53 protein-coding genes and 1 pseudogene are annotated in these 50,610 nt (G+C 35.4%); 18 read left to right on the plus strand and 36 right to left on the minus strand.

Features of this window, described 5'->3' with window-relative positions; all coding sequences use genetic code 11:
* Window positions 1-350: 350 nt before the first annotated feature.
* The 3 genes from CD127_RS02600 to CD127_RS02610 all read left to right on the plus strand — a co-directional run bounded on the left by CD127_RS02600 (window position 351) and on the right by CD127_RS02610 (window position 2,114).
* Window positions 351-686: a helix-turn-helix domain-containing protein gene (locus CD127_RS02600; RefSeq protein ID WP_103365657.1), complete on the plus strand. Its 336-nt coding sequence runs from the start codon at window positions 351-353 to the stop codon at window positions 684-686.
* A 36-nt stretch (window positions 687-722) separates the two neighbouring features.
* The gene (locus CD127_RS02605) at window positions 723-1,550 is read left to right on the plus strand and encodes a CPBP family intramembrane glutamic endopeptidase (protein WP_103365658.1); all 828 of its coding nucleotides are present in this window, start codon (window positions 723-725) and stop codon (window positions 1,548-1,550) included.
* 159 nt (window positions 1,551-1,709) lie between these two features.
* Window positions 1,710-2,114, plus strand: a complete 405-nt coding sequence (locus CD127_RS02610) for an NINE protein (protein WP_103365659.1) — start codon at window positions 1,710-1,712, stop codon at window positions 2,112-2,114.
* Between the two features lie 414 nt (window positions 2,115-2,528).
* Here CD127_RS02610 and CD127_RS02615 read toward each other — a convergent pair whose 3' ends face one another.
* Window positions 2,529-3,308: a CPBP family intramembrane glutamic endopeptidase gene (locus CD127_RS02615; RefSeq protein ID WP_160148969.1), complete on the minus strand. Its 780-nt coding sequence runs from the start codon at window positions 3,306-3,308 to the stop codon at window positions 2,529-2,531.
* An 802-nt stretch (window positions 3,309-4,110) separates the two neighbouring features.
* Here CD127_RS02615 and argF point away from each other — a divergent pair.
* Window positions 4,111-5,109: an ornithine carbamoyltransferase gene (gene argF, locus CD127_RS02620; RefSeq protein ID WP_103297344.1), complete on the plus strand. Its 999-nt coding sequence runs from the start codon at window positions 4,111-4,113 to the stop codon at window positions 5,107-5,109.
* 18 nt (window positions 5,110-5,127) lie between these two features.
* A complete protein-coding gene (arcC, locus tag CD127_RS02625; protein WP_103365661.1) occupies window positions 5,128-6,057 on the plus strand; it encodes a carbamate kinase in 930 nt (309 codons plus the stop codon).
* A 271-nt stretch (window positions 6,058-6,328) separates the two neighbouring features.
* On the opposite strand, the gene CD127_RS02630 is transcribed toward arcC, so the two are convergent.
* The 8 genes and pseudogenes from CD127_RS02630 to CD127_RS02665 all read right to left on the minus strand — a co-directional run bounded on the left by CD127_RS02630 (window position 6,329) and on the right by CD127_RS02665 (window position 11,441).
* Window positions 6,329-6,544, minus strand: coding sequence for a hypothetical protein (locus tag CD127_RS02630; RefSeq protein WP_103365662.1), 216 nt, complete (start codon window positions 6,542-6,544; stop codon window positions 6,329-6,331).
* A gap of 23 nt (window positions 6,545-6,567) precedes the next feature.
* Window positions 6,568-6,756 (minus strand): helix-turn-helix transcriptional regulator, encoded by a 189-nt coding sequence (locus CD127_RS02635; protein ID WP_103365663.1) that lies wholly within the window; start codon window positions 6,754-6,756, stop codon window positions 6,568-6,570.
* Between the two features lie 11 nt (window positions 6,757-6,767).
* The gene (locus CD127_RS02640) at window positions 6,768-7,109 is read right to left on the minus strand and encodes a hypothetical protein (protein WP_103365664.1); all 342 of its coding nucleotides are present in this window, start codon (window positions 7,107-7,109) and stop codon (window positions 6,768-6,770) included.
* A gap of 239 nt (window positions 7,110-7,348) precedes the next feature.
* Window positions 7,349-8,371 carry a lipoate--protein ligase gene (locus tag CD127_RS02645; protein WP_103297347.1) on the minus strand — a complete coding sequence of 341 codons (1,023 nt, stop codon included), beginning with the start codon at window positions 8,369-8,371 and terminating at the stop codon, window positions 7,349-7,351.
* A pseudogene (locus CD127_RS02650) lies at window positions 8,331-9,247 on the minus strand (SIR2 family NAD-dependent protein deacylase). The gene CD127_RS02645 and the pseudogene CD127_RS02650 overlap by 41 nt, the downstream one beginning before the upstream one ends.
* Window positions 9,248-9,275: 28 nt before the next feature.
* Window positions 9,276-10,076, minus strand: coding sequence for a protein-ADP-ribose hydrolase (locus CD127_RS02655; protein ID WP_103365666.1), 801 nt, complete (start codon window positions 10,074-10,076; stop codon window positions 9,276-9,278).
* Window positions 10,077-10,418 carry a glycine cleavage system H family protein gene (locus CD127_RS02660; protein ID WP_103365667.1) on the minus strand — a complete coding sequence of 114 codons (342 nt, stop codon included), beginning with the start codon at window positions 10,416-10,418 and terminating at the stop codon, window positions 10,077-10,079.
* A gap of 21 nt (window positions 10,419-10,439) precedes the next feature.
* The gene (locus tag CD127_RS02665) at window positions 10,440-11,441 is read right to left on the minus strand and encodes an LLM class flavin-dependent oxidoreductase (RefSeq protein ID WP_103365668.1); all 1,002 of its coding nucleotides are present in this window, start codon (window positions 11,439-11,441) and stop codon (window positions 10,440-10,442) included.
* Between the two features lie 237 nt (window positions 11,442-11,678).
* On the opposite strand from CD127_RS02665, the gene CD127_RS02670 reads away from it, so the two are divergent.
* The 3 genes from CD127_RS02670 (at window position 11,679) to CD127_RS02680 (ending at window position 15,554) form a co-directional block, all read left to right on the plus strand.
* The gene (locus CD127_RS02670; RefSeq protein ID WP_103365669.1) at window positions 11,679-12,869 is read left to right on the plus strand and encodes an NADH-dependent flavin oxidoreductase; all 1,191 of its coding nucleotides are present in this window, start codon (window positions 11,679-11,681) and stop codon (window positions 12,867-12,869) included.
* 173 nt (window positions 12,870-13,042) lie between these two features.
* Window positions 13,043-14,008 (plus strand): biotin synthase BioB, encoded by a 966-nt coding sequence (gene bioB, locus CD127_RS02675; protein ID WP_103365670.1) that lies wholly within the window; start codon window positions 13,043-13,045, stop codon window positions 14,006-14,008.
* Between the two features lie 307 nt (window positions 14,009-14,315).
* A complete protein-coding gene (locus tag CD127_RS02680; RefSeq protein ID WP_103365671.1) occupies window positions 14,316-15,554 on the plus strand; it encodes a hypothetical protein in 1,239 nt (412 codons plus the stop codon).
* A gap of 53 nt (window positions 15,555-15,607) precedes the next feature.
* Here CD127_RS02680 and CD127_RS02685 read toward each other — a convergent pair whose 3' ends face one another.
* From CD127_RS02685 to CD127_RS02715, 8 genes are all read right to left on the minus strand, one after another.
* Entirely contained in the window at window positions 15,608-16,423 is an 816-nt protein-coding gene (locus CD127_RS02685; protein ID WP_103365672.1) for a hypothetical protein, read from the minus strand.
* 11 nt (window positions 16,424-16,434) lie between these two features.
* Window positions 16,435-17,142, minus strand: a complete 708-nt coding sequence (locus CD127_RS02690) for a hypothetical protein (protein ID WP_103365673.1) — start codon at window positions 17,140-17,142, stop codon at window positions 16,435-16,437.
* Between the two features lie 81 nt (window positions 17,143-17,223).
* On the minus strand, window positions 17,224-17,721 hold the full coding sequence (locus CD127_RS02695) for an HTH domain-containing protein (RefSeq protein WP_160148970.1): 498 nt from the start codon (window positions 17,719-17,721) through the stop codon (window positions 17,224-17,226).
* A 163-nt stretch (window positions 17,722-17,884) separates the two neighbouring features.
* Window positions 17,885-18,142, minus strand: a complete 258-nt coding sequence (locus CD127_RS02700; protein ID WP_103365674.1) for a hypothetical protein — start codon at window positions 18,140-18,142, stop codon at window positions 17,885-17,887.
* Between the two features lie 496 nt (window positions 18,143-18,638).
* Window positions 18,639-18,806 (minus strand): hypothetical protein, encoded by a 168-nt coding sequence (locus CD127_RS12600; RefSeq protein WP_167409893.1) that lies wholly within the window; start codon window positions 18,804-18,806, stop codon window positions 18,639-18,641.
* A gap of 137 nt (window positions 18,807-18,943) precedes the next feature.
* Entirely contained in the window at window positions 18,944-20,362 is a 1,419-nt protein-coding gene (locus CD127_RS02705) for an anion permease (RefSeq protein ID WP_103365675.1), read from the minus strand.
* A 305-nt stretch (window positions 20,363-20,667) separates the two neighbouring features.
* On the minus strand, window positions 20,668-21,453 hold the full coding sequence (locus CD127_RS02710) for a putative hydro-lyase (protein ID WP_103365676.1): 786 nt from the start codon (window positions 21,451-21,453) through the stop codon (window positions 20,668-20,670).
* A 24-nt stretch (window positions 21,454-21,477) separates the two neighbouring features.
* Complete coding sequence (locus CD127_RS02715) at window positions 21,478-23,094, minus strand: BCCT family transporter (RefSeq protein ID WP_103365677.1); 1,617 nt, start codon at window positions 23,092-23,094, stop codon at window positions 21,478-21,480.
* Window positions 23,095-23,295: 201 nt separating this feature from the next.
* Between CD127_RS02715 and nagA the strand changes: the two genes are divergently transcribed.
* Together nagA and CD127_RS02725 are read left to right on the plus strand one after the other, a co-directional pair.
* A complete protein-coding gene (gene nagA, locus CD127_RS02720; protein WP_103365678.1) occupies window positions 23,296-24,450 on the plus strand; it encodes an N-acetylglucosamine-6-phosphate deacetylase in 1,155 nt (384 codons plus the stop codon).
* A 327-nt stretch (window positions 24,451-24,777) separates the two neighbouring features.
* The gene (locus CD127_RS02725) at window positions 24,778-25,026 is read left to right on the plus strand and encodes a hypothetical protein (protein ID WP_103297365.1); all 249 of its coding nucleotides are present in this window, start codon (window positions 24,778-24,780) and stop codon (window positions 25,024-25,026) included.
* A 56-nt stretch (window positions 25,027-25,082) separates the two neighbouring features.
* Here CD127_RS02725 and nagB read toward each other — a convergent pair whose 3' ends face one another.
* On the minus strand, window positions 25,083-25,814 hold the full coding sequence (gene nagB, locus CD127_RS02730; protein WP_103365701.1) for a glucosamine-6-phosphate deaminase: 732 nt from the start codon (window positions 25,812-25,814) through the stop codon (window positions 25,083-25,085).
* Window positions 25,815-26,024: 210 nt separating this feature from the next.
* Here nagB and CD127_RS02735 point away from each other — a divergent pair, with 210 nt between their 5' ends.
* Both CD127_RS02735 and CD127_RS02740 read left to right on the plus strand, forming a co-directional pair.
* The gene (locus CD127_RS02735; RefSeq protein WP_103365679.1) at window positions 26,025-26,843 is read left to right on the plus strand and encodes a CPBP family intramembrane glutamic endopeptidase; all 819 of its coding nucleotides are present in this window, start codon (window positions 26,025-26,027) and stop codon (window positions 26,841-26,843) included.
* 99 nt (window positions 26,844-26,942) lie between these two features.
* Window positions 26,943-27,569, plus strand: coding sequence for an NDxxF motif lipoprotein (locus tag CD127_RS02740; protein ID WP_103365680.1), 627 nt, complete (start codon window positions 26,943-26,945; stop codon window positions 27,567-27,569).
* 200 nt (window positions 27,570-27,769) lie between these two features.
* Here the strand turns inward: CD127_RS02740 and CD127_RS02745 are convergent, their stop codons facing one another.
* Window positions 27,770-28,576, minus strand: a complete 807-nt coding sequence (locus tag CD127_RS02745; RefSeq protein ID WP_103365681.1) for a CPBP family intramembrane glutamic endopeptidase — start codon at window positions 28,574-28,576, stop codon at window positions 27,770-27,772.
* Window positions 28,577-28,746: 170 nt separating this feature from the next.
* Here CD127_RS02745 and CD127_RS02750 point away from each other — a divergent pair, with 170 nt between their 5' ends.
* Window positions 28,747-29,412: a CPBP family intramembrane glutamic endopeptidase gene (locus tag CD127_RS02750; protein ID WP_103365682.1), complete on the plus strand. Its 666-nt coding sequence runs from the start codon at window positions 28,747-28,749 to the stop codon at window positions 29,410-29,412.
* A gap of 83 nt (window positions 29,413-29,495) precedes the next feature.
* Here the strand turns inward: CD127_RS02750 and CD127_RS02755 are convergent, their stop codons facing one another.
* The 8 genes from CD127_RS02755 to CD127_RS02790 form a co-directional block, all read right to left on the minus strand.
* Window positions 29,496-30,128, minus strand: a complete 633-nt coding sequence (locus tag CD127_RS02755; protein WP_103365683.1) for an ATP-binding cassette domain-containing protein — start codon at window positions 30,126-30,128, stop codon at window positions 29,496-29,498.
* Entirely contained in the window at window positions 30,115-30,888 is a 774-nt protein-coding gene (locus tag CD127_RS02760; protein ID WP_103365684.1) for an ATP-binding cassette domain-containing protein, read from the minus strand. The genes CD127_RS02755 and CD127_RS02760 overlap by 14 nt, the downstream gene beginning before the upstream one ends.
* Window positions 30,855-31,622, minus strand: coding sequence for an ABC transporter permease (locus CD127_RS02765; RefSeq protein ID WP_103365685.1), 768 nt, complete (start codon window positions 31,620-31,622; stop codon window positions 30,855-30,857). The genes CD127_RS02760 and CD127_RS02765 overlap by 34 nt, the downstream gene beginning before the upstream one ends.
* The gene (locus tag CD127_RS02770) at window positions 31,612-32,571 is read right to left on the minus strand and encodes an ABC transporter permease (RefSeq protein ID WP_103296968.1); all 960 of its coding nucleotides are present in this window, start codon (window positions 32,569-32,571) and stop codon (window positions 31,612-31,614) included. Before CD127_RS02770 ends, CD127_RS02765 begins: the two co-directional genes overlap by 11 nt.
* Complete coding sequence (locus tag CD127_RS02775) at window positions 32,564-34,126, minus strand: ABC transporter substrate-binding protein (RefSeq protein ID WP_103365686.1); 1,563 nt, start codon at window positions 34,124-34,126, stop codon at window positions 32,564-32,566. The genes CD127_RS02770 and CD127_RS02775 overlap by 8 nt, the downstream gene beginning before the upstream one ends.
* Window positions 34,127-34,362: 236 nt before the next feature.
* The gene (gene pcp / locus CD127_RS02780) at window positions 34,363-35,001 is read right to left on the minus strand and encodes a pyroglutamyl-peptidase I (protein WP_103365687.1); all 639 of its coding nucleotides are present in this window, start codon (window positions 34,999-35,001) and stop codon (window positions 34,363-34,365) included.
* 22 nt (window positions 35,002-35,023) lie between these two features.
* The gene (locus CD127_RS02785) at window positions 35,024-35,950 is read right to left on the minus strand and encodes a DUF979 domain-containing protein (RefSeq protein ID WP_103297973.1); all 927 of its coding nucleotides are present in this window, start codon (window positions 35,948-35,950) and stop codon (window positions 35,024-35,026) included.
* Complete coding sequence (locus tag CD127_RS02790) at window positions 35,943-36,647, minus strand: DUF969 domain-containing protein (protein WP_103365688.1); 705 nt, start codon at window positions 36,645-36,647, stop codon at window positions 35,943-35,945. The genes CD127_RS02785 and CD127_RS02790 overlap by 8 nt, the downstream gene beginning before the upstream one ends.
* A 264-nt stretch (window positions 36,648-36,911) precedes the next feature.
* On the opposite strand from CD127_RS02790, the gene CD127_RS02795 reads away from it, so the two are divergent.
* Together CD127_RS02795 and CD127_RS02800 are read left to right on the plus strand one after the other, a co-directional pair.
* Entirely contained in the window at window positions 36,912-37,685 is a 774-nt protein-coding gene (locus CD127_RS02795) for an acetoin reductase (protein WP_103298635.1), read from the plus strand.
* 209 nt (window positions 37,686-37,894) lie between these two features.
* Window positions 37,895-39,268 carry an MFS transporter gene (locus tag CD127_RS02800; RefSeq protein ID WP_174694736.1) on the plus strand — a complete coding sequence of 458 codons (1,374 nt, stop codon included), beginning with the start codon at window positions 37,895-37,897 and terminating at the stop codon, window positions 39,266-39,268.
* Window positions 39,269-39,687: 419 nt separating this feature from the next.
* Here CD127_RS02800 and CD127_RS02805 read toward each other — a convergent pair whose 3' ends face one another.
* Window positions 39,688-40,662 carry a choloylglycine hydrolase family protein gene (locus CD127_RS02805; protein ID WP_103365690.1) on the minus strand — a complete coding sequence of 325 codons (975 nt, stop codon included), beginning with the start codon at window positions 40,660-40,662 and terminating at the stop codon, window positions 39,688-39,690.
* A 141-nt stretch (window positions 40,663-40,803) separates the two neighbouring features.
* Window positions 40,804-41,766: an oxygen-dependent tRNA uridine(34) hydroxylase TrhO gene (trhO, locus tag CD127_RS02810; protein ID WP_103365691.1), complete on the minus strand. Its 963-nt coding sequence runs from the start codon at window positions 41,764-41,766 to the stop codon at window positions 40,804-40,806.
* A 278-nt stretch (window positions 41,767-42,044) separates the two neighbouring features.
* On the opposite strand from trhO, the gene CD127_RS02815 reads away from it, so the two are divergent.
* The 3 genes from CD127_RS02815 to CD127_RS12605 all read left to right on the plus strand — a co-directional run bounded on the left by CD127_RS02815 (window position 42,045) and on the right by CD127_RS12605 (window position 45,080).
* Window positions 42,045-43,022: an SMP-30/gluconolactonase/LRE family protein gene (locus CD127_RS02815; protein ID WP_103365692.1), complete on the plus strand. Its 978-nt coding sequence runs from the start codon at window positions 42,045-42,047 to the stop codon at window positions 43,020-43,022.
* A 235-nt stretch (window positions 43,023-43,257) separates the two neighbouring features.
* Window positions 43,258-44,904, plus strand: a complete 1,647-nt coding sequence (locus CD127_RS02820; protein WP_103365693.1) for a phospho-sugar mutase — start codon at window positions 43,258-43,260, stop codon at window positions 44,902-44,904.
* An 8-nt stretch (window positions 44,905-44,912) separates the two neighbouring features.
* Entirely contained in the window at window positions 44,913-45,080 is a 168-nt protein-coding gene (locus CD127_RS12605; protein WP_160148971.1) for a hypothetical protein, read from the plus strand.
* 376 nt (window positions 45,081-45,456) lie between these two features.
* Here CD127_RS12605 and CD127_RS02825 read toward each other — a convergent pair whose 3' ends face one another.
* The 7 genes from CD127_RS02825 to CD127_RS02855 are packed head-to-tail and all read right to left on the minus strand — an operon-like array spanning window position 45,457 to window position 50,521.
* Complete coding sequence (locus tag CD127_RS02825) at window positions 45,457-46,308, minus strand: urease accessory protein UreD (RefSeq protein ID WP_103365694.1); 852 nt, start codon at window positions 46,306-46,308, stop codon at window positions 45,457-45,459.
* On the minus strand, window positions 46,308-46,922 hold the full coding sequence (gene ureG / locus CD127_RS02830; RefSeq protein ID WP_103365695.1) for an urease accessory protein UreG: 615 nt from the start codon (window positions 46,920-46,922) through the stop codon (window positions 46,308-46,310). Before ureG ends, CD127_RS02825 begins: the two co-directional genes overlap by 1 nt.
* A gap of 13 nt (window positions 46,923-46,935) precedes the next feature.
* Window positions 46,936-47,625: an urease accessory protein UreF gene (locus CD127_RS02835; protein ID WP_103365696.1), complete on the minus strand. Its 690-nt coding sequence runs from the start codon at window positions 47,623-47,625 to the stop codon at window positions 46,936-46,938.
* Complete coding sequence (gene ureE / locus CD127_RS02840; RefSeq protein ID WP_103365697.1) at window positions 47,618-48,070, minus strand: urease accessory protein UreE; 453 nt, start codon at window positions 48,068-48,070, stop codon at window positions 47,618-47,620. The genes CD127_RS02835 and ureE overlap by 8 nt, the downstream gene beginning before the upstream one ends.
* A 12-nt stretch (window positions 48,071-48,082) precedes the next feature.
* A complete protein-coding gene (gene ureC, locus CD127_RS02845) occupies window positions 48,083-49,798 on the minus strand; it encodes an urease subunit alpha (protein WP_103365698.1) in 1,716 nt (571 codons plus the stop codon).
* Window positions 49,798-50,205, minus strand: a complete 408-nt coding sequence (locus CD127_RS02850; protein ID WP_103365699.1) for an urease subunit beta — start codon at window positions 50,203-50,205, stop codon at window positions 49,798-49,800. The genes ureC and CD127_RS02850 overlap by 1 nt, the downstream gene beginning before the upstream one ends.
* A gap of 13 nt (window positions 50,206-50,218) precedes the next feature.
* Window positions 50,219-50,521: an urease subunit gamma gene (locus CD127_RS02855; protein WP_103365700.1), complete on the minus strand. Its 303-nt coding sequence runs from the start codon at window positions 50,519-50,521 to the stop codon at window positions 50,219-50,221.
* Window positions 50,522-50,610: the final 89 nt, after the last annotated feature.

Raw genomic sequence — 50,610 nt, forward strand, 5'->3', positions numbered from 1 at the left:
GTTTATAGATGATTTGTCTTATTTATTTGAAGTTAATACTGAATATTTTAGTGACATAGCAAAATATATATATTTTGAAATAAATGAGGAATTTGAATTTAAAAGAGAATTGTTTGATAAAATTCTAAAGTCTACTCGAAATACTGAAAACTACAGTAATACTAAATTGATTAAGTAAATTCTTGCAATATAGTATTTTTTAAGGTTAATTAATTTATAAATAATGCATGAATAACATGATATGCTAAATTTTGGATACAGAATGTTAACTAATATCAATCCAATGCGCCATTTTGTATGCGGAAATTTACATATAAACTTGCTAAGTTTGAAGTGAGGTGACCTATATTATGAAACTTGCTGAACAGATTAAAAAGCATCGAAAGAAGAATAATCTAACTCAAGATCAATTAGCTACTGAATTACATACGACGCGACAAACTATTTCTAAATGGGAACAAGGGACAATCGAACCGAATGTTCAAATGATTGTTCAATTGGCAGAGAAGTTTGGTATTTCAACGGATGAGTTATTAACTGGAGAAGAAACTGCGCTACATAAAGAGGAGATAAACCAAACGCCTCAACATTTAAATTTTTGGGATTTCTTATCTCAAAAATGGTGGTTTGTACTCATTATTGTCATTATTATTTGTGGCACCATCTCTCAAATATTCACAAGTTAAAATATAGGTCTCCTAAGATAAATTAGGAGGTTGCTTATGTCTTTATTAAATAAAAGTATAAAAATCATTGGTGTTATTATTCTAACTTTCATCCTTACAATAGTAGCCCAAAACATAGCCATTCTATGGCACTTAATAAACTTACATTTATTTGAAACAGTTTTACATGCAATAACTTATGTAGTTTTAACCTTTGTATTCGTCAAATTAGTTATAAATAAATTGTTTAAAGACAACTTAGCGAATTATCGTATCAATAAAGTTCAATTCAACAAAAGCTATATCATCATTGGTTTGCTTATACCAATAGTAATGTTTTTGATATTTATTTGCTTTGTGCCAGGGCATTTTGAAGTGACTCAAACAAAGAACACTACTGAATATCTAGAAATGTTATTTGAAATTGTTGTTTTGGGAGGCATTTGTGCACCAATAGCTGAAGAGTTAACAATACGAGGTTTATTGATGAGCTATATTGAAAAGAAAACAAACATCACTATAGCTATCATAATTACATCAATATTATTCGCTTCAGTACATTTGTTTAACGGATGGATGTCTGGAGTAAGTCTAATGTTATTACTAACCAGTGGAACAATTGCAGGTATTTTATACGGTTTAACGGCGTATAAATTTAATTCTATTTGGGCAAGTGCATTCTTACATATATGTTGGAACATGGCAGATTTCCTTCACGTCACAACCCATAATGAAAACTACGGCGTTATTCAATACATTACCAAGACAAATAACATATTAATAACTGGAGGAGACTACGGTAATAGCGCTTCTGTTATTTCAATAGTCATATTTTTAATAGCAATATTTGTTTTATTAAAAATACCTCGCGCGAATTCTCAATAACATTTTAATTTAGACACCTCACGATATCGGTTGGTCTAAAATATATAAATTGCTTTAAATAATGTATAATTTCTGCAAAAAATAGCTATTTGTTCATAATTTTCGCTAGAATAAACACGGTTTTAACCATAAGATGAGGTCGAAAAGGAGCGGATCAATTTGAAAAATAACAATGTTGGGGAACGAATTAGAAACTTAAGGAAGTCTAAAAAGATGTCTCAAGAAAAATTAGCAGAAAAGCTAAACGTTTCTCGACATTCTATTTCAAATTGGGAACGAGAAGTGAGTTATCCAGATATGCATTCTTTGGTGGAGATGACAGAACTTTTCGGCGTTTCTTTAAATCAATTGGTTAAAGGAGACGAAATAATAGTGAATAAATATGTTTATGCAGCTTTAGCTTTTTTCCTTGGAGGATTTGGTGCCCATCGTTTTTATAGAAAACAGTATGGAAAAGCAGTCTTATATTTACTATTTTGTTGGACAGGTATTCCAGGTGTAATTGGTATGGTAGAAGGCGTTATAGCATTTATAAAAACCGCAGATGCTCAAGGTAATATTTAAATATAATTTAGTAACTACCGATATTAAGATAGTTGTCTTAGTATCGGTATTTTTATTTCGAAAAATAAAAAATACACTTATAGTATTGGGAGGACTATAAGTGCATAATTTACCACTATAAGTAGTTTGGAAAATACAAATGTTTGGGTGTTAATAAAATGTCAGGAAAGTAACATTCTATTTGTTGGGATGCTTAGCAATATAGAATTTACTCAAAATTTAGGGAGTAATTTGTTTGAAATGAGAGGAGTATGCACATTTCAATACTTCAGAAATACTATACTATAATAACCCCGATCAGATACTTATGTTATGTATCTATTTGATTTTACCCATCCATTAATAATTGAAACCTTTTTATCACTAAAAAGTATAATTTTAATATTTATTTTTAGGAATAATTATTATAGAGAGTTATTTCATGATAATAGATATTAGGGCGCTAATGAGTACTACGCTTGCATAAGCGTTATTTAACATATGTACAAATATACTATCTTTTAGACTTCCTCTACGTTTATATGCTAGATACAAACCCATCCCCATTAACATGTACATTAAGAAAGCAATGAGATTTCCCGCACTATGATTGGCAGAGAAGATAACTGATGATAATATAAACGGAAGAATAAATGACCCTTTGTTAAAGATAGTTTCTTTGAAAATACCTCGGAAAGTATGTTCCTCTACATATGGTGCTACAAAAGTTATTGCTACAAAAAATATTATTAAAGCAATAATAATAGAGGGTGTTAAGGTATCGATACGTTCTAAATTTTTCATTAATGCTTTATCATTATTAGATTGATGTTGACCGTAAATAGCCACCATTAAGAAACTCATTATTACGATCATAATTCGAAGACCAATAAACCATAAAATATTGATACCAATATCTTTACCTTTTAAAGATTGATGAATATTTTCATATGTATGACGACGATAATATGTTCTTACTGCCCATATAACCAATGTTGAAAGAATTATAAAACCTATAGCCAATCCGATGATTAAGCCTAAACTTTTATTAGTTACTGCCAATCCTAATGTACTTAAAGCTAGAATAGCTGGTAATTGTATAAAAATCATAAAAAAGAAGAAAATCAATACATTAAGAAATCGATTTCCTTTAGGTCTAACCGATTTGTCATTTATTTGATTATTTTGCTCATTTAATGAATCAACTTGTTTCAAACTAATAACCCACTTTCTAATATATTTGTGCATGAATTAAATGTAAACGCACATATAATTTATATTAACATATACAAATTTGTACCTAGTAAAACACAAAAAAATTAAGAAAAACTTTACATTAGATATAAATATTATTTGAAAATTAGAAAATAGCTTTAACGAAAGTCGTGATAGTTGATAAGGAAGTATTTAACAACGAGGGAACGCAAATTATTAAATATTAATATAATAATGTAAGTGACTGTAAGAGAAATAAAGAATGGCGTTGTGTGACTTTTAACGAGTATTGTAGGTATGAATATAAATGCTAATGTGTTCATTTAAACAACTCTAAGATAGATAACGAAACGTAGTTGAGCGACGCCTGAGGGAACAGTACAAGTTGAAGACCTTAGAAATTCCCGCAGATTTATCTGTGAGGAATTTCTGTCTGAAACTGTACCCTAGGCAAGCGTCTCAACTCAAGTGAGTGAAAATCTATCTTAGAACTCAATTATATTAAATGAATTCACTGATATTTCTTCTTTATAAAGTACTAATAACATATTAAAAATTGTTGAGAAACGTTTACTTATTATTTTTATTTATTACATATTTTGTGTAATAATAAAATCGTAGAAATACAGGTAATCATTTTTATTGTAACGCCAAAATACATAATAAATTTCAAATATCGTGTAATTGTAAATATTTTGTCAATTGTACATAAATATTTTTTTAGATATTTGAAAATGTGTTGTATTCTTTTATGCAATCGCTTACAATAAATGTGAAAGAAATCACAAAGGAGTTGTACAAGATGCAAAACTTAAGAAACAGAAGTTTTTTAACACTATTAGACTTTTCACAAAAAGAAGTGGAATTTTTACTAAATTTATCTGAAGATTTAAAACGCGCAAAATACGCGGGAATAGAACAACAAAAACTTAAAGGTAAAAACATCGCTTTAATCTTTGAAAAAGACTCTACACGTACACGTTGCGCATTCGAAACAGCAGCATACGATCAAGGCGCACACGTGACATATCTTGGACCAACTGGAAGCCAAATGGGCAAAAAAGAATCTGCTAAAGATACTGCTCGCGTATTAGGTGGCATGTACGATGGTATCGAATACCGTGGCTTCTCACAACGCACAGTGGAAGAACTCGCTAAATATTCAGGCGTACCTGTATGGAACGGCTTAACAGACGAAGATCATCCTACACAAGTACTTGCAGACTTTTTAACAGCAAAAGAAGTCTTGAAAAAACCTTACCACGAAATCAATTTCACATACGTGGGTGATGGACGTAACAACGTAGCAAACGCATTAATGCAAGGGGCAGCAATCATGGGTATGACATTCCACCTTGTATGTCCTAAAGAATTAAACCCAACTGACGAATTATTAAATCGTTGCAAAGACATCGCAGCTAAAAACGGTGGAGAAATCTTAGTAACTGACAATATTGATGAAGGTGTGAAAGGTTCTGACGTTATCTACACAGACGTATGGGTATCAATGGGTGAACCTGAAGAAGTTTGGGAAGAACGTATCAAATTATTAGAACCTTACCGTGTAACTAAAGAAATGATGGAAAAAACGGGTAACCCTCGTGCAATCTTTGAACACTGCTTACCTTCATTCCATGATACAGAAACTAAAATCGGTAAAGAAATTCAAGAAAAATACGGCTTAACTGAAATGGAAGTTGCGAATGAAGTGTTTGAAAGTGAACAATCTGTAGTCTTCCAAGAAGCAGAAAACAGAGCGCACACTATCAAAGCAGTAATGGTTGCAACTTTAGGAGAATAATCGAAGGGGGACCTACCTATGTCTAAAATCGTGGTGGCTTTAGGTGGTAACGCTTTAGGACAATCACCTGAAGAGCAATTAGAATTAGTAAAAGGAACAGCTAAATCTTTAGTTAGCTTAATTAATAAAGGATATGAAATTGTTATCAGTCATGGTAACGGGCCTCAAGTAGGTAGTATCAACTTAGGTCTGAACTATGCAGCTGAGCATGAGCAAGGCCCACCATTCCCGTTCCCTGAATGTGGTGCGATGAGTCAAGCTTACATTGGTTATCAATTACAAGAAAGTTTATTAAATGAATTACATTCATTAGGAATTGATAAACAAGTAGTCACTTTAGTTACGCAAGTAGAAGTAGCTGGTGACGATCCAGCCTTTAAAAACCCTACGAAACCAATTGGCTTATTCTATTCTAAAGAAGAAGCAGATAAAACGATGCAAGAAAAAGGTTATCAATTTGTAGAAGATTCAGGACGTGGTTATCGCCGTGTCGTTCCATCTCCACAACCTATTAATATCGTTGAATTGGATAGTATCGAAACATTAATTAAGCATCAAACTCTTGTGATTGCAGCTGGTGGCGGTGGTATTCCAGTAGTCAAAGAACAAGGTAACTATAAAGGCGTAGACGCTGTTATTGATAAAGATAAAACAAGTGCCTTATTAGCCGCTCACTTGAAATCAGATCAATTAATTATCTTAACTGCTGTAGACTATGTTTATATTAACTATGGTAAAGATAATCAAGAAGGTTTAGGTGAAGTCACTGTCGCTGATATGGAGAAACATATTGCTGATGGTCAATTTGCGAAAGGTAGTATGCTTCCTAAAGTTGAAGCAGCATTACAATTTATTGAAAAGAACCCTGAAGGTAGCGTGTTAATTACATCTCTAGCAGATTTAGGCGATGCCTTAGAAGGTAAAATTGGTACACTAATTAAGAAATAACACTAATGATGGTTATTATATAACTCCCCATATATTTATAATAATTAAGACGAGCTTGAGCTTAATATATGTGATTTACATATTTAAGCTCAAGTTTTTTTGTGTTTGGGAAAATTAAGGGAGCTTAAAAATCCCCTCACTATGCGTGATAGTGAGAGGATTGGTGCTTGTTATATATACCATATACTTATTAATTGTATGATAGTATCTACTGGTGTAAAAATGCAACATTGAATAGAAATACAATATAATGAAAAACACTTATATTAGTCTAATCTTTAACTCGAGTGCTGTATTTTAAATATGTGACAATTCCCCAGTAAATTACTAAACCAACAAGCATAATAAGCCAAACGACATTAAAAGTGCCAGTTGTAACTTTGATATACAGGTTATAAATGAGTAAAGCGATAAAGAAATAAAGGTTGGTCCATTTGGCTGCTACATTAAATTGATGTTGTTCCATTTCATCTTGTTTTTTTAACATATTTCTCACCCTTTGTTTTTATTTTAAGGAGTAAATAAGTCGTCTACAGTAGTATCAAATTGTTTGGCTAATTTAAATGCGAGTTGTAAAGTTGGATCGTATTTATTGTTTTCTATAGCATTAATCGTTTGTCGAGATACATTGACATTTTTGCTTAAAGTATCTTGAGACATACCAATTTGTTTTCGATAGTCTCGTATTTTATTTTTCATACTAATCAGTCCTAAGGCGTGTATTTCTTCTTAACTATAAGGTAATTACTGATTAACAGTAAAGCTACAATTAAAATATAGCCCAATTCAGGAAATTCGTTAAATGGATAAATTGTATGACGTCCTTGATACAATGCGAATATCTTTAGGATCATAGCTATGAAAAAGGTATAGACTAATCCTACAAATGTTTTAGCAAAAATTTCTAAAAACATAGTACGTTGGCGCTCATCATAACCAGTTGTATCAGTACCTTTAGCTTGGTATGTTTCTTTAGGTAAAAATTTATTTGTAAAGATAGTCCAGATTATTCCAAAGATTAGAACGCTGACGAATAGTAAGATATAAAGCATACATTCCACCTCAAAATGTCAAAAGTTTTTTACACTTTTAGATTAACATCTTTAATGATAATGTCAAATTCTTTTTACATTTTAAGCGCTAATAATATAAACACAGTATGTTGATCATTTTCCATATAAAAAAAGCCTACGATCTACGCTAATGTGCGTAATCATAGGCTTCAAACTACAATAGGTAAGTGTGAGGGTTGTCTGAAGTAAGACGTCCAGACCTCTAAAATTTCCCCATATTAACTTAAAATAAAGTCGGTTAGTTCTTCGGCAGTTACTTTTCCAAAATAGTAATTTAAATCAATGTCGTTAAGACGTTCGATTAAATCTGCTTTGACCATACGTGTGCCAAGTAAGTGTTCTTCGACATCGTGAATGTCACCTTGGCCAAAGAAATCGCCATAAATACGACAAGCGGCAATACGGTTATGTTCAATAGATAATGTAATATCAATTGTGCCACAACTAAAACGGTCGTTACGGTTGTATTCATATCGTGGAGAACGACCATAGTTCCATTCCCAATTATCATACTTTTCAGCAAGCAATTTATCGATGCCAGCCCAATCTTCGTCTGTTAGTTCATAGCGTTTGGCATCTTTAATGTCATCGATGCCCATAATTTGCATGATGATTAAATCTTTAAATTCTTCAATCGTAATATCTTTATATTTCGGATCTAGTGAATCACGAATTTGACCGACGCGAGCGCGCACAGATTTAATACCTTTAGATTCAATCTTCTTACGGTTAGGTTTCAACACTTTAACCATAGCTTCGTAATCGACATCAAGCAACAATGAGTAACCGCCATAAATACGATTATTCAATATCGTCATAGCCGCGCCAGAAATCTTCTTATCATTCAATGCTAAGTCGTTACGACCACTTTGAATGACGTCTGTTGCGCCTAAATTATGAAGCGCTTGAATGGCAGGGCGGTAGAAACGTTGGAAGTCGCCATAAATAGAGGTATCTTGTTCTAAAATACAACATACGTTTACGGCGCCATCGTCAACATAAACTGCGCCACCGCCTGTATCACGACGTACGACTTTAATATCGTTGTCATCTACATAGTCTTGGTTAATTTCTACTGCCGTATTTTGAAAGCGACCAATTTCTACTTTTGGTTGGCAGTAATACGGTAATAAAATGTCTTCATCTAGGAAGATGTGGTTGTTCACATAAACTTGCATTGCTAAGTTTACGGCACCATCGTCAATATATTGGCCATTTCGAATAGGTTCTATTAAATACATCGTTCTCGTCTCCTAAGTTGTTAATTTTCTTTGTGCGTTAATAATTAATGAGGCGATATCTTCAGTTAAATGAATTGTTCTATCTTGAATATTTTTCGGGATACGATAGGCTTTTTTATTTAAAGTCATAAATACCGCATCTGGATTGTGACGTGTCATGCGTTGGAACGGATGTTTAACAAACTGTGGTGTTGTGTAGCCAATTCCAATTTCTAAATATAAGACTTTGCCATCTTTGTGCGCCTCTAAGAAGGCATTATAGCGATCTAATTGTGCGTGGAAATCTGCGTCTTCTACCATGCCGACTTGTGCTTTACGCTTGTTGATTTCCATTGGCGCATCGCATTTTGGACAGTGCGGAATGAGTTCATATGGAATCTTCATATCTTCTTGTTGCGCCACCATTTCGCGAATCGCATCGTCATCACGATAAGTTTGTGCATGACAATGTTGGCTACATTGCCAAAGAATGTATTCGCCTTGAATGTGGAAGACTTTATTCATATCATAATCTGCCACCGCGAAGGCGTTATCCGCATTAGTAGTGATAATGTGATAATCTTTGTCGGCTAACATCTCTTTTAGCGCAACATAAGATGGGCCCACGGGTTGATCTAAGTAATTGAGCTTCACAAAGCGACTTTCGAACGCCCAATATTCCTGCCAACTGTCAAACGGATGCAGACTCGCTTGCAACATATCGAAGAAGTTATATTTTTCTATAAAGTCCGGAAAATGCTTCGTGAAACGCTCACCGATATATGTGAAGCCATCTGACGCAGACATCCCAGCGCCTATCCCTACAACAACGGCGTCGGCTTCATCAATAGCTTGAGCTAATACTTCATATTGCTCAGCGTTCTCATGGCGAGCCAGTTCAAGTGCCTGCCACTTAGCGTCTGTATTAGTCTCTGTTGTCATCAGCGAAAGCCTCCTCATATAATGCTAAATCTTTATCTGTGAACACATTGAAGATGACTTTAAGCGAAGAACCTGTCTCTTGAAGATAGGCCAGCGTCGTGTCAATCGCAATGCGACTCGCTTCATCTTGTGGGAAGCCAAAGACACCTGTTGAAATACAACAGAACGCTAAGTGTTGTAGACCATGTTCGTCGGCAAGTTCTAAGCAACTGCGATAACAACGTGCAAGCAAATCTTTGTTCATTTGAGATACAGGACGTTTGCGAATTTGTGGTCCTACAGTATGAATCACATGTTTAGCTGGCAAATTATAGCCTGACGTGATTTTAGCTTTGCCCACGCCTTCTTTACGGCCTTGTTGCTCAATGATGTCTGCACAAGCTAAGCGCAATTGAACGCCCGCTTTTGTATGAATAATATTGTCGATACAATTATGGTTCGCTTGCATACAACCTAAGAAACGACTGTTTGCCGCGTTCACAATTCCGTCTACGGCAAGCGTCGTAATGTCGCCTTGCCATAAATAAAGTTGCTCACCTAACACAGGTGTTAAATCTTCAATGTGTGTAATGTCTTGTTGGTTATTCAATGTAGATAAATATGCATTTTGTACTTCTAAAAATGCCGAAGACACAGGCTTCGGTGGACGCACGTTAGCTAATCCACGATAAAGCTCCCATTGTGCCTCGGCAGTGTCAGGGTAGTCTAACGGCTTATTCCCATGCGCCTCTTTCCACATCGCACGGATTAAATAAGCCAGACGTTCTTCTTGTGTGTTTACCATTTATTCGTCATCCGGATCTGGTAATGCATTGTATGCTTCTTCATCTACATTTTCTAATTTAACTAACCAATTTTCTTCTGGTTTTTCAGAATTTAAGATTGAAGGTTCATCTTCAGCTTTTGTATTACGTTCCACGATTTTACCTGCAAGTGGTGATTGCACATCTAATACTGTTTTAGACGCTTCAATGCTGACAATTTCATCGTTCACGTTCACGTCGTCAGCACCCATAAATTCTACATAACCTACTGTACCTACATCGTCTTGAAGTTCAGGTGTCATTCTATAGATATATTGGTTTTCTACTTTTTCTACATATAAATAATTAGCTAATTTAGCCATGTCATAACATCCTTTCTCTATTTATAAATACGCGTGTGCTAAGAGTTCGATTGTACGGCATCGCTGTTCGATACCTGGTAATAATGGCACGACCAAGACTTCATCTGCTTCGAAAGCCTCAATCATCGCATCCAAGCGCGGTTTCACTTGTTCTACAGTGCCAGCTAAGATGCGTGCGCGATGTTGTGCGATGAGTCGTTTGTCACGATCATTCAGTTGATAGTCCTTCGCAGTTTCGATGGATGGGAAACGCTCGAATTCCGCAAATTGACGTTTGCCTAACAACCACACATCAAGCGCATGCAACAGTTGCTGTGCCTCATCTTCCGTATCCGTCACAATCATAAACGCCGTTAACATCACCTTAGGCGCCATGTTTAATTCTGTTTTTTGAAAATGACTACGATACGTCGCAACGCTGTTTTTCGCCGCATCTATTTTATCCTGGCTAGGTAGTAAAAACGTACCCAACGTGTAGCCCATACCTTGCGTAGCCGCAAACTTGGTAGAGCGTTGACTCGTACTTAAGAGCCACATTTCAGGATGGCGAGTAATCTGCGGTTGCGCAATCACTTTCCCAACACGCTGTTTCTCAGGCGGTTGAGTTAAATAACTACGAATATCCTCGATACTTTGTCTATAATCAAGATAGTCGGCTTTATCCTCATCCATCGCGCGCTTCACTATCGCGGTACCAGGATTATTCCCAATCCCTAAATCGACACGACCGGGATACAATGCCTCCAACATCTTGAAGTTCTCCGCCACTTTAAATGGACTATAATGAGGCAACATGACCCCACCAGAACCTAATTTAATCCGTTCAGTTTGTCCTAAAAGGTGCATCATGAGTAACTCTGGACTACTGCCCGCAAAGGCTGGCACATCATGATGTTCTGTTAACCAGAAACGTTTGTAACCTAAGTCGTCCGCGAGTTTCGCTAGTCTTGTCGTATCTTGCAACGCTTGTGCTGCGTCTTTGCCTTCATCTATCATGGCATAATCTAAAATACTGAATTCCATCGGACACTCATCTCCAACTGTAAAGTACCATTCCCTTGATTTATATACCCACTCCTATTTTAACGTGTTTGTACAGTTTTTGTTAAATTTTGCTTTGCTAACAGGAAAGATTTCCCAGGCAATGTTTTTCTTTTCGGAAAAGGGAAAGGAAGGTGTTCACAAACAAGTCGATTGAGTATTGAGATGTGGCGTGTTACTTTGGAAATAATACATCATGGACGAAAGAGGATGCCGATAATGACACAATATCAACCCTTATTACAACCAATTACTTTACCGAATGGCATAAAATTAGCTAACCGTTTCGTGTTGTCTCCAATGACGACCAATTCTTCTACGAAAGAAGGCCATATTACGGAGGAAGATATACGCTATGCCAAGCGACGTGCTAGCTCAGCGCCATTACAAGTGACAGGCGCCGCATATATTGAACCGTATGGCCAATTATTCGAATACGGTTTTAACATTTCTGATGATGATTGTATCCCAGGTTTGAGAAAAGTGGCTCAAGCTATGAAGCAAGACGGCAATAAAGCGATTATTCAACTCGCACATGCCGGCAGATTCTCAAACACGGCAATTATGAACTATGGCGAGGTGTACGGACCAAGTCCTATGACATTACACTCGCCAATCAAACATAACGTATTGGAAATGTCCGTAGAGAAAATTCATGAAGTCATTCAACAATATGCCGATGCGACATCACGTGCAATTAAAGCTGGCTTCGATGGTGTGGAAATATCAGTAGCACAACGCTTGTTAATCCAAACATTCTTCTCCACATTTTCAAATAAACGTCATGATGAATATGGCGTGGATACGCTAGAGAATAGAGCACGATTTGGCTTAGAAGTCATGGAAGCAGTACAAAATGTGATTGATCAAGAAGCGCCGGACGACTTCATTTTCGGATATAGAGCGACACCAGAAGAAACCAGAGGTAGTGATTTAGGCTATACCGTCGATGAATTTAATCAACATTTGGATTGGGTGTTAGAAGTCGCAAATATTCAATATTTGGCAATTGCGAGTTGGGGACGCAATATTTATCAAAATAAGACACGTACGCCAGGCGAGAATTACGGACGCCGTGTGAACCAAGTAGTTTATGAATATTTAGATGGACGTGTACCGTTAATTGCAAGTGGCGGTATTAATTCACCAGAAACCGCATTAGATGCATTGAACAACGCCGATATGGTTGGCATGTCCTCACCATTCGTGACAGAGCCCGACTTCGTACACAAATTAGCGGAAGGTCGCGAAGATGATATTGATTTACATGTGAAACCCGAAGAATTAGATGAATTGGCTATTCCGCACGCTGCATTTAAAGATATTGTTCAAATGATGGATTACGGCGAAGGCTTACAGAAGAAAACACGCGACGAACTACGCAAACTCGAGAAAAATTATGACGAATAATGAGGTAAGACCACATTGATTTTGTAAAAAGAATCAATGTGGTTTTCTTTTATTTTCAAGGAAAAGTTTAATTCGTGTTAGTTTTAATGTAAACTTATAATTATAAATAGTTTACATTATTAGTCGATAACGTATCATAGGGCCATTTTAAAAGATAGGGAGTATGAAACAACATGAATTTAAATTTAGCAGAACGTATCTTAAACCAAGGTTTATTAAGCAAAAACGAAGCTTTAGAATTATTTGAAAATCCGGCAGTTGACACATTCGAATTATTAAATGAAGCGTATATCGTGAGAAAGCACTACTTCGGCAAAAAAGTAAAATTAAATATGATATTAAATGCAAAAAGCGGAATCTGTTCAGAAGACTGCGGTTACTGCGGACAATCCGTCAAAATCAAACAAAAACAGCGTTACGCCTTAGTAGAACCTGAAAAAATTAAAGCAGGAGCACAAGTAGCGACAGATAATCATATCGGCACTTACTGTATCGTGATGAGCGGCCGAGGACCAAAAAATAGAGAGGTCGACCACATTTGCGACACAGTGGAAGAAATTAAAGCGGTGCATCCACAATTAAAAATCTGTGCATGCTTAGGATTAACAAACGAAGAACAAGCAGAAAAATTAAAAGAAGCGGGCGTTGATCGTTATAATCACAACCTAAATACAAGCGAAAGATACCATAGCGAAGTCGTGACTACACATACATATGAAGATCGCGTGCATACCGTTGAAATGATGAAAGCACATAATATTTCACCATGTTCAGGCGTGATTTGTGGAATGGGTGAAACAAATGAAGATATTATCGACATGGCTTTCGCGTTGAAAGAAATCGACGCAGACAGTATTCCGATTAACTTCTTACATCCGATTAAAGGCACAAAATTCGGAGGACTGGATTTATTATCGCCAATGAAATGTTTGAGAATCATAGCGATGTTCCGATTGATTAACCCAACAAAAGAAATACGTATCGCAGGAGGACGCGAAGTGAATTTACGTTCACTACAAGCCATAGCTTTAAAAGCAGCAAACTCAATCTTTGTAGGCGACTACTTAATCACAGGTGGACAACCTAACGAACTCGATTACCAAATGATAGAAGATTTAGGATTTGAAATTGACGGCTAAAAGGTAAAGCCGATAATGATAGCCAACATATTCATGGGACAAAACCAAAGAATGATGTAGACACAATTAAAGATATTGAAGAAAACTAATTCGACCAAATTTAATAAGTAGTGAGTTAAGCCGAGCCTAGATTAAAAGTAATGATTTGGGTTCGGTTTTTAATTCAAAGGAAAGAAGTTTTATACATATAGCCATAATAAAAGTGAACCCCATATAGTGTCCCTATTAAATGCTTAAATATCAGTGTTGAGACTGACATAAAGCTACACAAATATCTCAATACTTTTAAAGAATAGGGATGAGAAAAATGAAAGAAAAATTTGAAAAGCTACTATTAGAAAATACGATTATGGATACAGATGAATTTATGAAAAAGTATAATCCGTGGGAGCAAGAAAGAGCTACACATCTTATTAATAATTACTTGAAGATAATGGATAAAGAAAATGAATCTAATTATTTTACTGGCAATTTCAATTACGATAGTGAAAGCTTTTCTTGGTTAGCAATAGAAGAGGATTTAGAAAACAAATATTTAAAAACAGATAAAAGAAAAAAATTTCCTGAGAACATTCATTATGGTTTGCCTAATCAAGTACATGGCGATATTGATAAAGCAACAATTTTTCAATGCTTACTTAATCCTAATATTGCGCTTGAAGATAAGAAAAGAAATAAAAGAAATAAAAAAAGCCCGGCTCCTAAAAATTTGGAAGATTTCTTTAGAAAATTTGAAGTCACAAACACTGGAGATTTAAGTGCACACTTCTCAAACTACTCAAATGAAGAGAAAATTAAAGAGCATATTGTGGATACTGAAAGCTCAATGTTAAAAAAAGAATTAATCCAACTAATTAACTTAGAAAAGTCAGAGATTAATGAATTGATGAGTGGCGTTAAGAAATTAAGAAATCGATTTTACTATTTAGGTGAGTATTTTTATCCTCTTTTAACAAGAGACAACATTAATGCTCAAGTTTTACAAAAGTTAAAAAAAGAGTTAATTAAAGAAGAAAATTATAACGTAATAAAAGAAAATGCTAAAAAATTAAAGACGTGTAATCTTGAAGTATTTCCTTTTAGATCAAAAAAACCAAAATTAGGATTTAGTGATGAAAACTTTGGTAGAGAGCTAGTTGAAACAGAAGCAGACACGGTATTATTGAGTGCTCGTATTATTTTAAGAAGGATAGCTTTATATTTGCACCAAAATATAAGTAATGATGTTCAACCAATGTTTATATTTAGAAGATATGATTTGGTATGGAAAAATTTAATTAAGACAGTATTAAAAAATGATTATAAAGTTAGTGATGAAGATATTAGAGAAATGTTGAAAGAAATAGAAGATGAGTATTTTTACTTTTTTACAAGTAGAAGTGTAGGTAGAAATGGAAAGAGAAATCAGTCAAGCGGAAAAATATCAAAAGATAATCTTAAAAAAAGTGATAACAGTCTTTCTAAATGTGAAAGAAGATTAGAAGAATCAGAGTTTTTAGATTTAAAAATTAAACATGGGACACTTATTTTAGAAGATAACGATTAATAAAATATAAACCACTTATCTATCATTGCGATTAGATAAGTGGTTTTAAAGTTTTATAATCTTTCTGTATTTTTGCGTGCTTTGTGGGCGTCGGCTGCTGCGTAACCTGCTTTACGACTTGCTTCTGATGCATGATAATTTGCTGATGCTGCATAATCTCTCGCTTCTGCAGAGTTGTGAGATGCTTCTCTTGCCCAATGAGCTGAAGCGGCAGAGTTCGTTGCTGCTAAGTTAGAAGCGTATCTTGCCGCTCTAGCATCGATGCTTGTCTCTGTTACTTTTGAAAGGATATGTTTCTGTTGACCTTCTAAACGTGCTTGATGTGATTCTGTTTCAAATAAGTTAATCGCTTCTTTTAACGTGTCGGCACGTTGGTTATATAGATAATTAAACATTGCGCTTAATGCATCAATATTTGAGTATGAGTTTGGAATACGATTATAAACGCCAGAGGCATTTAAAGTTTGATTGATTTCGGATAATGTACTTTGATTTGAACGGATATTTTGTAATGCAAGTTTAGCGCTATCTTGTTCGAAGACTTCTTTTTGAGCATTTTCATAACGATTAGAAGTTAAGAAATGTTTGCTGGGATTTTTAATTTTTTTATTCTGGAAAATCCAAACACCAAAAACAATTGCACCAATAAAGAACAGACCAACTGAATGAAATAAAATAATTGATAAAAACATAATCGCGAGTGCTGGTAAAAGGAAAAATAACATATTCTTTCTTTTTATATTATTTAATGTCATTTTTCGAAGTTTATTATTTTCTTTATTAATAGTGTTGTTACAATTTTGAATTTGAGTCTTTCCTTTAATCATTAGGGCAATATCTGACATAAGTTGTTCTTTTGAATTATTCATTTTATCTCTCCTTAATTCGTTTTAAAGTCAGAAAATTTGATTTGTGTAACGTCTTTATCTTTTGGAGAAAGATCTACAATCTTTTGGTCCTTATTATCAAGCTTAATCATCATATACTTATAATCTGAGTCATCTGCTGAACTACCGGGTATGGCTGAAGGATCAATTGCAAATTGGCCAGTATATTCCCCGTCTTTAGTAGGACCTTGGGATTGACCTGTAGAAACGTTAGTATAAAAGAAGTAACTATCTTTTCCTGGGTCTACTGAATCTAAAGCACTATTAAAATCTTCCTTTGCTTTTTTCTCAGATATTTTCTTTGTAGTTACTAGTGTCATTATGGGTTTACCATTTTCAGTGGTTACTTCAAGATACGAGTTAACATCATGGTAAGGTGTTTCTTCATAAGATTTATGTTTACTATCGAGCATTTTCTTCACATCATCCACATCTAACTTATGAGCAAAATCTAGTGGCACAGCTGAATCTGGGTCTAAGCCAATCATTTTCATTTGGCCATTTTTAGTTAAATAAAAACCTTCCACTTTAGGTTCGCCATCTTTATTACTAACCATATAAAGAAGGTGTTCTTTTTTATCGTTAATAATGTCTTTAATTGAAATGTCTTTTTTATGTTCGATGCTTTTACTACATCCTGTTAGAGTAGGGATTAATAAACCTATAATGATCAATGCGATTAAATATTTTATTTTCTTCATATTTCATTCTCCTTTAAGTAGTTGATTATTATGATGTAAGGGCAATTAAGAAATGAACTCTTATTGCCCTTGGTCCCATTTTCAAACTTCGTGTCTTAAATAAATCATTTGAAGTTTAATAAGTTCTGTAGTGAATTGATTGAGTAGTGTAGTTGGGGATATAAGACGTAATGATTTTCTATGATTGAAACATAACTCAATCGCTTCTCTCGTACTCACTTCAATTTCAACAGTGAGAGACTTTGAAGTTCGTTGTAATACTTTAATGTCGTAGTTATTTTTCATTTTTTGATATAAATGAGGTGTGATTTCATAAGTCACTTTAGTAGCTTGAAGTGGCGTTCCCATATTTTTATGCATACTTTTGATAAAATAACTGTTTTTACTCTGATCAAAAGTGATTTCCTCTTCAACATCCGAGTGAAGATTAGCTTCATGTAGATAATATCGGATATTGTCTATATCTCTTTGAATCGTCCTTGGGTTAACTTCAAATTGTTTGGCTAAATCTGCCTTATTTACAGTTTGTTTTTTCAACAATTTAGAGTAGATATTAAGTACTCTATATGCCTGTTCCATTCGCATTTCTTCCCTTCACGAAACCTATTTTCATTATAAAAAACGACCCTAGACAACATGAGTCATTTAGATGAAAGTTTTAATTTTATAAAAATCTTAATTTCATTTAATTTTGTGCGATATATTCATTTTTTCTGAAAATGGATAGTCGAATGATGTCTAACTAATCATTTCCTAGGACATATGAATGTAATACATACCACTCTGTCAATTCATGAAGCGTCGTTGCGATTTGTTGTAGTAAATGACGTGTATTATCCAAATGATTTAAATAATGGAAAATTCTCTGAAAATAGCACTCGAGTAAATGTTGTTCATTGCCTTGAGCAAGACCGAACTCAATTTGTTCGTAATAGCTAACGATATTGCTAGGTGTTTCATTATATTTAGCTAACTGTTCAGTAATAATGTCATAAAGCATAGTTTCACCTCCGTTTCTTCATGTCGGAAACTAAAGGCGCCTGCCAAGGCGACTTTTTTTCTCTTACGAAGAACGGAATGTTAAAGGGGAGAAAGAAGATAAAAAGAACGTAAAAAACCGCCATTACCGTGAATCGGTAATGGCGGCGCCAACACTTGAGTGTCGCACGTTATGCGACACTCAAGTGTGTTTTTAATGTTAAAGACAAGTAATTAATTAAATTTATAAAATCCTGAGACAAGCTTTCCTTTTTTAATACCTCAAGATATATTAGTTTCGAATTTGATATTGACTATTTTTAAACAAAAATAACCAATGATTTCTAAAGTGTCTGTATCAACTATAAAATAAGTACGTAGAGAATAAAAGTAAAGCTTTATTTTGTAAGTAAGATGTTATAGAGGGGTTAGAAGAAGTAGTAAATTGATTGATATTATCTTGGAGAAATTTTAAAAATGAATTACTTGTATTTGAGTAGTCATCAAAGTCGGAAAGATTATAAATTCGATGATTTACTTTTCTCAATTTTTTCATATAGTTCAAGTAAATTTGCTGTAGTTAATTCATTTTCAAGGAGATTTTTAAATGGTTTAAATTCTGCAGTTGCAAATATAATCGCTTCTTCTTGAGATAATGTATAAGAACCTCTTTCTTCTGGTATCATGTTAATCAACCGCCTTTGTATAAATAGTTTTATAAATTATATATATTATTATATTGTTAACAAGTTTATTTTTACATAACATTAAATCTAAGATAATAAAAAAGGAATCCAATTTAACATTGAATTCCTTCTTATAATTACATCAGTCCGATGAGTTTCATCCATAGTGAGCCGATGCCTAGCCAAATAATGAAGTAAACGATACCTAGAGCAAGGTTCATTAACCACCAACGTTTTTGACTTATATAACCGGCGCCGTAAATGATTGGTGCTGGACCACTACTGTAATGTGTTGTAGAAGCCATTAAGTTACCGAAGAAACCTAACATTAATGCACTAAATAACGGAGGCGCACCAGCTGCTACAGCTACGCCAAGTAAAGCGGCATACATCGCACTTACGTGAGCTGTTGAACTTGCGAATAAATAGTGTGAGTAGAAATAGAATACGATTAAGATGATAAGTACAATTGGCCAACTTAAACCACCTAAACTATGAGCGATAAGATGGCTTAACCAAGGAATGAAGCCAAGTTTGTTTAATTGGTCGGCCATCATAACAAGTACTGAGAACCAAACTAATGTATTCCAAGCGCCTGTTTCGTTTAAAACATCTTTCCAATTCAACACGCCTGTGATGAGTAATAATGATAAAGCAATAAATGCTGTTAAAGTGGCATCTATACCAATGTAACTACCTGTCATCCACAATAGTAAAGCGACAATAAAGATACCAATCATGAATTTTTCAGCTTTAGAAATACCACCCATTTCAGAAAGTTGATCTTCAGCCCATTTTTTAGCATCTGGCGTTTCTTTAACTGTAGGTGGATACATTTTATAAATAATAAATGGCACTACAATTAGAGAAATTAACCCTGGAACGATTGCTGCTAAGAACCAATTCATCCAAGTAATGTGCACATGTGCTGTCTTTTCAGCTAAGTTTTGGGCTAGAGGGTTACCAGCCATCGCTGTTAAGAACATTGCCGCAGTAATTAAGTTACCTTGGAACTCTGTGAAGAGTAAGAATGCACCCATTTTACGTTCAGTCCCTTGTTTAGGATCTGAATCGAATGATTTTGATAAAGATTGAATAATAGGGAACATAATACCACCAGCACGCGCAGTGTTACTAGGTGTAGCTGGGGCTAAGATTAAATCAACGCCGACAAGGGAGTAGGCTAATCCGAGCGTCTTTTTCCCGAAAAGTTTAACGAATTGGAGGGCAATTCGACGACCAAGACCTGTCTTCACGAAACCTCTTGAAATGAAGAACGCCATTGCAATTAGCCAAATACTAGGATTACCAAAGCCTTGAACGGCTGTTTTAGTATCAACGACGCCAACTAATACGGTAAGAGTAAAACCGAGGATAGATACGGCACCGATTGACATTGGTTGTGTAATACAGCCAACGATAGTCGCTACAAAGATAGCGAACATGAGCCAAGCTTGCATACTTAATGCCTCAGGTCTGAACGGCGTAATTAATGCAAGAATGACACCGATAACTACGGGCAGTATAAATTTCTTATACTGAACAGAATTATCCATAACGAAACCTTCTTTCAATCTATTTTTTCAATATTTCATACATTAGAATAGACCTATTTTTAAAGATTGTACAGAGGCTATAAGTAATTAATTGAGAATATTTCTCATTATTTTATTTTGGAAAATTCAATAGAAAATTGGGCGCGAATTTAGGAATTGGAATATGTGGATTTTTAGGTGGTAACTATGACGGAATGCTAAAGTATCATGTCTACTACAGAGGGCATTGCCGAAACACTAAAAACCAGCAGCTATATGCGATAAAGTTGTGTCGCTAGGTATCTGCTGGTTTCTTTTCAAAAGAATTAATTACTCAATTCGCTATCTTTAATGTCTGTGATGAACATGTGGCCTGGGGAGTGGGTGATCATGATGTCGGGTTTGGTGTCTAGTGCGACGGATTGTGGTGTGACGCCGCAACCCCAGAATACTGGGACTTCGCCGGCTTTAATGGTCACGGGTTCGCCGTAATCTGGTTCGTTAATATTGTTGATGCCTAGTTCTTCGGGTGAGCCGATGTGAATAGGCGTGCCATGAACGTTCTTGAAGTGCGATGTGATTTCGGTTGCTTGGATGGCTTGAGCGATGGTCATTGGGCGCATACTTACGGTGATATTACCTTTAAATTGTCCGCTAGGTTCGGCTGGAATGTTTGTACGATACATAGGGACGTTGTGTGCTTCTTCGATATGACGCACGGGAACGCCAGCTTCTAGGAGTGCATGTTCAAAGGTGAAGCTACAGCCAATAAGGAAACTCACCATGTCTTCGGTGTAAAGGTCAGTGATGTCATCTGTTTCTCTAATGAGTTTGCCATGTTCATAAATACGATATTTGGGCACTTCTGTACGAATATCTGCATCTTTTCCGAAATAAGGAAAAGAAGGTGAACCTACTTCTGAAACGTCTAATAATGGGCACGTCTTTGGATTTCTAAAGCAAAATTTTAAAAAATCATAAGCATAAGCGGAAGGTAAGATAACGACATTTGCTTGAATATACCCCTTTGCCATGCCACTTGTATGGTCTGTTAATTTACCTTCACGAATCAATTGGCGTAGTTCACTAGGGGACTTTTGCGCATAATTCATAATAAATGCCTCCTTTATTTCATGTTAGTCTTTTGTCTGGTTATTGTTGTCTTTCTTTTTCTGAGCTTCGGTTTCTTTTTCACGTTTTTCTAAAGGAATAGAATAATCTTTGTCATCATTAATATAAGACATTTGGAAATGCTTGGTGTGTTCTCGACGTAATGCGCGCATAATTGAAATGGTCATTAATAATAAAATAATTGAAAACGGTAAACCAGTAACGACTGAAGCGGTTTGTAAACTAGTTAAACCACCGGCAATCGTCATAGCGACGGAAATAGCACCAATCAGTAAGCCCCAAATGACTTTATGTTTAACTTTAGGGTTCTCATCTCCACCAGTTGCCATGCCAGCCACAATATGCGTTGTTGAATCTGCACTTGTGACGATAAGTAAGAAAATTAAGATGATGGCTAAACCACTTGTAATGTCTGCGAGTGGAAATTTAGATAGTAATTCGAAAAGTGCAACTGTATAATCTTTATCAACAAGTTGAGCAATATTATCTCCACCCATGGCAATTTTTACAGCCATGCCACCGAAGCCAGCAATCCACACAAATGAAATAAGTGGTGGCATAATCAATACACAAATGATAAATTCGCGAATCGTACGACCGCGAGATACTCGAGCAACGAAGCCACCGATAAATGGAGACCAAGAAATAACCCATGCCCAATAGAATACGGTCCATTGCTGAATCCAAGCATTCTTACCAGTATAAGGGTCAATACGTAAACTATACTCAACAAAATGACGAATATAGTCACCGATTGCTAAGGTGTACGATTCTAAAATGAATTTCAAATCTCCGAAAATTAGCATGAATAAAAGTAATACAGCACCTAATATAATGTTGATATTACTCAACCACTTCACGCCTTTATTTAAGCCTGTAATCGCTGATCCTAAGAAAATGCAGACCATCAATATAGTGATAGATATTTTAGTGAAATTTGTATTAGGTACATGAAAGACGTGATTCAGCCCACCACTAATCTGCATAATTCCTAGACCAATCGACGTTGCGATACCCATTACAGTTGAAATAATGGCTAAGATATCGATAATATTTCGAATTGGTCGTTTATAAGCTTCTCCAAAGACAGGTTCCATTGCTGTTGAAATTAACCCATCTCGTTTTTTGCGAAATTGGAAGTATGCTACTATTAATCCCGCCATAGCGAAGATAGACCATTGTGAGATGCCCCAATGGAAGAAGGTGTATCCCATCGCAAGTCGTGCAGATTCTGCCGATTGGTCTGAAACTTTTTCTGGAAAAGGTGAATGAAGGTAGTGCGTGAGAGGTTCAGCTACACCCCAAAAGACGATACCGACACCAAGACCAGCAGAAAATAACATACCTAGCCAAGATAAGAATGAAAATTCAGGTTCTTCATCATCGCTACCCAATTTAAAACGACCATAACGAGAAATAGCTAAAGCAATTAAAAAGATATCTAGAATAAATATAATAAGTAAGAATAGCCAACCGAATGAATTAGAAATAAAGTCATAGACACTTTGTGCGTGTGCCCCGAAGGCTTTAGGAAAGAACCCAGCAGTTGCAGTAATGATAAAAATAATAATTACAGATATAAAATAAACTAATTTATTGTTCTTTTTTCGCTTATCCGTCATCTTTCAATTAAGTCATCCCTTTGTTTTAGTTATTTAGTATGAGTATAACTATAAATTTGAGTTTTTTCAAAATTCAATCTTTTTAAAATTTAATTATATTGAGGACAAGGATGAAAACTTTTTCCAAAGTAATAAATTGAATATCTGAAATGCTATAATTGTTATGAATTTAGAACAATATTTAAGAAAAGAAGGTATATCATGTCGAACTATGTCATTACTAATGGAAGAATTTATACAGAAGAACAAGTTATTGAAAATGGATATCTTGTAGTAGAAGATGGTAAAATAAGTGATATTCAAGAAGGCGAGTATACAGGCGATTTACAACAAGTAGATGCTAAAGGACAAAATATCTTACCAGGATTTATCGATATTCACATTCATGGCGGATACGGTGAAGATGCTATGGACGCGTCATATGAAGGATTGAAACATTTAGCAGAACAATTGTTATCGGAAGGCACAACGACGTTCTTAGCGACAACAATGACACAATCAGACGAGAACATTGAAAAAGCGTTGAAAAATATTGTGGCTTATCAAGCGGACCAACAAAAAGGTGAGGCAGCAGAAATCGGTGGTGTTCATTTAGAAGGACCATTTATTTCAGAACATAAAGTAGGCGCGCAAAATCCAAAATATGTACAACGTCCTTCAGTAACTAAAATTCAACATTTCCAAGAAATTGCGAACGGACAAATTAAAATCATAACATTTGCGCCAGAAGTAGAAGGTGCGCATGAAACATTAAATGCCTTACATGACGATATCATCTTCTCAATGGGACACACAGTAGCTACATTTGATGAAGCAAACGAAGCGGTTGAACATGGCGCTAAACACATTACTCATCTTTATAATGCAGCAACACCATTTGAACATCGTGATCCAGGTGTCTTTGGTGCAGCATGGACAAATAAAGGCTTAAATACTGAAATCATTGTTGATGGGGTACATTCACATCCTGCTTCAGTTAATATTGCCTATAAACAAAAAGGCAATGAACATATGTATTTAATTACAGACGCTATGCGCGCTAAAGGCATGAAAGACGGTGAATATGACTTAGGCGGTCAAAACGTTATCGTTAAAGGTAAAGAAGCAAGATTAGCAAGTGGTGCTTTAGCAGGTAGTATTCTAAGAATGAATGATGGCCTACGTAATTTAATGACGTATACACATGATTCATTGGAGAATTTATGGCGTGTAGCTAGTTTAAACCAAGCGAAAGCATTGAAAATTGATGATATTAAAGGTAGTTTAGCGATTGGTAAAGACGCGGATATCGTTATAGCAAATAATGAAATTGAAATTAGTAAAACAATTAAAGCGGGCACAATTCATCACTTTTAAGACTACCCGCATAGTCAAAATATGAAAAATTGAAAGATGAGTTATATATAGAGTTGTTGACTTGTAGACAAAGTCATACAAATACAAAGACTGTCAGAAAACCCTTGTCAATCGAGGAAATGAAATGCGTAACGACGGGAGTTTACTAAAAGTAAATGAGCTAGGTACGCATAAAGTGACAAAGAGTGAAAGGGTTTGTCTACAGTCTGATGCGCACACATATTGTGCGCATTTATATTTTTATAGGTTTAAAATTGTGAAAATAAGTGAATATAAAAATTAACTATGTGAAAAATTAAAATCTTAATAAGAAAGGGGGCTATCACGGTGCAACATGACTTAAGATTTCCAAGTGCAAAAAATTTCTTCACAACTTTGGGATGGTTGTCTGTTATAGCTTTAATCGCTGTACTTGTACTTAACTTACTTGTTTATAGCACGTTTAACAGTTTTAGTGATTTTCATTTACACTTCAACTTACATCAAACTGAATTAATCTTCGCAATTACTTTTGCGATTATTGCAATTGTAAGTATTATTATGTCTTTAATTTTAAAATTATTTAAACATTCATAATAGATAACTAAAGGACAGTATTCAAAGGTTTTAAAACTTCGAATACTGTCCTATTTTTATTTCAAATTATTATAAATAATGTCATCAACAATGATTTCTACATTTGGATGATTGTGTAATATAGATGCTGGTAAATCCTCTGTCGTCTCTTCCTCTAATAAACGACGAATTGCTTCTTGTTTACGTTCTCCAAATGCGAGTAAAATAATACGTTTAGCACGCATAATTGATTTTAATCCCATAGATACAGCTTGTTTTGGAACATCTTCAATTGTATCGAAATTCACACTATTGGCTTTAACGGTTGAATCAGTTAAATCTACCACACGTGTTTCGCTTTCGAAAGACGTGCCAGGTTCATTGAAACCGATATGACCATTTTCTCCAATTCCTAATAATTGAATATCTGGGTTACCAATTGATTTTAAAAGTTCTTCATAGCGTTTAGCCTCAGATTCTAAATCGTCCGCTTTACCTTGAGGAATGTGAATATGAGAAGCTTGCCAACTAGAATTGTGATCAAACAATAACTGATGCATATAGGTATGATAACTTTGAGAATGTTCAGGTTCTAACCCTACATATTCATCTAAATTGAACGTTTGCACTTCGTTTAAATCTGTATTATTTGCTTCCAATAATTCAGAAAAACGTGGATAAACATCTGTCATCGTATTTCCTGTAGCTAACCCGAGAATTGCTTTAGGATTGTCTTGAATTAATTTTAAAAGTTCAATGGCTACATAGTCACTGGCGATGGTTTTATTTTTTAAATTAATCAATTTCATCATATAAACGCCTCCATACGTTTATTCAACAAAGGGCTTTTAATAATTTACTTATGTATTAAAAGTATACCCAAGTAATGTTATTTCAGTGTAAGTTAACCTTAAAATCTTACTAATATGTATAGGTATAAGATTAAATAATTACTATAAATTCTATTAAAATAACTATGCTAAGATAGATGATGAGAACAATATAAAGAGGAATTATATATGAAACTATTAAAAATTATTGGCATGTTTATTTTAGCAATTTTAATTATGGGAGTTACGCAAGGTATTACGTTACTGTTTGATGACTTTATTAAATTTTTAGGTATTGGCGTAATATTATCAGGTATATTTTATGTTATTTTTGCCTTTTTTGTAGTGCGATTTTTTATTAAAAGAGTATTTAAAGATAATTTAGAATCGTATCGTATTACTGCACCTAAATTTCATAAAACATATGTTTTACTTGGTTTAGGATTACCGATTTTAGTTTATACTGTTTATTTCATTTTTGTACCTGGTGACTTTAAAGTTCATCATTTTAATTCGTTAAACGAAACAATGCGTATGATATTTTGGCCAATCTTTGTAACTGCATTGGGTGGTGGCATCGTTGAAGAAATGGTATGTCGTGGTTTCTTGATGGGGTATATTGAGAAGAAAACGAATATTAAAGTGGCTATCATTTCGACATCGGTCTTTTTTGGTGTGATCCATGTATTGAATGGCGCGCTCAATATAAGTAGCTTTTTCCTATTATTGATTAGTGGCACTTTAGTAGGTCTCATGTTTGCTTTAGCAACTTATAAATTTAATACGATTTGGGCAAGTATTACCTTGCATTTCTTTTGGAATCTTTTTCAAATTATCTTTATCACTGAAAAAGAAAGCAACGCTGCAGTATGGCAATATGTATTACATACGAACAATATAGCTATATCAGGCAATCAGTTTGGCTTCGAAGCTTCAATTATATCGATATTTGGCTACCTTGTTGTCATCTTATTATTACTAAGAGTTAGAAGAAACGCTAACAGCTAATACGACTTAGTTGAGTTACTTAAGAAAGGTTTAAAGTTACTGAGAAGTTCACTATACTTAAAATGTAATGCATTAAAATTAAATAAAAGGAGATTTTATATGAAAAAGATAGCATTATTAATTTCAACTTTTATATTAGTTATTACAGTAGCAGGATGTTCATCTTCTGAGGAAAATCACAAAAAAGATAGTGAAACTGAAAATAAACATACTGAGAACAAGGAAAGTCATAATCATAAAATTCCAGAACATATTTTTGATAAAACAACGTCTAATAAAACAATTTCTGAAGCTACTATGAAGAAAGATATAAAAAGATATTTAGATTCTGACAGAAAGCTATTAGATGCTACTGAACCTTATGAAGATAAGTTATATTCTGATGAAAAATTATCTGAAAAACAGCAGAAAAATTATGATAAAGTATTAAATTTACGAATTCAAAATGACGCTAACTTTGCTAAATACATAAAAAACAATAAACTCCCGAATAAAGAATATGAAAAATATAGTAAGAAAATTAGTCAGTATATTACAACATTTAATGACATGGATAATAAAGCTAAAAGTATGTCAAAAAAAGCTGAAGAAAAGTTAGATGAAGATGATTTAAAAGAGTTTAAGAATATATACAAAAATATAGATATTGTTAATGGTCGTGAACAAGATAAAATTGAGAAATTCTTGAAAAAGGAAAATATTAAGACTATCGCTTTTGATAAATAAAACTAACAGGACTCCGCAAACTCGGGGTCCTGTTTTTTAGTATTTGAAATTAAGAAAGATTTAAGCTTGAATTACGTAGAATTTTGTTATGTTATATGTAGGTTACATATTTGGATATTTTATTTTTTGAAAATGACTGCGTCAATTGTGCTTCATTTTCAAGAAAAAAAGTAGTCCTATAAACGGACTACTTAGATAGTTTAACTAAACAATACAGTGAAATAACCAATAAGAATCAATATGCCAGTAACACCATTATGAAGCATGTGGACCATCATACTATCGCGGACATTGCCTCTGCGGTGATATGCAAGGTAAAAGATCATGCCCATAAAGGTATACATTAATACAGCAACCCAATTTGTTGGATTGTGTTGAGAGGCGAAAACAATTGATGAAATAATAAATGGTAACCAGAAGCGACTACGTTTAAAGAGCGTTTCTTTGAAGATGCCACGATAAATCAATTCTTCTAAATATGGAACAATGAACGTAATAGTTAACGCAAATACAATATCTGGGAACACTTGCCCTAATTGGTCTGGAGTAGGTTTACTGTTCATATTGCCAAGTAGCATTTGGTCATTTTTTGTCGTACTTGAGCCTATTACAACTAACATTAATTGAGACATACCAATCACCATTAAGCGTAGTAACACGGCCCAACCAATATTAATCGCAATATCTTTACCTTTAAATTTCTTCGGCTGTTCGTAAGTATGACGTTTATAGTAACGTCTTACAAGCCACACAATAATACCTGTGAAAAGAAGGAAAAGTAACGTAGCAAGCGTGCCAGTTAATAAATCCATGTGAACTGAAAATCCAACAATAAAGCTCATTGTAACGATTGGAATTTCAGCGAGTATGAACCAACCAATAAAGATAAGGATATTCAAAAACTTATTACCTTTAGGATAACGTTCTTCATGAGATTGTGGAGTTTTATCTTGATGTGAGTGTTCAGGATTTGAAGTATATGTATTCCCATTTTCATATTCTGTCATGTTAAACCCACCTTTATTTAATATTTAGAACTTTGAAAACGGATACTGCATTTTGAATGTAACATATATTTGACATTTAATCTATATAAGTCGAGTAAAATTATTTTTAAGAATAAGTGAGTTTTTAATTAAGTAAGTAAAAGATTTCCCAAGAAATAAGGAGGTATATAATGTCACAAGAACAAGTAGAGTCACAAACTAAGTCATCAGATTTTCAAATTTCGCATAAAGCGTATTGGAAATTATTATTACAATCTATTTTTATGATGTTTGTAATGTTTTTCGCTGAATCGATGGTTTTAGGATTAGCAGAAGAGAGTCCTAAATATTTTTGGGTCAGTATTATCCCTATTGTCATCGCATTTTTATTATTATGGGTATTTAAGTTGAAATTATTTAATTTTAGCAAGATTACTAAACAACAATGGATATTAATTATTATTGGTTTCGCTTTAATGTTCGGTGTAGATTATTTATATTCATTCTTCATGCCAGAGACCAACAACGAAAAAGGTTTAGAAGAAGATTATAAAAATGTTCCGATCTTGCTTCAATTTTTATCAATTGGCTTCTTAGGGCCAATCTTAGAAGAAGTTATATTTAGAGGATTACTAATTAAAGGCATATTTAGAGGTGTGCCAATTATCGGAGCTATTGTTTCGGTCATATTATTTGCGGGTGCACATGGGCCAACTACTATTGGAGAATGGTTTGTTTATGGATTTTCTGGCTTAATATTTGTTTTTGCCTATTTGAAGACTGGACGCTTAGAAGTAGCAATATTAACGCATATTTTAAATAATTCTTTTGTTGTCATTCAAAATCATTTCTGGTAAATGAGCAATAATTATCATCATTAATATAAAGAAATGGAGAGGTCTAATAGGTGCACTAGATCTCTCCATTTTAATAGGGTTCCTTATTCACTACCAATTTTTAAATGTTTACCGGGAAGGCTGTGTAATAAATAAGGATCATGCGTAATAATAATTAACTGCAAGTTTTCAATTTCTCGTAAAGTCTGTAAAATCAGTTCTTCATTAATCATATCTAGGTTAGTTGTAGCTTCATCTAAAATAATGACGTCAGGTTCAACTAATAAGGCTTTCGCTATCCATAATCGTTGGAATTGGCCACCACTTAAATTACTTACTTTTTTATTTAATAGCTGTGAGTCTAATTTACATAGCTTCATAGCGTTCTGCATTTTTTCTTCATGTAAGTGTTCAGGGATATGAAAGTTTTTCAAAGGTTGTTTCAATATCCATTCGACCGTTTTTCTAGGATCTAAAGTGTTTGAATTATACTGTGGAATATATTGGATATGTTTCATCCACTCATGGCGTGATACTTTTCCGAGAGTTAAATCCTTGTAGCTTACGACGCCTTGATAGTTATCATCTAAACCTGCGATGATTTGAGCGAGGGTAGACTTACCGCTCCCACTAACACCACTAATAATGATATTCTCATGACTATCGGCTTCATAATTAAAGTTTTTAAATATCGCTTTATCTGAAAATGATTTATTCAACTGTTTAATCTGTAACATATTGATTTCTCCTATTCGAAAGTTCAATCAATTGTCGTGTATAGCTATGTTGAGGGTGCTCTAAAATTTGTGGAGCGGTCCCACTTTCAATGATTTCTCCCTGGTACATAACGCTGATATGTGTGGCGTATTCTCTAACCAAACTTAAATCATGTGTAATAAATAAGCTGGTCATTCCGTGTTCTTGAATGACATGATTTAATAGGCGCATTAAGTTATTACGATTGTCAAAATCTAATGCACTCGTAGGTTCGTCAGCAATCATAAACTTGGCTTCTCTAATAATTGCCATTACTAATGCCACACGTTGTGCCATTCCTCCGCTTAATTGAAAAGGGTAGGCATGAAGTACATCTTCTGCTTGAGTTAAACCTAAATTTCTAAATTGACGTAATACGAATTCACGTTGTTGCTCGCGAGTCATTTTAGAATTAAACGAATCAAATAAGGCATCGAAATGTTTTTGAATACGCACATTTTGGAAGAAATTACTATTGGCATCTTGGAACATAGCGTCTGTTTCATTAAGATTAATTTCAACGTTACCATCGTAGCGTAAATGTGGTTGATACATTTGTAAGGCAGTACGAGATAATAATGATTTACCACTGCCACTTTCACCTACTAAACAATGAAAGCTACCTTCAGTCACGTCTAAATCTATATGTTTTAAAAGCGCAACATCGCCATCGTAGACGGAGACATTTTCCAAATGCAATAAAGGCTTTAACGAATGAAGCGTCGATTCAATATTTGACATATGAGCGCGAATCCTCCTAACAACACACCAGGGAAGAAGAATAGCCATGGTGCAGAATAGAAATAACTCTTACCGTCATAAAGGATAGCGCCTAATTCAGGTAAGGGTGGTTTGACGCCTAATCCAATGAAGGCTAAACCAGAAATACTTAACATTAATTTGCCGAAATCTGCGGTTACGAGTGCCATGACGTTACTTAAAAGATGTGGAATAACGTGATGGATGGTCGTTTGAACTTTAGATAAGCCGCTTATAGATGCATATTTCACAAAGGGTTGCGTTTGTGCATCGCGAGCTAAATTTCTGAAATAACGTAAATAACGACCTAACCAGCCGATAATGAGTGCTAAGCATAAACCGACAATCGAATTATTAACAAAGCCAAGGACAACAAGGGCAATGATAATCGCAGGAAGCGCAATTAACATATCAGCTGCCGCCATTATCATGGAATCGAACCAACGTCCGATAAGTGCAGACATCAATCCTAGGATGAGGCCAAGGACGACCGTCCCAATTAAAATGAGCGTGGTTAACCCAAGTGTGACCATGCTGCCGACAAAAAGTCGTGTTAAGAAGTCGCGTCCTAAATCGTCTGTACCTAGTAAATGATGTAAGCTAGGTGGAATTAACGCCTCTGATTGATGAATGTCATTCGCATTATCATATAAGGCATAGGCGAGTATTGCGAGACCTACAATAATGACAGGCCATATCCAATATTTAATCTTCATAAGTTATACGGCCTCCTAACTTTTTAGACATTCTTAAGCGCGGATCACTTTTCTCTAGTAAAATGTCGCCAAGGAAATTGAGCACCATAATAATTAAGATAATAATCATTAAGATACCTTGAATTAATGGATAATCGCGCAAATTAATACTATTGATTAACAGTTTACCTAATCCTGAAATACTGAAAATCACTTCTAGAATAATGACGCGACTAAATAAGTGAATAAAATTATTAATCGTAATTGTTAATAATGGCGCTAATATTTCTTTGATTTGTACATAAATGCGATCTTTCAATTTAAATTGTCGTAGTAGCGCTAATTGATAAGGTTGATTGTGTAGCGTACGCTCGAAAAGATGACTACTTAATAAAATCATATGGCTACCTTCCACTAACACTAATATAGTGATAGGAAGCACAAAATATTGCCAACTATTACTACCTACGAATGGGAATAAATGCCATTTTACACCAAAGTAATAGATGAAAATGATGGCTAGCCAATACTCAGGTAATGAGGTAATAAGTTGAGAAACTCGCATAGTGAATTTCGACCATTTAGAACGCGGATGATTACCACATAAATAGCCAATGACATATCCGAGTGGGAATAAGATAATCGCTGAGCCAAGAATAAGTTTTAACGTTGGTGCCATTGCTTGAGTGATACGGTCAGTTACTGGCTCGCCATTACTAAAACTTGTACCTAAGTCACCTGTGAACGCATGACCAAGCCATTGTACATAACGAACAGGCATGGATTGGCTAAGTCCTAACTTGTCTTGTGCCATTTTAATGCGTTCTGGTGTGATTTGTGCGACGCCATGTTCTTGTAAATATTGAACGGCAGGGTTGCCGGTTGTATTTTCCAAAAGAACAAATAGAATAAATGAAATGACGACTAAGTAAATCACTAATTTTATAAATTGTTTAATAATATTATTCATTGTTCTTTACCTTCAATTTATCAAAATTTATAGGTGCATCTGTCTGACCAGAAAATTCAAAATTGCTGATTTTAGGTGTCGTTACAAAGGTTTCGTTTGGATAAGAAATTGGCACTGCTAAGTATTGATGATCAATATAGTTAGATAATTTGTCGAAAGCACTTTGACGTTGTTGCATATTAATGATTGTAGGGAACTTTTTAATCATCTCGGTTAATTTCGAATCATCTGCGAATGCGCCTGGTTGATGATCTGCTTGTTTGAAACGTGCATTTAAGAAATTATATGGCATTAAAGCATTAGTATAGGTACGGTAATAGATAAGGTCGAAGTCTTTACGTACTGTTAAGGTTTCGTAATATGTTTGAGAATCTAAGATGTTGATGTCTAATTTGATGCCCACTTTTTTCAATGCTTGTTGCATAATTTCAGCTTTGGTTTTCCACTCTGGAAATTCATCGGTTTGAAGTGCAAGTTTAAGTGACAGTACTTTGCCATCCTTTTCAAAATAACCGTTAGAATTCTTCTTATAGCCTACTTCTTTAATCAATTTCTCTGATTCTGAAGGGTCGTATGTATGATCGTGTTGATTACTTGAATTGACATATCGCACGTCACTTTGGAATAACCCTTTGAGTTTCTTGTTATGTGACAAGTCGTTAGTATCTATCGCCTTACTAATAGCCTCACGGATGCGTTTATCTTTTAAGACTTTATTTTGAGGATTAAAGCCCATAAATTGCGTTTCTGTACTTGGATACGTATGAACTTTTAAATCTTTGTTGCGATAAGATTCTTTAACTTGTTGTGGCGTCATCTGACCTAATGCACCGCCTGCAATATCGATAGAACGACTTTCGATGGCTAAATGTCTCGAATCACTATCTTCAATTGATTGGAAAGTTAGATCGTAATCGAGAGGGTGGCCATTATGGTAATACTGGTTCGGTTTAAACGTCACTGTTTCATTCGTTGAGTCGGCCACTTTGAATGGACCTGTACCAATTGCTTTCTCGAATTTACCAGTTGTCGCGCCATCTTTCACTGCATGAGGACTCATGATGCGAAGCGGTCTGATTTGAGTGAGTTCAGGCAATACTTGGTTAGATGGCTCTTTCAATTTAATTTCCACCGTATATTTATCCTTAATATTGACCGATTGTAATTTATCTAGTGTTTCCATTGGGTCCGTTTTATCTGTCGCTTTCGCTCTCTCTATTGAAAATTTGACCGCTGACGCGTCAAAATCAGAACCATCATTAAATTTCACATTGCGCTTAAGATGGAAAATATAATCCTTACCATCATCTGAAGCCTTCCACGATGTAGCAAGGCCTGGTTCAATTTTGCCCCCTTTGCCATAAGTCACGAGCGGTTGATAAACCGCACTATACACAGGCATAGGCACATCAAATGCTTGCGCATCTAAATGTTTGGGGTTAAATTCACGGGGAAGTGACACTTTAACTTCTTTTTTATCATCATTATGTGTCGCACAACCACTTAAAATAAGCATGGCACACATAGAAAGTGAATAGAATACACGCTTTTTCAAAACTTTACCTACTTTCCATTGTATTCATTCATATATATTTTATATTAGATTTGCATACAGAATTAATTTTTATAACAACACACATTATTATATGATACAACTTACACAACTATTATAAAAGTTGAAATTAGAAATCTGAAGATTGAAGAGTTAGAACAAGGTGAGAAAAAGAGGAACTTACATAGAATCTCAAAAAAGAAAAAAGGGCACGAAGCCCTCTTTCACAAATAAATATTTTAATGTGTTTCGCCTAATGCGATTTTGGCGTCTTCGTCTCTTGATATGGCTTTAATCGCAGCTGTTAAGCCTTTAGCAATCGTTTCGATAGACATTGAAGGTTTTTCAGGTTTATCTGTCACTTGTTCTGGAATAAATGGCACATGAATGAAACCAAATAATAAACCAGGATAAGATTTATCTGCTAAGTAACCTAATTGATATAAAACATGGTTACATACGAATGTACCTGCTGTATTTGATAAGCTTGCGGGAACGCCGGCTTGTTTAATGGCTTCTGTCATCTTCTTAACTGGTAAGTTTGAGAAGTAAGCAGGTGCGCCATCTTCTTGAATAGCGACATCAATAGGTTGATTTCCTTTGTTATCTGCAATACGTGCGTCATCAATGTTAATGCCAACGCGTTCTGGTGTTAAATCGTAACGTCCGCCAGCTTGCCCGATAGCTAATACAGCATCATAGCCTCCTTTAGCTAACTCTTTATCCACTGCCTCTTTTGATTCATGGAAGACAGTTGGGATTTCTAACTTTGTAATCGTATGCTCGCCGATGTGGTCCTCCAATTGTTTCACTGCTTCTAATGCTGGATTGATTTTTTCGCCACCGAATGGATCAAATGCTGTTACTAGAATATTCATAATTCATTTCCTCCTTTAATTTTCAAAAAGCCCAGAAATACATCAATGCAATATGAATAACGATTAATGTGAGTGCGATAGGGGCTTGTGCCTTAATAACGCCAAATTCTTCTTTCATTTCTAATAATGCGACAGGTAGTGTGTTGAAGTTTGCGGCCATAGGTGTAAGCAATGTACCACAGAAACCGCCTGTCATCGCTAATGCACCGGCAATGACTGGGTCGCCACCTTGAGCAATCACGAATGGAATACCTATACTTGCAGTAATTACTGTAAAGGCTGCGAAAGCATTACCCATCAACACTGTGAAGAGCACCATGCCTAGGATATAAGCAGTAGCACCTAAAAGATGGTTGCCTTCAGGTAAGAATGAAGAAATCCCTTTAGAGATAACTTGGCCAACGCCACTTGCTGTAAAGAGTACGCCAAGGGCTGCTAAGAATTGTGGCAGAATCCCTGTTGTACCGACTTGTTGCGTCAAGCGGTCGCTATCATATAGCACGTAAGATAATTTAGGTTTAATAATAAGTAGGGCTGCGATTAAGCCAATGACTGATGAAATGCCTAAACCAATTGCGCCACCTAGAGGCGTCCAGTTTGAAATAATGACTGCCACTACAGCTAAGACAAGGGCTGGAATAAAGAGTTTATTACCGTATTTATCTGACCCTTTTTCGACTTCTTTATCAGTCACATCAATAATATTTTTAATTTTAACTTGTTTGAAAAGGGTCAACGCACCCATACAAAGTACTAGGACGCCGTTAATAGCATTTGGAATATAAGGTCCAGCGATGAAAAGGACGGCTAAGATAGTCCAGAATGCTGCAGTACCTATACTTTTAGATTTATCAGTTGCGCGTAGAGCACGATAAGCAGTGTATAAAAATTGTAAACCAATTAGGATATAGAAAATTTCTAAAATGTGATTTAATGTAGCCTCATTCATGCTGTTTCACCTCTTTATGTCCATATTTTTTATTGAAATAACGATCTAGTAAGATATTTTTAACCCAAACTAATAGAAGGGTAATGATTGCGATAGGGATTGAAGCGAGTACTAAGCTAATTGCGTTTGCTTTAATATGTAGAGATTGGAACGTACCTACCATTAATAAAATACCTGCTGCGCCAACAAATAGATTTTGGCCGAAGAAGTTACCATAGTTTTCCATTGCAGAGGCTTCAGCTTTTAATTTTTCGATATCTTTAGCATCGACATCTTTTTCAGATAGGTTATAACGTGTGCGCAGGGCACCTTGTACCATTGGGTTGATTAAAGGTCTAACAAATTGAGGATGACCACCGATACGTATTGAAGCTACGCCAGCGATTTCACGGATAATTAAATATAAAGTGAGAAGGCGACCGGCTGTTATTTTCTTGACGTTGCTAATCAGTTTAGAAGCTTGTTGCTTTAAACCGAAACGTTCAATTAAACCGACCATCGGAAGAGTTAACATAAATAAAGTTACAAGTCGTTGATCGACAAAGGCTTTGCCAAGTGTAGAAAGCACATCAACGATATCCATACCAGCAACCAGACCAGTAACGACTGCTGCTATTAAAATAATTGCGATTGTATCGAATTTGAGAATGAAGCCAATAATGATAATTAAAATACCAATTAATTTAAGCCATTCCATAAAACCACTCCTTTGATGTAATAACTTGATTTAGGTAATACAAAAGATAAAAGTTTTAATTTTCTTAATATTAGCATAACTATTTTTGATAATGAAGTGCATTTAAAATAAAAAGAATAATATTTTGAAATATGAGGATATTAGAGAAGAAATATTTAAAAATGGATAATATTTTATGAAAGTTTTGTGGATATAAATATCTATTTAAAGTAATTTTATACTTATGTGATAAAATTTACTTGTAAATTAAAGGAGGAATGTTTTATGGCAAAAACAGCAGTTATTACAGGTTCAGCCGCAGGTTTAGGTAAAGGAATTGCAGAACGTTTAGCAAATGATGGATTTAATATCGTGCTTCAAGATATTAATCAAGACACACTACTAAAAACTGAGGAAGAATTTAAAGGCAAAGGTTTTAACGTTGTAGCTTTCCATAGTGACGTTTCTAAAAAGAAAGAACAAGAGGAACTCGTTCAATTTGCAGTTGCAGAATTTGGTCAAATTGATGTCTTTGTAAACAATGCTGGTGTTGACGCAGTATCTTCAATTTTAGAAATTACTGAAGACGAATTAGACAAATTATTCCATATTAACGTTTATGGAACACTTTTCGGCATTCAAGCAGCAGCGAAACAATTTATTAAACAAAATAGTAAAGGTAAAATCATTAACGCATGTAGTATCGCCGGACACGAATCTTATGAAGTGCTAGGTACATATTGTGCTACAAAATATTCAGTGCGTTCATTCACACAAACAGCAGCTAAAGAATTAGCTGAAAAAGGTATTACAGTCAATGCTTACTGCCCAGGCGTAGCTAAAACTGAAATGTGGGATCGTATCGATGCAGCCATGGTTGAATTAGATGACAGCTTAAAACCAGGCGATGCCTTCGAACAATTCTCATCAGCAATCAAATTAGGACGCTACCAAGAACCAAAAGATGTGGCAGCTTTAGTATCATTCTTAGCTTCACCAGATTCAGACTACATCACAGGACAAGCCATCCTTACAGACGGTGGATTAGTGTACAGATAAACCGAATATAGAATTGAAACATTTAAAGGACTCAGTTCCAAGCATAAAAACTCCCCTCAACAATATATGAAGAGGGGAGTTTATCTTTATATATTGATAAAACTATACGTAGTATCCCTGTTTCTTTCGTGATACAATGATTATATAAATGAGAAACATTCTCAATTAATTACATAATTATATATCACAGTAAGGGAGTGTATGATGTGATGTCACATCAACGTAAGTTTGACGTTAAACTCGTCATCGCAGCAAGTTTTGCAGTGTTAACATATTGGTTGTTCGCACAATCATTTATTAATATAGGCGCAAGTGTCCAAAAAACATTTGAAGCTCCAGCATCAATAATGAACCTATCGATTAGCCTTGTTTCATTCGTCACAGGCATATTCATGGTCGGCGCAGGGGATATCGCTGATAAAATAGGTAATCTCAAAATGACAATTATTGGATTAGTCTTAAGTATTATTGGTTGCCTTAGTCTAATTCTCATTCCAGCTACACCATTCCTAGTCATTGGCCGTATTTTCCAAGGTCTTTCAGCAGCCATTTTACTGCCTTCTACTATTGGATTAGTCTCAGATAAATTTGAAGGCCAAGAATTGCGCAAAGCATATAGTTTTATGATGATAGCAACAGTAGGCGGAATTGGTTTTTCATCTTATGTAGGTGGGCTTATTTCAAGTTATTTAGGATGGCAAACCGTCTTTATTATCTCAATCATTTTATCAATTATTGCGATACTTATTTTAAGTCGCAGACAAGAAATACCTCGTTCACAACGCGAGCATCAAACATTTGATTACGTAGGAATGATTATCTTCGGTATTTTTATCGCCTGTCTGATGTTAGTCATGACACAAGGATTCACATACGGTTGGACTAGCACCTTCACACTAAGTGTTGTAGCGCTTGGTCTCATTGCACTCATCGTTTTTTATTTTTTTGAAAAAGGCAGAACCACACCATTTATCGATTTTTCAATTGTAAAAAACCGAGCATTTCTTGGTTCAACAATTAATAATTTTGTACTCAATACTGGTGTAGGTACAACTGTCGTCTTCAATGGCTATGCCCAAAAACAATTTGGTATGAGTGAAGTACAAACAGGTCTGGTCACTGTGCCGTACGTCTTCATGGCCATTGCAATGATACGATTAGGTGAAAAAGCAATACAACGTTATGGTGGGAAAAGCATGTTAATTGCAGGGCCATTATTCCCAGCCATTGGAATTATCCTAATCAGTTGTACATTTTTATCTCAAAGTTGGTACGTAGGTCTTGTAACATTTGCTTTCGTGGTTTGTGCAATTGGTAACGGCTTAGTAGCCACACCAGGTTTAACGATCGCCGTATTTAACATGCCAGAAGAAAAAGTAAGTTTTGCGACAGGTTTATATAAAATGGGAGCCACTTTAGGAGGCGCCTTCGGTATTGCCTTCAATACGACTATCTTCACAGTATGCCAACAATTCTATACCGTAGAAACATCAGCCATGATTTCATTCTTAGCAGGAGCTATTATCATGATACTTGGCCTAATCTCAGCATTTATTCTTATACCTAAAAACGTAAAAGCATAATAAAAAACAAGCGTGACTGTTCAATCAGCCACGCTTGTTTTGTTTATAAATACTTGTTTAAAAATTTTAGATATAGATATTAAATGAAATTACACCATCTCAGAATAAATAGAATTGAGTGCCTATATACTTAGGCAAGAAATTCTAAAGATGAAAAACGAATGACGTTGCGCGCGGGGCCCCAGCACAAAGACTTTCGCATAGAAAGTCTACAAACAAAGCAAGCTGGGGAAGGAACGTAAGTGTTCACACACTTAAGTAAATAGTTCTAAGATAGATTACGAAGTGTAGTTGTGGAGACTCCTAGTGGAAAAGAAAGAGCCTCAAGACTACAGGCTTGAGCCTTTCCCACAGGAAAGCGCAACAACTTAAACGAGTGAACATCTATTTAAGAACTACTCTACATAAAAAGTACATATTTAATTCACTTTATCTGTCATTAAGCCTTGTGGTATTGGCTCAAAGATAACTAAATCATCGCTATTTAATAAATCCTCAGTTAATTGTAATTCGGCAATGCGGTTAGAATTATAATACTTCACATACAACGTACGCGTAGTCAGATTAAATACAGTTTGATACAGCGTATAGTGGAACTCATTTTCAGAGGGGCGAACGGCACCTTTAGGAATACTAACGCTATCCAGAATTCTAAATGCATCGAGCACCGCCTCATCGCCATCGTCAGGCAACATATTATGCACGAGATACGTTGCTCTGACATAACGCTCCGCAGATGTATAACCTCCTGGCAAACCAGAAGTGCCACTTTCATTCCCAATATATAAATTCTTGTAACGTTTATATTGAGGTTTGTAAGGCGTCACATTCGCATAATTCTTCAAGTTCTCATAATGCCAATTCAAATCAGGACTATTTGTTAGCACGCCAACTGGATTATCATGCACTACAATACGGCCTTCCACAAATGTAATTTCAGCCGTACGACCAGTAGCATCAGAAATATGATAATGAAGCGGAGGTGCTTCGTTAATATCGTTGAGAGTATTCGCTACAACATTCACTTGTTTCGCATTATCAATGAGTTCGTCGATCGTTTGATTGTAGCCAAGTGCCCACGTTAGCACTTCAGTTTGCGAAATATTGATATAGCCTTCACGAATTTCAGTCGCATAAGACGCGTAACCACGGTCGTATTGGTTCGAAATCGCTAAGCCATGCTCGTTCACGCCATCTCCGAAGATAAAGCCTTCCATATCTGAACCTGCGCCAGTAAAGCCATACTTCGTCTTGCCTTTATAATCAACGCGAGATTCCCAATAGAAATTGCGCGGTTGCACAGCAGGGTGACCCGTTAATGGATAATCATAATCCATTGTTCGACCTAGAATGATGTTGCCATTTTTTGCTTGAAAAGTAAAACCCGTACACATATGTATCAACCTCCATTTATATATTGAAAATTATTATCAATTATAAATTTTATATGTAATGATTTCAATTTTAACAATGGTAAGTATAAAAAATATCCCTTATGACATTGGTTAAATCTCATAAGGGATACAACTAATTAATTAAGCATGTACGTGTTCTGGTACGTCTTTGAAGTTTTCTAAACGACGATTCCATTCTTCATCGCTAATGTTATTTTTAGCTACATAGCGATTACGTGGGTGTTTGGCACAATCGTATGAACAAGCGCCAAGGTATTTTTCTTCATTTTCCTCTGAAACAAGAATTTGTTTATTACATTCAGGGTTGGCGCAGTTAATGTAACGTTCGCAAGGCGTACCATCGAAGTGTTCTTTACCGATAACTGTTTTCTCAACTTGGTTAACGTCTACACTAATACGTTCGTCGAATACGTACATTTTACCGTCCCAATATTCACCTTTAGTTTCAGGATCTTTACCATAAGTCGCAATACCGCCGTGTAATTGACCAACGTTCTCGAAGCCTTCTTTAACTAACCAGCCAGAGAATTTTTCACAACGGATACCGCCAGTACAATAAGTAACGATGTTTTTACCTTCTAATTGGTCTTTGTTCTCACGGATCCAATCTGGTAAGTCTCTGAAACGTGTGATGTCTGGACGAACAGCACCACGGAAGTGACCTAAGTCGAATTCATAGTCATTACGTGCATCTAAAATGACTGTATCTTCATCTTCTAATGCTTCTTTAAATTCGCTTGGTGAGTAGTATTTACCGGTTGTTACACGTGGGTCAACGTCATCTTCTAAGCCTAATGCAACGATTTCGTTTCTAGGACGTACGTGCATTTTCTTGAATGCGTGACCTTCAGCTTCATCAATCTTGAACGTCATATCTGCGAAACGTTCATCCGCATGCATATGCTCGATATATTTATCTGTATCTTCTTTTGTACCTGATAATGTACCGTTAATACCTTCAGTAGAAACTAAGATTCTGCCTTTTAAGTTGTTTGCTTTACAGAATTCTAAGTGCTCAGCTGCAAATGTTTCAGGGTCATCAATAGTTGTATATTTGTAATATAATAACACTCTATAATCCATTTTCTGATTCTCCTCTTAAATTTTGAATTTATCGTAAGGGCAAGCCGTAATTATTTAAATTGTCGTTCTTTTCGTTTTTTATAAAAATCAACATTATATTATTTTACCAAATTTACAATAACTTTCAATATTTCGGTTTTGAAAATAGGGCAACAGACCTAGTTAAGTGAGCAATATTTCTTTTTGAAAACGATTACATATAGTACCATAATGTTAAAGCGTATATTAGAAATTGAGAAATTAAAATTTTACTTTTCAAAAAGGAGGAATTGTATCTTATGTCAAACGAATCATTACCGAAACTTACATATACAGGTGCGTCAAAAAGCGCAGTGCCGATTATTTCAGAAAGTGAATTACAAACGGTTACCGCAGAACCTTGGGTAAAAATTTCAGACGAAGGTCTTCAATTAGAAGGATTAATCTTCGATAGAGATCATAATTTGTATTTATGTGAAGTATTTGGCGGCAAAATCTTTAAAGTAGATACGAAAACAAAAGAAGTGTCTACTGCATTCCAATCACCAAAACAAAATCCAGCTGCAGTTAAAATTCATAAAGATGGACGTTTCTTTACATGTTATTTAGGAGACTTTGAATCAACAGGTGGCATCTTTGCGACTGATGAACATGGTGACAACTTTGAAGAAATTATTTCTGAATTAAACTCAGAATACTGTATTGATGACATGGTCTTCGACAGTAAAGGTGGCTTCTATTTCACAGATTTCAGAGGCTATTCGACAAATCCTAAAGGTGGCGTTTACTATGTGTCACCTGACTTCAAGACGGTAACGCCAGTGATTCAGAATATTTCTGTCGCGAACGGTGTAGCGTTAAGTACTGATGAAAAAGTGTTATGGGTTACGGAAACGACAACTAACCGACTTCATCGTATCCAATTAGAAGACGATGGTGTAACGATTGCACCATTTGGCGCTACAATTCCATACTACTTTACAGGACATGAAGGACCGGACTCAGTATGTATCGATAGCGACGATAACTTATATGTCGCGATGTATGGACAAGGACGTGTCTTAGTCTTTAATAAACGTGGTTATCCAATTGGTCAAATTTTAATGCCAGGTCGTGATGAAGGTAAAATGCTACGTTCAACACATCCACAATTCATTCCAGGTACAAATCAATTATTAATTTGTACAAACGATATTGAAAATGGTTCGGAAGGTGGCTCAATGATTTATACAGTAGAAGGCTTCGCCAAAGGACATAAAAGCTACCAATTCCAATAAGAATAAAATAAGCGACAGCGTCTAACACTAAAAAACCCCTCACTAGTACAAGTAGTGAGGGGTTTGGTGCTTGTAATGGAACTAATTTATAAATGTATTATACTACTATTGGTTACTTATTGCAACTTAAGAAATGTGTTTTATCCCTTGCTTCCATATTCTGTGAAACTTTTAGCTATATCCAGTATACTGAAGAATGAATATAATAGACACGTATGTGTGAAAGGAGTATATGATGAAAGACAATTGGATGAAACATAAAGAAGATAGTCTTGTAGCGTCTTTTTATGATGCACAAACACCTGAATTCCAGGAACAAGGCTTTGAAACTGAATTAGCTTTCGGTACAGCAGGGATTCGTGGGCAATTCGGACTTGGCCCAGGTCGTCTAAATCGCTATACTATCCAACGTTTAGCGCTAGGCATCGCTAACTATTTACAAGACAAAGAGACGCATCCTTCGATTGTCATTCACTATGATATTCGTCACTTATCTTCAGAATTTGCAGAACTGATTTCTCAAATTCTTGCTTCAAATGACATCAAAGTATACTTAGCAGCGCATTACAAAACGACGCCTGAATTATCATATGCCGTAAGACACTTACATACTTCTGCGGGTATCATGATTACAGCAAGCCATAATCCGAAAGATTATAACGGCATTAAAGTATACGGCTCAGATGGTGCGCAATTAGATGAAGAAACGTCATTAGAAGTCGCTAACTACATTAATAATTTAGAAGATCCACTTCAATTAGAAGTAGACTTCAACCCTACGTTGATTGAGAAGAATATCCATACCTTACCAGATGATGTTTATAACAATTACATTAATGAAATTACGCATCTTGTCGGCGATATTCCACAGTCAGATTTAAAGGTTGTTTACACAAGCTTACATGGCACAGGTGTACCGATTATTCCCGAGATTTTACAGCACCTACATTTTCAAAACTTTAACTTAGTTGAAGCACAGTGCAAAGTCGATCCAAATTTCAGTTCTGTGAAAAGTGCGAATCCCGAAGAACGCGACGCCTTTGACTTAGCCATTCAACAAGCCCAAGACACTGACGCAAATCTAATTATTGCTACAGACCCTGATGTCGATCGTATGGGTTTTGTCGAACGTAATAAAGATGGTCAAATTCACTACTTTGGTGGCAGCGAAATTGGCGCATTACTAATTAAATATCTTATTGAACATACGACGCTCCCTAAACATCCCGTCGTCATCCAATCTATCGTTACTGGTGAATTAGGTAAACGTCTTGCGCAACAACATGGGGTCACTGTGAAGGAAGTCTTAATCGGCTTCAAACATATTGCCAAAGCGATTCGTGAATTTGACAATGACCAATCATTTTTATTCGCCTACGAAGAAAGTTACGGCTACTTAGCCGATGATTTCGTGCGAGACAAAGATGCCGTCCAAATCGTGCCATTAATTATTAAGTATGCTTCTATTTTGGAAAATGAGGGCAAAACACTTCACGACGCGTTAAAAGAAATCTATGAAGAAGTAGGACACTATCGTGACTACCTTGTTTCAAAAGTATTCGAAGGCAAACAAGGCCAACAACACATTGCAGATTTAATGGCTAAAGTAAGACATCATATCCCTGACACAATCGCAGGCTTAAACGTCATCGCAGTAGAAGATTACGACACACTCCAACGTGTAAACAAAAAAGACAATACGGTAGAAACAATTACCTTACCACAAGCCAACGTCATTAGAGTCATCTTTGAAGAAGGCTTCATTGCCCTAAGACCATCAGGCACAGAACCTAAACTCAAATTCTATATCTCACTCAACGTCCACAACTTCGACCAAGTAGCACAAGAGATATATGAATATATATTTAAAGACGTGAAGTAGGGCGAGTTATGGAAATTAGTAAACCATCTTCATATGATAAAGAATCTCTTAAAAGTTGTGGAAATGCGATTAAAAAACTTCATGATGATCACCATAAATTACGCAAAAGAAATGAAATTAAAAAATCTAAAAAAGAAGTTGAAGTACAAGATAATCAACTGAAATTTGATATATAACTATTAATATTCTCTATTCAATAAGATTCTAATTATACTTTTTGCATTATTAGTTGATAGAAATACGAAGTATTGATGGCGAGACGCTACTAGGAATAGCATAAGCCTTGAGACAAAAATTAAACCAAAAAGCGATTAATCACAACCTACAAGCCTTTGAAAAAGGCTAACAAAGTGATTAATCGCTTTTCCTTATTTAACAAATTGGCTCAGGCTATGCCTAGAGCAAGCGAGCCACTTCAATACGCAGTATTGAGTACAACTCTTTGACACCACACAAGTTCAACCTCACACCTCATTTTCAAAAAATAAAATTAAAAAAACACCTCATAGTAAGAGATACACATCCCAAACTACAAGGCATCTTATACATATATTAATACTTTCTTAAAAAGTCCAACTCACGGTCAAACAAATTATTCGCAATATAAGCTTGCACCGTATTCAGAACTTCCTCAATCTCTTGCGTCATATTCGATAACACACGTACCGCAAAACCATGCGTAGGCAATTGCGTAATACCTAAACGACAATCATACGTCTTCGTATAATCCTTAATCTCCTCATACACTTCTTCGATTAACTTTTGCGTCACATCAGGATGGATAAAGTAAGCCGAACCTAAATGCGTATAGTCCTCCATATAACCAATCGCATTCATCTTCGTCTTAGTTGGATCCATAAGCAAGTTATCATACGTCACTAACTCATCGTCCACATAAATCTCGTTAATTAAGTGCATATAGTTATAAGTGAAATGTTCATCTTTCATAGAATATCCTGGTGTCAGAATATCTGTATAAAACATAGACGCACTTGCATCAAGTTTAAATACATTGTGCTGGAAGAATTTAGAATTTTCATAGGCAATAATAGGATCGCCTACATATTCCATATAACCATCTTTTGCAATATTAAAAGTTTGATATTGCTCCACATGATCATTCAATGTTTTATAAATCTTCGTAGCACCTTGAGACGTCAAAGTCACAGAAGCCGCTTCTTCTACATTAATATTCATACGATAACGGTCGCCGTCTAAGTAACCACCGCCTACATTGACAATATAGAACGTTGGAATCGTTGATGAATTTAAATAAACTGGTCGAATAACTTTTAGAGCCTTTTCAAAGAAGATATCACGCGCAACAGAACGCTTACCATTATGGAAAACGGTAAGGTCTAATTGCCCAGTCCACGTTTGTTCAGTATCTCTTGAAGCAGCCATTAAGATAATCCTTTAAGTAATACGTCGCGGTCAATCCATTCAAGCACATTCTCTAAACCTTCATCTGTTTTAAGGTTAGTAAATGTGAATGGACGCTCACCACGGAAGGTCTTCGTATCCTCAGCCATTTGGTCTAATGATGCACCAACGAACTCAGCTAAGTCTGTTTTATTAATAACAAAGTAATCAGATTTAATCATACCTTGTCCGCCTTTACGAGGAATCTTTTCACCTTGAGCAACGTCAATGATATAAATTGAGAAATCCACTAATTCAGGACTGAAAGTAGCCGCTAAGTTATCGCCACCAGATTCGATAAAGATTAATTCGATGTCATCGTTACGTTCTAACAATTCATCAATCGCCGCGAAGTTCATAGACGCATCTTCACGAATTGCTGTGTGAGGGCAACCGCCTGTTTCTACACCAATAATACGATCTTCAGGTAAGACGCCTGTATTAACTAAGATTTTTTGATCTTCTTTAGTATAAATATCATTGGTAATAACGCCGATACTAATATCTTTTGAAAGGCGACGTACTAATTTTTCTACTAATTGGGTTTTACCTGCGCCAACAGGACCGCCAATACCAATTTTAATTGGATTTGCCATAAATAATAACCTCCTATGAAATAAAGATTCTCACATTAACGTTTTCATGTTCCATTTGGTTAAGCTCTAAGCCTGGAGCTGTTAAGCCAAAGTCTGCTTCGCTTAATGTGAAAATGTGTTGTCGTGTACGCTCGATATATGGAATCATTTCCGTCACCACTTGTTGACCAGTTGTTTGTCCAAGTGGAATAGCACGTACAGCATTTTGAGTTAAACTTGAAACATTTTGATATAAATAGTAATCAATAATTGTTTCAATATCGACACCTAAGTAATGGCCAAGCATGGTAAAACATATAGCTGGATGTAATTTGGCACGTTTCTCTTTCATTTGCGTATGGTACCATTCAATCCATTCGCTATCATAAAGTTCCATTGCAAGTTTGACCATTCTTGTACCCATTTGTTTTGTACCCACACGTGTTTCGCGAGGTAAACTTTGTACGAAGATTAAGCGATCAAGTTGTAGTACTCTTTCATGGTCTTCATCGTCTAAAGCTTGATAAACCAAGCGCATTGCTAAGCCATCTGAATACGTAAGTTGTTCATTGAGGAACAGTTGAAGCCACTCTTTGAAAGTAGTGGCGTCATGCACTGCATCTCTTTGAATGTAAGTTTCCAGTCCAAATGAATGGCTAAATGCGCCGGTAGGGAATTGTGAATCACAGAACTGAAATAGTCTTAAATTTGAATGATCAATCATGTGAATGTCCTATATGTCTAAAGGCTTTATTCACTTTACGATCTTCATGACTATAAGGGATGCCGAGTGATTTTAATAAGTCTTCTACTAAATAGTCATATTGTACGAGCATTTCAGTTTCTGTAAATTGGGCTGGTAAGTGACGATTACCTAATTGGTGCGCAATGTCGCCCATTTCTTGTAAGGTACGTGGTTTAATAACTAGTAAATCTTCTGAATTTACATCAACGACAATCATATTTGTTTCATCTTGATATAAAATATCGCCGTATTGTAAATCAATAGGTTGTTTTAAACGAATACCGATTTCATTACCGTGATCTGTTTTTACACGTTGAATACGTTTTACTAGGTCTGAGTTTTCAAGATAGACTTTTTCAACGTGTTTATTCTTTTCATCGGCAGAAAGGTTTGCGATATTGCCTTGAATTTCTTCTATAATCATTAATAATGCCTCCTAGAATAAGAAGTATCTTTGTGTTAATGGTAATTCTGTAGCAGGTTCGCTAGTGATTTTTTCACCATCTACAAATACTTCGTATGTTTGTGGGTCCACATCTAATTTAGGTGTAGCATCATTATTCTTCATATCTTTCTTAGTTAGGTTACGGATACCGTGAACAGGACGTACCATGCGTTCTAAGTTTAAGTTACGATAGATACCACTTTCAAATGCTGTTTTAGATACAAATGTAATAGATGTATGTTGTAAATTGCCGCCATATTGGCCATACATTCTACGATATTTTTGAGGTTGTGCTGTTGGGATAGATGCATTGGCATCACCATTATTTGCTGAATTAATCATACCGCCTTTAACGACTAACTCAGGTTTTACACCGAAGAATGCAGGATTCCATAATACTAAGTCGGCTAATTTACCTTTTTCAATTGAACCAACATAGTCAGAAATACCATGTGTAATAGCAGGGTTAATTGTATATTTAGCGATATAACGTTTAATACGATTATTATCGTTATACTCTTGGTCGCCATCTAAGAAACCACGTTGTTCTTTCATGCGGTGAGCTACTTGCCAAGTACGTGTGATGACTTCACCTACACGTCCCATTGCTTGTGAGTCTGAGCTGACCATACTGAAGACACCCATATCTTGTAATACGTCTTCGGCAGCGATAGTTTCTTTTCTAATACGAGAATCTGCAAAGGCAATGTCTTCTGGAATAGAAGCGTTTAAGTGGTGTGTAATCATAACCATATCTAAATGTTCATCTACAGTATTATGTGTGTAAGGTAATGTTGGGTTAGTAGATGAAGGTAAGATATTTGAATAAGATGCAGATTTAATTAAGTCAGGCGCATGTCCGCCACCAGCACCTTCTGTATGATACATGTGTAATACACGGCCTTTAACGGCTTCCATTGTATCTTCCATGAATCCAGCTTCATTTAATGTGTCTGCGTGAAGTGCAATTTGAACATCAAACTCGTCAGCTACTGATAAAGCATGATCTAATGCTGAAGGTGTTGCACCCCAGTCTTCGTGTACTTTCAAGCCAATAACGCCGGCATGAATTTGTTCAATTAGTGCAGTGTGGTTTACAGCTTGACCTTTACCAGTGAAGCCAACGTTGATTGGTAAGTGTTCCGCCGCTTCTAACATGCGGTGAATATGCCATGGTCCAGGTGTTACAGTTGTGGCTTTAGTACCTTCTGAAGCACCAGTACCACCACCGATATGTGTAGTGACACCACTTTCAAGTGCGACTTCTGCTTGTTCAGGGTTGATAAAGTGAACGTGAGTATCAATACCACCTGCAGTTACAATTTTACCTTCAGCAGAAATAACATCTGTAGTTGCGCCGATAATGATATCAATATCATCCATAATATCTGGGTTACCCGCTTGACCAATTGCAAAGATATAGCCATTTTTAATACCAATGTCAGCTTTAACTACTTTATCGTAATCGATAATGACTGCATTTGTAATAACTAAATCTGCAACATAACGGTCGTCACGTGTAACGTTTGGATTTTTACCCATACCATCACGAATAGATTTACCGCCACCAAATGTTACTTCGTCGCCATAATTTGTGTAGTCATGTTCCACTTGTGCAAATAAGTTTGTATCGCCAAGTCGAATTGAATCACCTTTAGTTGGACCATAAAGGCTGGTATATTGAGATTGCGTCATTTTAAAACTCATTATGCTTTACCACCTTTTTTATTAATGTTTTCTTCGCCTTCGTCATTAGACACACCGGCGTGTTCATCATTTTTACCAGTTGGACGATATACGCGGTCTTCATCAATTTCACCGTTAACCATGCCTCTGAAACCATAAATTTTGCGATGACCTGCATATTCAACTAATTGAACTTTCTTTTCATCGCCAGGTTCGAAACGTACGGCAGCACCTGCAGGGATATCTAAATGTTTGCCGTAAGCTTTTTCACGATCAAATTGTAATGCTTTATTTGCTTCGAAAAAGTGGAAATGTGAACCCACTTGAATAGGACGATCGCCTGTGTTTTTAACCGTTAGTACAGTTTCTGGTCGACCTTTATTAATTTCAATTTCAGTACTTTTTACTTTAATTTCTCCAGGAATCATTTTTTCATCCTCCTTACACGATAGGGTGGTGAACCGTGATTAGTTTTGTGCCATCTGGGAAAGTTGCTTCGATTTCAATGTCTGTAATCATGTTAGCAACGCCTTCCATTACATCATCTTCATTTAAAATCGTTTTACCATAGCTCATTAACTCCGCTACAGTTTTGCCATCGCGTGCACCTTCTAATAATTCATCGCTAATTAAAGCTAATGCTTCAGGATGATTCAACTTTAAACCACGTGCTTTGCGTCGACGTGCAACTTCTGCAGCTACAACAATCATTAACTTGTCTTGCTCACGTTGAGTAAAATGCAAATTGATTCCTTCTTTCCTTGGTAATTTAAAATAGGTATTACACTTCTTATGTTAGAATGAATGAAAACTTTTCACAAGGAAAATACCTT

It is taken from the genome of Staphylococcus petrasii (assembly GCF_002902565.1).
Taxonomy (GTDB): Bacteria; Bacillota; Bacilli; order Staphylococcales; family Staphylococcaceae; genus Staphylococcus; species Staphylococcus petrasii.

Bases quoted from the DNA above. Each gene is read 5' to 3' on its own strand.
- CD127_RS02600 (WP_103365657.1), top strand. From the start codon at position 351: ATGAAACTTGCTGAACAGATTAAAAAGCATCGAAAGAAGAATAATCTA.
- CD127_RS02605 (WP_103365658.1), top strand. From the start codon at position 723: ATGTCTTTATTAAATAAAAGTATAAAAATCATTGGTGTTATTATTCTA.
- argF (WP_103297344.1), top strand. From the start codon at position 4,111: ATGCAAAACTTAAGAAACAGAAGTTTTTTAACACTATTAGACTTTTCA.
- arcC (WP_103365661.1), top strand. From the start codon at position 5,128: ATGTCTAAAATCGTGGTGGCTTTAGGTGGTAACGCTTTAGGACAATCA.
- CD127_RS02630 (WP_103365662.1), bottom strand. From the start codon at position 6,544: ATGTTAAAAAAACAAGATGAAATGGAACAACATCAATTTAATGTAGCA.
- CD127_RS02635 (WP_103365663.1), bottom strand. From the start codon at position 6,756: ATGAAAAATAAAATACGAGACTATCGAAAACAAATTGGTATGTCTCAA.
- CD127_RS02640 (WP_103365664.1), bottom strand. From the start codon at position 7,109: ATGCTTTATATCTTACTATTCGTCAGCGTTCTAATCTTTGGAATAATC.
- CD127_RS02645 (WP_103297347.1), bottom strand. From the start codon at position 8,371: ATGTATTTAATAGAACCTATTCGAAATGGCCAATATATTGACGATGGT.
- CD127_RS02655 (WP_103365666.1), bottom strand. From the start codon at position 10,076: ATGGTAAACACACAAGAAGAACGTCTGGCTTATTTAATCCGTGCGATG.
- CD127_RS02660 (WP_103365667.1), bottom strand. From the start codon at position 10,418: ATGGCTAAATTAGCTAATTATTTATATGTAGAAAAAGTAGAAAACCAA.
- CD127_RS02665 (WP_103365668.1), bottom strand. From the start codon at position 11,441: ATGGAATTCAGTATTTTAGATTATGCCATGATAGATGAAGGCAAAGAC.
- CD127_RS02670 (WP_103365669.1), top strand. From the start codon at position 11,679: ATGACACAATATCAACCCTTATTACAACCAATTACTTTACCGAATGGC.
- bioB (WP_103365670.1), top strand. From the start codon at position 13,043: ATGAATTTAAATTTAGCAGAACGTATCTTAAACCAAGGTTTATTAAGC.
- CD127_RS02680 (WP_103365671.1), top strand. From the start codon at position 14,316: ATGAAAGAAAAATTTGAAAAGCTACTATTAGAAAATACGATTATGGAT.
- CD127_RS02685 (WP_103365672.1), bottom strand. From the start codon at position 16,423: ATGAATAATTCAAAAGAACAACTTATGTCAGATATTGCCCTAATGATT.
- CD127_RS02690 (WP_103365673.1), bottom strand. From the start codon at position 17,142: ATGAAGAAAATAAAATATTTAATCGCATTGATCATTATAGGTTTATTA.
- CD127_RS02695 (WP_160148970.1), bottom strand. From the start codon at position 17,721: ATGGAACAGGCATATAGAGTACTTAATATCTACTCTAAATTGTTGAAA.
- CD127_RS02700 (WP_103365674.1), bottom strand. From the start codon at position 18,142: ATGCTTTATGACATTATTACTGAACAGTTAGCTAAATATAATGAAACA.
- CD127_RS12600 (WP_167409893.1), bottom strand. From the start codon at position 18,806: ATGATACCAGAAGAAAGAGGTTCTTATACATTATCTCAAGAAGAAGCG.
- CD127_RS02705 (WP_103365675.1), bottom strand. From the start codon at position 20,362: ATGGATAATTCTGTTCAGTATAAGAAATTTATACTGCCCGTAGTTATC.
- CD127_RS02710 (WP_103365676.1), bottom strand. From the start codon at position 21,453: ATGAATTATGCGCAAAAGTCCCCTAGTGAACTACGCCAATTGATTCGT.
- CD127_RS02715 (WP_103365677.1), bottom strand. From the start codon at position 23,094: ATGACGGATAAGCGAAAAAAGAACAATAAATTAGTTTATTTTATATCT.
- nagA (WP_103365678.1), top strand. From the start codon at position 23,296: ATGTCGAACTATGTCATTACTAATGGAAGAATTTATACAGAAGAACAA.
- nagB (WP_103365701.1), bottom strand. From the start codon at position 25,814: ATGAAATTGATTAATTTAAAAAATAAAACCATCGCCAGTGACTATGTA.
- CD127_RS02735 (WP_103365679.1), top strand. From the start codon at position 26,025: ATGAAACTATTAAAAATTATTGGCATGTTTATTTTAGCAATTTTAATT.
- CD127_RS02740 (WP_103365680.1), top strand. From the start codon at position 26,943: ATGAAAAAGATAGCATTATTAATTTCAACTTTTATATTAGTTATTACA.
- CD127_RS02745 (WP_103365681.1), bottom strand. From the start codon at position 28,576: ATGACAGAATATGAAAATGGGAATACATATACTTCAAATCCTGAACAC.
- CD127_RS02750 (WP_103365682.1), top strand. From the start codon at position 28,747: ATGTCACAAGAACAAGTAGAGTCACAAACTAAGTCATCAGATTTTCAA.
- CD127_RS02755 (WP_103365683.1), bottom strand. From the start codon at position 30,128: ATGTTACAGATTAAACAGTTGAATAAATCATTTTCAGATAAAGCGATA.
- CD127_RS02760 (WP_103365684.1), bottom strand. From the start codon at position 30,888: ATGTCAAATATTGAATCGACGCTTCATTCGTTAAAGCCTTTATTGCAT.
- CD127_RS02765 (WP_103365685.1), bottom strand. From the start codon at position 31,622: ATGAAGATTAAATATTGGATATGGCCTGTCATTATTGTAGGTCTCGCA.
- CD127_RS02770 (WP_103296968.1), bottom strand. From the start codon at position 32,571: ATGAATAATATTATTAAACAATTTATAAAATTAGTGATTTACTTAGTC.
- pcp (WP_103365687.1), bottom strand. From the start codon at position 35,001: ATGAATATTCTAGTAACAGCATTTGATCCATTCGGTGGCGAAAAAATC.
- CD127_RS02785 (WP_103297973.1), bottom strand. From the start codon at position 35,950: ATGAATGAGGCTACATTAAATCACATTTTAGAAATTTTCTATATCCTA.
- CD127_RS02790 (WP_103365688.1), bottom strand. From the start codon at position 36,647: ATGGAATGGCTTAAATTAATTGGTATTTTAATTATCATTATTGGCTTC.
- CD127_RS02795 (WP_103298635.1), top strand. From the start codon at position 36,912: ATGGCAAAAACAGCAGTTATTACAGGTTCAGCCGCAGGTTTAGGTAAA.
- CD127_RS02800 (WP_174694736.1), top strand. From the start codon at position 37,895: ATGTCACATCAACGTAAGTTTGACGTTAAACTCGTCATCGCAGCAAGT.
- CD127_RS02805 (WP_103365690.1), bottom strand. From the start codon at position 40,662: ATGTGTACGGGTTTTACTTTTCAAGCAAAAAATGGCAACATCATTCTA.
- trhO (WP_103365691.1), bottom strand. From the start codon at position 41,766: ATGGATTATAGAGTGTTATTATATTACAAATATACAACTATTGATGAC.
- CD127_RS02815 (WP_103365692.1), top strand. From the start codon at position 42,045: ATGTCAAACGAATCATTACCGAAACTTACATATACAGGTGCGTCAAAA.
- CD127_RS02820 (WP_103365693.1), top strand. From the start codon at position 43,258: ATGAAAGACAATTGGATGAAACATAAAGAAGATAGTCTTGTAGCGTCT.
- CD127_RS12605 (WP_160148971.1), top strand. From the start codon at position 44,913: ATGGAAATTAGTAAACCATCTTCATATGATAAAGAATCTCTTAAAAGT.
- CD127_RS02825 (WP_103365694.1), bottom strand. From the start codon at position 46,308: ATGGCTGCTTCAAGAGATACTGAACAAACGTGGACTGGGCAATTAGAC.
- ureG (WP_103365695.1), bottom strand. From the start codon at position 46,922: ATGGCAAATCCAATTAAAATTGGTATTGGCGGTCCTGTTGGCGCAGGT.
- CD127_RS02835 (WP_103365696.1), bottom strand. From the start codon at position 47,625: ATGATTGATCATTCAAATTTAAGACTATTTCAGTTCTGTGATTCACAA.
- ureE (WP_103365697.1), bottom strand. From the start codon at position 48,070: ATGATTATAGAAGAAATTCAAGGCAATATCGCAAACCTTTCTGCCGAT.
- ureC (WP_103365698.1), bottom strand. From the start codon at position 49,798: ATGAGTTTTAAAATGACGCAATCTCAATATACCAGCCTTTATGGTCCA.
- CD127_RS02850 (WP_103365699.1), bottom strand. From the start codon at position 50,205: ATGATTCCTGGAGAAATTAAAGTAAAAAGTACTGAAATTGAAATTAAT.